Raw genomic sequence first — 56,364 nt, forward strand, 5'->3', positions numbered from 1 at the left:
TGCACATCCCGGCCGAGCGCCCGTTGACGGTCTACGTCGACAAGCGCGAGCTGGTGACCCTGATGACCCTGGGCGGCGCGCCGGAAGCGCTGACCCTGGGCTACCTGCGCAACCAGCGCCTGGTGCGGACACTCCACGACATCGTCGCGGTCCAGGTCGACTGGTCGGTGGATGCGGTGGCGGTGACGACCCGCAAGGGCATCGCCGGGATAGAGGAGCGCACCGCGAAGAAGGTCGTCACCACCGGCTGCGGCCAGGGCTCGGTGTTCGGCGGCCTGATGGACGAGGTCGACCGCATCCACCTGCCCGCGGATGCGCGCCTGACCCAGTCCGTCGTCTACCGCATCGTCGAGACCATCCGCACCCAGCAGTCGATCTATAAACAGGCCGGCTCGGTGCACGGCTGCGCGCTGTTCTCGAACAGCGGCGAGCTGCTGTATTTCGTGGAGGACGTGGGCCGCCACAACGCGGTCGACGCGATCGCCGGGCTGATGTGGCTGGACGGCGTGACGGGCGAGGACAAGGTGTTCTACACCACCGGGCGCCTGACCTCCGAGATGGTGATCAAGGGCGCCCAGATGGGCATTCCCTTCCTGCTGTCGCGCTCCGGCACCACCCAGATGGGGCATATGGTGGCGGAGAAGGTCGGCATGTCGCTGCTGGCGCGCTGCACCGGGCGGCATTTCCTGCTGCTGTCGGGCGCCGAGCGCCTCGTGTTCGAACCGGAAGCGCTGGAAATGTACGACACCCTCCGTCGTCCCCGCGAAGGCGGGGATCCAAGTTCTGCTGGCACGACGGCAACGCCGGCAAACCTGGACCCCCGCCTGCGCGGGGGCGACGAGGTTCTCATGTCATGTCCCTGATCGACGCCACCCTGCGGGCCTTCGCGCTGCTGTTCTCGGGTGATCCGGACCTGTGGCGCATCATCTGGGTGTCGCTGAAAACCAGCCTGGTCGGCCTGCTGCTGGCCACGCCCCCCAGCGTGCTGCTGGGCTACCTGGTCGCGATGCACCGCTTTCGCGGGCGGCGCATCGCGATCTGGCTGGCGCAGGCGGCGCTGTCGCTGCCGACCGTCTTGATCGGCCTGCTGCTCTACCTGCTGCTGTCGCGCCATGGACCGATGGGCGGGCTGCAGTGGCTGTTCTCGCAGCCCGGCATCGTCGCCGGCCAGTTCGTGGTCGCGCTGCCGGTGCTGCTTGCCTTCACGCTGGCGGCGGTGCAGGGCATCGATCCGCGCTATGCCGAAACCGCGGTCGCGCTGGGTGCCTCGCGCTGGCAGACCATGCTGCGCGTGCTGCACGAGGCGCGTTTCGGCGTGATGGCGGCGGTGCTGTCGGGCTTCGGCCGCGTGATCTCGGAAGTCGGCTGCGCGCTGATGGTGGGCGGGAACATCGAAGGCGAGACCCGCACCATCACCACCGCGATCGCCCTGGAAACCAGCAAGGGCGAATTCTCCCAAGGCATCGCGCTGGGCATCGTGCTGGTCTCGCTGGCGTTGCTGATGAACGGCGCGCTGATGCTGCTGCAGGGCGACGCCCATGCTGCACGGGAAAGAGGCTGAGGGAGCGCGGATGAGCTTTACCATCCACACCAGCATCAGCGCGGCGGTCTACGAGAACGAGAACCTGCCGCTGCGGGACGAGCGCCGCAAGGCCCTGCTGGGCGTGCGCGGCCTGCGCAAGCGCTATGGCGAGCACCTGCTGTTTGACATCGACGTGCTCGACATCGCCACCCACAGCGCCTATGTGCTGACCGGGATGAACGGTGCCGGCAAGAGCACGCTGCTGCGCATCCTCGGCGGCCTCGAACGCGCCGAGATCGACAGCCTCCGCTTCGAAGGCGAGGACGTGCTGCGCGCGCACCCTTACCCGCGCGCGCTGCGCGAAGCGATCGTCTACGTGCACCAGCATCCGATCCTGTTCTCGACCAGCGTCGCGCACAACATCGGCTATGGCCTGCAAGTGCGCGGCATGCCGAAGGAGCAGGTGGCGCGCATGGTCGGGGAAGCGATGGCCTGGGCCGGCGTGGGCCACCTGGCCGGCACCGATCCGACCAAGCTGTCGGGCGGCGAAAAGCAGCGCGTGGCGCTGGCGCGCGCCAAGGTCCTGAATCCGAAACTACTGCTGCTCGACGAACCGACCGCCAACCTGGACGGCCAGGCGCGCGAGCAGGTGATCGAATTGATCCCCACCGTGGTCGAAGCGGGAGGCACCATCATGATTGCCTGCCACGACCGCGATTTGATCGGACTGCCCGGCGTGCAGCGGCTCAAGCTGCGCGACGGACAGCTCGAAATCCGTTGATAACAAGGAGAACTCCATGCAACGCCGTTTGTTCAGCATTGCCCTCGTCCTGGGTAGCACCCTCGGGATGTCCTATGCGCCGGCCCAGGCGCAGGATGCCAAGGTACTGCGCCTGTCCACCACCACCAGCACCGAGAATTCGGGCCTGCTGGCCTACCTGCTGCCGAGCTTCGAGCAGAAATACGGCATCAAGGTCAAGGTGATCTCGGTCGGCACCGGCAAGGCCCTCGAACTGGGCAAGAACGGCGACGTCGACGTCACCCTGGTGCACGCGCGCCAGCTCGAAGACAAGTTCGTCGCCGAGGGCTGGGGCATCGACCGCCATGACGTGATGTACAACGACTTCATCGTGGTCGGCCCGACCTCGGACCCGGCCGGCGTGAAGGGCATGCACGACGTGCTCGGCGCATTCAAAAAGATCGCGTCGACCAACGTGAAGTTCATCTCGCGCGGCGACAATTCCGGCACCGACGTGATGGAAAAGGCCTACTGGAAGGAAGTCGGCACCAGGCCGCAAGGCGCCAATTACGTGTCGGCCGGCCTGGGCATGGGCGAGGTGCTGAACATGGCGGCCGAAATGAATGCCTATACCCTGACCGACCGCGCCACCTACGGCGCCTACAAGGCCAAGACCGGCCTGGCGATCGTGGTGGAAGGCGACAAGCGCATGTTCAACCCCTACGGCATCATTGCCGTGAACCCGGAGAAGCACAAGGGTATTAACTACAAGGGCGCGACGCAGCTGATCGAGTGGATCACCTCGCCGGAAGGGCAGGCGAAGATCGCGGCATTCAAGCCGGCCGGCGAACAGCTGTTCTTCCCGTCGGCGGGCAAGTAATCCGTCACGCCAGCGCGTGCATCACATCCTGCACCGGGATCGCCTTGACCCAGTCGCGGCGCTGATGGGCCGTGATGACGGTGCTGTTGGCCTTGTCGACCGGCGCCCATTCCGGCGTCTTCTGGCGCATCAGCGCCACCACCGGCACGCCGACCGCGTTCGCCAAGTGCATCACGGCGGTTTCCACCGAGACGATCAGGTCGCACTGCGCCAGCATGGCCGGCAGCTGGAAGAAATTCTCGTTGGCGCTGAACAGCTCGGTGCGGTCCAGCTGGCGCTCGGCCAGCATCGTCTTCACGCGCCCGACTTCCTGCGGCACCGCGTTGACGATGAAGCAGGCGTCGCGCCATCCCGGCTGGCCGCGCATGGTGGTGATCAGTTCGGCCACGCGCTCGACCGGCCAGCAGCGCTTGCGGGTCTTGGCGAACGGGTTGATGAAGACCAGCTTGCCCTGGCGCTTGTCGAAGCCCCATTCGTGCAGGCGGGCCCTGGCGCCCTCGATGAAGCGTTCCGGGATGTGGACGAAGGGAATCCGCTCGCGCGGCGGAATGTCGACGTTCGCCAGCAGGCGGAACCATTCCGCGTGCACGTCGCTGATGTGCGGCGCGCTCGAACGGTCGGCCACGTCCGGATCGAGGGCGACGTCCAGCTTGCGGTAGGTGAAGTAGTGGGGCAGGCCGGATAGGCGCATCGGCTTCTTCAGGCCGACCACGAAGCCGTCCGGGCTGATCCGGCGCGCCAGGTTGGCGTAGAAGTGCGGGCGCAGGGTGCCGAGCGAGACCACGATCGGGTAGTGCTCTTCGCGGGCATCCTTGATCGAGGCTTCGAACAGCTCGGGCGAGTAGTTCTGGTTGTAGACCTTGTCGATGAAATCGCAGGCTGCCAGCCAGTCGTACAGCACATTCTTCTTCAGGTGCGGCCATTGCGACGCGTCATTGGTGCGGCGGACCTCGTCGACCCACAGGTGCAGCTTCAGGTGCGGGTAGGCCCGCGCGAACGCCTGGAAGCAGTTCTGCAGATAGGTATAGTCGCCCAGCGCCAGGTGGGCGATGAACAGGATCTTGTCCGATTTCTTCAGCAAATCGGAAGGAATGAGTGGGTCGTTCATTGTCTCTTACGGGTCGCTAGTCAGCTCAAGCCGTGGCCGACGCCGCCAGTGTTCAATCATGAAGCCTGCGGGTCCTTTTGGAATCCGCAGCGCCTGTCGGTCGGCTGGTCGCTCCTGCAAGCACAGTGCTTGGACCGCGGTACCACCGACTCTCGAAATATCAAGCAATTGTCACGAATTGTAGTCCAAACTGGCCAACCGCGTTGCCCTCGGCCATATATTTAACGCTGTTGTCCGGAAGTAGCAACAGGATCTGAGCAGTACGGCAAATGCACGCGGCGTACCCGGCAAACATGACGTGTAAAGATCACATCAGGATCACGTCGTACTGTTCCTGGTGATAGCCTTTTTCGACTTGCAGCGAAATTTTCTTGCCGATGAAGTCGCCCAGCATCGCGAGGTGCTGCGATTCCTCTTCCAGGAACAGGTCGACCACTTCCTGCGAGGCCAGGATGCGGAACTCGCGCGGGTTGAACTGCTTGGCTTCGCGCAGCAGCTCGCGCAGGATCTCGTAGCAGATGGTGCGGGAGGTTTTCACCTGTCCCTTGCCGCCGCAGGCGGGGCAGGGCTCGCACAGGATGTGGGCCAGCGACTCGCGTGTGCGCTTGCGGGTCATCTCGACCAGGCCGAGCGCCGAGAAGCCGCTCACCGAGACCTTGGTACGGTCGCGCGACAGGGTTTTCTTGAGCTCCGCCAGCACGGCGTTGCGGTGCTCGTTGTTCTCCATGTCGATGAAGTCGAGGATGATGATGCCGCCCAGGTTGCGCAGGCGTAGCTGGCGCGCGATCGCATGCGCCGCTTCGAGGTTGGTCTTGAAGATGGTGTCGGCAAAATTGCGTCCGCCGACGAAGCCGCCGGTGTTCACATCGATCGTCGTCATCGCCTCGGTCTGGTCGACGATCAGGTAGCCGCCCGATTTCAGGTCGACGCGGCGGCCCAGTGCGCGCAGGATCTCTTCCTCGACGCCGTACAGGTCGAACAGCGGCCGCTCGCCGGTGTAGTGCTGCAGGCGCGACAGCACGCTGGGCGTGTAGACCTGGGCGAACTCCACCAGATTCAGGTAGTTCTCGCGCGAGTCGACCAGGATCGCCGCCGTCTCGTCGTGCACGAAGTCGCGCAGCACGCGCTGGGCCAGGTTCAGGTCCTGGTACAGCAGGCTGGTGGCGGGGCGGGTGCGTGCGCCGCTGGTGATCGCGCCCCAGGTCTTGCGCAGGTAGTCGATGTCGGCGGCCAGGTCGGCATCCGAGGCGTCCTCGGCCTGGGTGCGCACGATGTAGCCGCCTTTTTCCTCCGGCGGCAGCAGGCCCTGCATGCGCGCGCGCAGCGCCTCGCGCTCGGATTCCTTCTCGATCTTCTGCGAGATGCCGATGTGCTTGTCCTGCGGGAGATAGACCAGCATGCGGCCGGCGATCGAGATCTGGGTCGACAGGCGCGCGCCCTTGGTGCCGATCGGGTCCTTGATGACCTGCACGGTCAGCACCTGGCCGTCGAACAGGATCTTTTCGATCGGCGTCGGTGCCGCGTTGCCATTGCCGTTGCCGTCGTGCGGACGGGCTTCCCAGATGTCGGCCACGTGCAGGAAGGCGGCGCGCTCCAGGCCGATGTCGATGAAGGCGGACTGCATCCCCGGCAGCACCCGCACCACCTTGCCGAGATAGACATTGCCGGCCAGCCCGCGGGTGAGCGTGCGTTCGATGTGCAGCTCCTGCACGGCCCCCTGTACCACCAGCGCGACGCGCGTTTCCTGCGGGGTGATATTGATCAGGATGTCTTCAGTCATGGGGCTCGGCCGTGCAGTTATTGTTCAGGGTGCCATCATACACGCTGGAACGCGAGGAGATGACGCTTGGCAGGGACTGGCCGGCATGTGCGGCATCACGAGTTCCGGTGCAGGGCTTGCGACACCTCATCAAGCCCCGATCCAAGCTTACCCACAATGCGTGAATACCAATTCAGGAGATATCAGCATGCACTTGGACCTCGAACTTGATCAAGGCCGTCGCGCCGGATTTACCAGCTGGCTGTCGGCAACGCTGACGAACTGGCGCGCGTGATCCGTCGCGCGCAGGAGAAGGCCAATACCATGTTCTCGAGCCAGGCGCGCGACAGGCTAGAGCAGCTGCAGCCCGGCCTTGCGCAGCAGCTGCGCCGTCTCGAACACGGGCAGGCCCATGATGCCCGAATGGCTGCCTTCGATATGCTCGATGAACAGCGCCGCCAGGCCCTGGATGCCGTAGGCGCCGGCCTTGTCGTAGGGTTCGGGGGTGGCGCAATACGCCTTGATGGTGGCCGGGCTCAGCGTGGCGAAGCGCACGTTGGACACCTGGGTCACCTGTTCGGCGATGTCCTTATGGTGCAGGGCCACCGAGGTCAGCACCTGGTGGGTGCGGCCTGACAGGCGCTCCAGCATGGCGGCCGCTTCGTCCCTGTCGGCCGGCTTGCCGAGGATCTCGCCGTCGATGGTGACGGTGGTGTCGGCCGACAGCACCGGGCGCAGCGGCTGGCGGCGCAGGTGCAGCACGTTCAAGGCGAACGCGCCTTTTTCGCGCGCCACCCGGGCCACATAGTCGAGCGGCGACTCGCCGGGACGCTCGTCCTCGCTGACGTCGGCGCCGCGCGCGGGATCCGAACGCAGGCTGAGCAGTTCGAATTCCACACCCACCTGGCGTAGCAGTTCGCGCCGGCGCGGGCTCTTCGAAGCGAGGTAGATTTTTTTATCGAGCAGTTTCATCGGGAGAGGAAGCGCAGTTCCTAGACTCTGTGATAAGGGTGGTTTTGGGTGATCGACCAGGCACGATATAACTGTTCCGCCAGCATCACGCGCACGATTCCGTGTGGCAGTGTCATGCTCGAAATGCGGATCAGGCCAGCGGCGCGTGCCTTCAGCTCGGGGTCGAGGCCGTCCGCGCCGCCGATCAGGAAGGCACAATCGCGTCCGTCCTGCTGCCAGGCTTCCAGCTGTTGGGACAGGCCGACGCTGGTAAGGTCCTTGCCGCGCTCGTCGAGGGCAATGAGGCGTGCCCCCTTCGGCAGCACGGCTTCGATGCGCTCGCGTTCGAGCGCCATGGCGGTGGCCGCGGTCTTGCTGCCGGAACGCTCGACCGGCTTGATTTCCTTGAGTACGATGCGCAGCTCGGGCGGCATGCGCTTGGCGTACTCGGCAAAGCCGGTCTCGATCCAGGCCGGCATCTTGTGGCCGACCGCGACAATCATCAACTGCATCGAAGCTTATCCGAACAAATTATTCATCAGCCTTTTTGATGCGGCGGATGACCTTCTTGGCCGGTGCTGCGCCCTCTGCGGCCGGCGCGGCAGCCTTGGTCGCGCGCTTCGGTGCGGCGGCCTTCGCGGCTTTCGCGGCAGCAGCGGATGCGGCGGCGGTCTTCGACACGGCCACTTTCACGCGGGCGCCGGTCGGGATTTTTGGCGTGGCCGGGCTCGTCTTCGACGCTGTCGAAGCGCGCTTGGCGGCGACCTTGCCTTCGCCAGCGGCCGTCTTCGACGCTGCGGTGGCGCGCTTGGCGGCCGGCTTGCGCTCGTTGACCGGCTTGGCTTCCGGCTGCTCCTGGTTGGCCGCCAGGTGCTTGCCCTTGGCCGTCTTCGGCGCCGCGGCGGCTTCGACCGCTTCCACGCTCGACTTGCGCTTGGCCGCGCCCAGCTTGACCGGCTTCTCGCCCCAGATTTCTTCGAGGCGGTAGTACTGGCGGATCGCCGGCTGCATGATGTGCACGATCATGTCGCCCAGGTCGACCAGCACCCACTCGCCGGTGTCTTCGCCTTCGAGGCCGACGACATCGCCGCCTGCTTCCTTGACCTTGTCGCGCACCGAGGCGGCCAGCGCCTTGGTCTGGCGGTTCGACGTGCCCGACACGACCGCGATGCGGTCGAACAGGCTGGTCAGGTTCGTCGTGTCGAACAGGGCGATGTCCTGGCCCTTGACGTCTTCGAGGGCGTCGACGACAAGCGTTTGCAGTTTCTTGATATCCATTAGTTCTTGTATAAGTGGTGTTGTTGAATATAGTCTAGCACTTGCGGCGCAAGGAGCGCGCTTAGCTTTGCCCGCCCTGTCGCATCCGCATCCGCGCCTTCATGCAAGGCCGCACGCACTTCGGTGGCCGAGATATCGACCGCCAGCGTGTGCGCCAGGCATACCCGTCCTGCTTTGCTTGCGCGCACCTCCTCAGGGGTGGCAAAGCGCGGCGTCAGTTCTTGCGCCACCGCGGGCGGCAGGGCAGCGGCATCGAGCCGGTAGCCGGGGCGGGCGGCGACGCCGAAGTTCGCCAGCGCGAACAAGTCCTTCCAGTCGCGCCAGCTGTCCAGCTTCTGCAACTGGTCGGCCCCCATCAGGAACACGATCGATGCGTCCGGTCCGAGTTCGGCGCGCAGCTCGCGCAAGGTCTCGACCGTGTAGGTCGGGGTGTGGCGCGCGATTTCGCGGGTATCGATGACCGGCTGGAATGCGGCTTCCTGAAAAGCCAGTTCCAGCATGGCGACGCGGTCGGCATCGCTGGCCTGCAGGCCGGCCTTCTTCTGCCACGGCTGTCCGGCCGGCATGATGCGCAATTCATCGGGCGCCAACTGCCGCGCAAACAGTTCGGCCAGGGCGACATGGCCATGATGCACGGGGTCGAAACTGCCTCCCAGCAGCGCGATGCAGGAGGTCGCGCAGAGCGTCACGGAGCCAGCCAATCCCGGTGGACGAGGAAGTCGCTATACAGCTTCGCCTCGGGACTGCCCGCTTCGGGATGCCAGTCGTAGCGCCATTTCACGATCGGCGGCATCGACATCAGGATCGCCTCGGTGCGTCCGCCCGACTGCAGGCCGAACAGGGTGCCGCGGTCCCAGACCAGGTTGAACTCGACATAGCGTCCGCGGCGATAGGCCTGGAAGTCGCGTTCGCGCTCGCCATAAGGCTGGTCCTTGCGCGCCCGCACGATCGGCAGGTAGGCGTCGAGGAAGCCGGCGCCGACGCTTTGCACCATCGCGAACGATTGGTCGAAGCCGAGTTCATTGAAGTCGTCGAAGAAGACGCCGCCGACGCCGCGCGCTTCCTTGCGGTGCTTCAGGTAGAAATAGTCGTCGCACCAGCGCTTGAAGCGCGGATGCAGGTCCGCGCCGAAGGGCGCCAGCGCATCGCGGCAGCTGCGGTGGAAGTGGCGCACATCGAGCTCGTCGGCATAGTAGGGCGTCAGGTCCATGCCGCCGCCGAACCACCAGACCGGCTCCTTGCCCTCGGCGGTCGCCTCGAAAAAGCGCACGTTCATGTGCACGGTCGGGGCATGTGGATTGCGCGGATGCAGCACCAGCGACACGCCCATCGCTTCCCAGGCGCGTCCGGCCAGTTCCGGCCGCGCGGCCATCGCCGACGGCGGCAGGCTGGCGCCGCGCACGTGCGAGAAATTCACCCCGCCGCGCTCGAATACATCGCCTTCCTCGATCAGCCGCGAGATTCCGCCGCCACCTTCGGCACGCTCCCAGGTGTCGCGCAAGAACGGCTTGCCGTCGACTTCCTCCAGCGCCTGCACGATGCGCGCCTGCAGGTCGAGCAGCCAGGCCTTGACGGCGGCAGGATTCGGGGTGGACATGTGGGAATGAGGTGGTGGCTGAAAAAATGAACGGGGATTGTACACTACTGCCTCCTGAACCGTCATTCCCGCGAAGGCGGGAATCCCAGTTCGCCGCGTACCCATGGCGCATCATTGATAGCCATCATCGCCACATCGACTCAGAGTGGGACGATATCGCGATGGACAAATCTAGCTACGTCTACATTATGGCAAGCGAGCCCTACGGCACCTTGTATATCGGAGTTACCTCGGATCTCGTAAAGCGGGTGTGGCAACATCGCGAAGGCGTCGTCGAAGGCTTCACGCAGCTATACGGAGTCAAGCTGCTCGTCTGGTTTGAAATTCACACCGAAATCGTGCAGGCGATTTCTCGGGAAAAGCGAATCAAAAAGTGGAATCGGGATTGGAAGGTGAATCTCATTCAGGGAATGAATCCTGATTGGCGTGATCTCTACGCTGATATTGCCGCTTGGTTTGGCTTTTCCTTGGGTCCCCGCCTGCGCGGGGGCGACGGGAAAACAAAAACAGGACGCAGCCATCGGCCAACGTCCCGTTCTTGTCGAGCAAGCAGAAGAATTACTGCTTCAGGCCGCGCCAGCCGATGTCGCGGCGGTACTGCGCGCCGTTGAAGTGGATCTTCTCGACGGTGTCGTAGGCCTGCTTCTGCGCCATCCTGACGCTGTCGCCCAGGCCCACCACGCACAGCACGCGGCCGCCCGAGGTTTGCAGGGTGCCGCCGACGAGGCGGGTGCCGGCGTGGAAGGTGACGCATTCCGGCGTCTCGGCCGGGATGCCGTCGATGGTGTCGCCCTTGACCGGGTCGTCCGGATAGCCGGCCGCCGCCATCACCACGCCCACCGCGGTACGGCGGTCCCATTCCAGTTCCACCGTGTCCAGCGTGCCGTTGCAGGCGTGCTCCAGCACGGTCACGAAGTCGCTCTTCAGGCGCGCCATGATGGGCTGGGTTTCCGGGTCGCCCATGCGGCAGTTGAATTCCAGCGTCTTCGGGACGCCGTTGGCGTCGATCATCAGGCCGGCGTACAGGAAACCGGTGTAGGGGATGCCGTCCTTGGCCATGCCCTGGATCGTCGGGTTGATAATCTCGCGCATCACGCGCGCATGCATCGACGGCGTCACGATCGGCGCCGGCGAGTAGGCGCCCATGCCGCCCGTGTTCGGGCCCTGGTCGCCGTCCTTCAGGCGCTTGTGATCCTGCGAGGTGGCCAGCGCCAGCACGTTCTTGCCGTCGCACATGACGATGAAGCTGGCTTCCTCGCCGGCCAGGAACTCCTCGATCACGATGCGCGCGCCGGCGTCGCCGAAGCGGTTATCCGACAGCATGTGGTCGACCGCCTGGTGCGCTTCTTCCAGCGACATCGCGACGACGACGCCCTTGCCGGCCGCCAGGCCGTCGGCCTTGATGACGATCGGGGCGCCGTTGGCGTCGATGTAGGCATGGGCTTGGCCAGCGTCGGAGAAGGTCTGGTACTTCGCCGTCGGGATGCCGTGGCGCTCCATGAAGGCCTTGGCGAAGTCCTTCGAGCTTTCCAGCTGGGCCGCTTCGCGGGTCGGGCCGAAGACCTTCAGGCCGCGCGCGCGGAACAGGTTGACGATGCCGGCCGCCAGCGGCGCTTCCGGGCCGACCAGGGTCAGCGCGACGTGTTCGGCCACCACGAAGTCGGCCAGTGCGCTTGGCTCGGTGATGTCGATGTTGACCAGGCGCGCATCGCGCGCCGTGCCGCCGTTGCCCGGTGCGACATAGACCATCTGGACGCGATCGGATTGGGCCAGTTTCCAGGCCAGGGCGTGTTCACGGCCGCCAGAGCCGACTACCAGGATTTTCATGTGAGGCCTTCGTTTGACTGCTTACTCTTCAATGACGGCGTTCGTATACACTTCCTGCACGTCGTCCAGGTTTTCCAGGGCGTCGAGCAGTTTCTGCATCTTCTGCGCGTCTTCGCCGGTGAACACGGTTTCCGTGTCCGGCTTCATGATGACTTCGGCCGAGTCGGCCTTGAAGCCGGCCTTCTCCAGCGCGTCCTTGACGCCGGCAAAGGCGTTCGGGTCGCACAGCACTTCGAAGCCGCCTTCGTCGTCCGCGAGGACATCGTCGGCGCCGGCTTCCAGGGCCGCTTCCATCAGCTTGTTTTCGTCGACACCCGGCGCGAACAGGAACTGGCCGACATGCTTGAACATGAAGGACACCGAGCCTTCGGTACCCATGTTGCCGCCGAATTTGCTGAAGGCATGGCGCACCTCGGCCACGGTACGCACGCGGTTGTCGGTCATGCAGTCGACGATGATCGCGGCGCCGCCGATGCCGTAGCCTTCGTAGCGGATTTCTTCGTAGTTGACGCCTTCCAGGCCGCCCGCGCCGCGCTGCACGGCGCGGGTGACGTTATCCTTCGGCATATTGGCGTCGGCCGCCTTGTCGATGGCCAGGCGCAGGCGCGGGTTGGAATTCACGTCGCCGCCGCCCATGCGGGCCGCTACCGTGATTTCCTTGATCAGTCGGGTCCAGATCTTGCCGCGCTTGGCGTCGGTGGCGGCCTTCTTATGCTTGATGTTGGCCCATTTGCTGTGTCCAGCCATGTCGAGTCTTCCTTAGAACGGGGCCTCATCAAACCTGCTGCGCTACGGTTTTGCGAGGTCCCTGATAAAAATAATCCTCGACATTTTAGCATAGGCCCCTTGCTCAAAAACTGTCATGGGAACAACAGGGTAGTGCCCCAGGCCACCAGTCCAAGGCCGGTCGCGCAGGCCAGCAGGTGGCCCCCGGGCAGGAGTTTTTCGGCCAGGATCAGGGCGATCAGGCCGCAGATTACGGGCAGGTTCAGCACGCCGGCCGGCAGCACCAGCGACGTCAAGAGCCAGCAGCAGCCGATGCAGTAGCGGGCATCGGTGACGCCCATCCGGAAGGCGCCCCAGGCGCCGCGCCGCCAGTGGGTCAGGACGAAGGCCAGCGGCGTGCGGCAGTTGTCCAGGCAGACGTGCTTGGCCGGCGTCCACTGGTAGACCCCGGCGGCCACCAGCGCCAGTGCGCCGGCGGTGGGATGGGAGATCGCCATGCTTTCGTCCAGCGCGCCGGCGTCGTGCAGCTGCCAGCCGGCCAGGGTGGCCACCAGCGCGCAGCAGCACCAGACGAACAGGTAGCCGAGCACGAAGGCCAGCGTGCCGGGATAGACCCAGCGTTCGCGCCGCAGGCGCTTGACGCGCGCGTACAGCAGCACCGAGGGCGTCGCCGCCGGCAGCATCATGGCCGCGAACACGACCACCCAGAGCGCGTACAGCAGCCCCAGGTCCTTGCTGTGGTAGGGCGCAGCCGCCGTCCTGCCGGCCGCGCCCAGGCCGATCGGCGCCAGGCGGCCGACGCGGTACAGCAGATATGCCCAGCACAGGGCCGCGAGCACTCCGAGCAGGGCCAGTACGACGGCCCGTTCGGAGCTGCTGCGGCCAAGACCGCCCGCGTTGCTCATCTGGACGGACTCCTTCGGCGAATCATGGATAGCCTCGTTTGTCGTGGTCAGCGGTGGTTGGACCGGCGCGTTCCGCCGGCGTTCGCAGCCGCCCTCAGCCGGGAATGCGGAATCGATCTACAATTGTCCGATGAGCAAAACTGCAATTGACACTTCCGTTGCGCCGATCCCACGTCCGGCCCTGGTTGCCGGCCTGGCCATTGCCATTGGCGGCGCCGTTCTGTTTTCCACGAAGGCGGTAGTCGCCAAACTACTGTATCGCTACCACATCGACGCAGTAACCTTGATCGCCTTCAGGATGCTGTTCTCGCTTCCGGTGTTTGCCGGCGTGGCGATCTGGAAGATGCGGACTCAGCCGCCCCTGTTGGTGTCCGACCGCTGGCGCCTGGTGGGCCTGGGCCTGGTCGGCTACTACCTGTCCAGCTACCTCGACTTCCTGGGGCTGCAGTACATCTCGGTCGGGCTGGAGCGCCTGATCCTGTTCCTGACCCCGACCTTCGTGCTTCTGATTACCGCGATGTTCCTGAAACGCCGCATCGGCAGGATGGAGTGGCTGGCGCTGGGCTTGTCCTACTGCGGCATCGTGCTGGTATTCGTGCATGACATCCAGGGCGGCGCCGGCAGCATCGTGACCGGCTCGCTGCTGGTGCTGGGCTCGGCGGTCGCGTATGCGGTCTACCTGCTGGGCACCGGTGAGATCGTCCGGCGCATCGGTTCGCTGCGCCTGGTGGCCTATGCGATGTGCGTCTCGAGCGTGGCCTGCATCGCGCAGTTCTTCATCCTGCGCCCGGCTGCGCTGCTGGTCCAGCCCTGGCAGGTCTACGGACTCTCGCTCGTGAACGGGATATTCTGTACCATCTTCCCGGTCTTCATGACCATGGTCGCGGTGCAGCGCATCGGCGCCGCGACCGCCTCGCAGGCCGGCATGATCGGCCCGGTGTCCACGCTGTTCCTGGGCTGGGCGCTGCTGGGCGAGCCGATCACGACCGTGCAGCTGGCCGGGACCGGCCTGGTGCTGGCGGGGATCTATATGCTGTCGCTGAAAAAATAAACCACGGAAGGGAACATGAGAGCATGAAACCACGTATCGCCCTGATCGCCCACGACAAGAAAAAAGACGACATGATCGCGCTCGCCGCCGAGTACCAGGACTTCCTGCGCCGTTGCACGCTGACCGCCACCGGCACCACCGGCGGCCGCCTGATCAACGAGCTCGGCCTGGACGTCGCGCGCATGCACTCGGGCCCGCTGGGCGGCGACCTGCAGATCGGCGCCCACCTCGTCAACGGCGAGATCGACTGCGTGATCTTCCTGCGCGACCCCATGACCCCGCAGCCGCACGAGCCCGACATCAACGCCCTGGTGCGTGCCTGCGACGTGCACAACATCCCGTGCGCGACGAATGTCTCGAGCGCGCGCCTGGTCCTGTCCCGATTGATGGAACTGTCCTGACACAAGGAGAAACGAAGATGGCAAAAGCGATCCGTTATGCGCGCACCGGCGGTCCCGAGGTGCTGGAATATGTCGACGTCGAAGTGGGCGAGCCCGGTCCCGGTGAAGCGCGCGTGCGCAACCATGCGATCGGCCTGAACTTCATCGACGTCTACTTCCGCAACGGCCTGTATCCGGCGCCGCTGCCGGGCGGCCTGGGACATGAGGGCGCGGGCGTGGTCGAGGCGGTCGGCCCCGGCGTGACCCACGTCAGGCCGGGCGACCGCGTGGCCTATGCGTCGCGCCCGAACGGCGCCTACAGCGAGCTGCGGGTGATGCCGGCCGATATCCTCGTCAAGCTGCCCGACGGGATCGACTTCGAGACCGGCGCCGCGATGATGCTGCAGGGCCTGACCGTGCAATACCTGTTCCGGCGCACTTATCCTTTGAAGGCCGGCGACACCATCCTGTTCCACGCCGCGGCCGGCGGCGTCGGCCTGATCGCCTGCCAGTGGGCGCGCGCGCTCGGCGTGAACCTGATCGGCACGGTGGGGTCCAACGAGAAAGCGGAGCTGGCCAGGCAGCACGGCGCGGCGCACGTCATCAACTACAACACCGAGGATGTGGTGCAGCGCGTGCTGGAGATCACGAATGGCGCCAAGGTGCCGGTGGTGTACGATTCGGTCGGCAAGGACACGTTCATCCGCTCGCTCGACTGCCTGCAGCCGCTGGGGCTGATGGTCAGCTTCGGCAACTCGTCCGGGCCGGTGCCGCCGTTCTCGCTGTCCGAGCTGGTGTCGCGCGGTTCGCTCTACATCACGCGCCCGACGCTGCAGACCTACGCGGCCAGGCGCGAAGACCTGGAGGCGATGGCGGCCGACCTGTTCCAGATGGTGAGCAGCGGCCAGATCAAGATCGAGATCCACCAGCGTTTCCCGCTGGCGGACGCAGCCCAGGCCCACATCGCGCTGGAATCGCGGCGCACGACCGGCAAGACCATTCTTCTGCCATGAAGCCATGAGAGAGTTCAGCGACGACAACAACGAACCGCCGATCGAGCCGCAGCAGGACGACAGCCCGCGCTTCGGGCGCCTGCTGGCGGTGCTGGCGCTGGCGATCCTGCTGATTGTTGCGATTACGGTGGCGTCGGAGCGCTACCTGGCCTGAACGCGCCGAAACGTCATTCCCGCGCATGCGGGAATCCAGGGTCGTATGCATCACTGCGCACGCAAATTGGATTCCCGCCCGCGCGGGAAGTCATTTCCGGCAATGCCGGGAATGACGAATGGGATCAGCTGTTCTGCGGCTGCTTCAACTCGATCACCCGCGCCCCGGCGTTCGGTCCGGGAAAACCTTCGAATGCGCTCTGCACCAGGGCCGGCATCACGGCCGGGGTCGACATGGTCTTGCTGACGTTGCGCACCGTGACGTCGAACAGGCGCTTGTGGTCCGCCGCCGAGGCGATCGAGATCTGCACCTGGCGGTGGTAGCGGTGCTCTTCTTCCACGTCGTAGCGCGGCACCGGCCCCCAGAACGGGTCGTAGAACGGGTTGTACCAGCCGCCGCCCCAGTAGCGGCGGTGCAGGCCGGCGTAGCCGAAGCGCGCCGAATACGGATAGAAGGGCGCATACGACGGATGCACGACCTGGGTCGGCACATCGACCGTGGTGAAGCGCAGCGCCACCTTCAGGGCAGGCGCTTGCGCGGCCTCGTGGAAGCCCAGGCGCGCCAGCTGGCCGCGCACCAGGTTCTCGTAGTTCTGCAGCTCGAGGGTGTTGTCCTGCGGGGCCGGGGCCTCGAAGGCATAGCTCTTGTCCGGGATCTGGGCCGGCCATTGGTGGAAGGTGGTGACGTCGCTGCGGATGGTGGTCGCGCAGCCGCCCAGCAGCAGGCTCACCGACGCCACCGCCGCGATCATTGTGCGTTTCATGATGTGCTCCATCTGTCTGTCTTTTATGTTATCGGTATTTCTCAGGAGTACAGCTTACCCTTGATGTTCAATTTTCGCTGCAACATTTACCAGGGCTTACGAGGTGTACAGTGCGATACATCGGAAGCCCAGCGGAACATTGGAATCGAAGTGTGCCGCCGCTATTGGTAAAATAAGCATTCATTCCACCATCGTTCGCGGACCCCAACCATGCGCACCGATACGCCCCAGACCATCTACCGCAAGGACTACACTGCCCCCGGCTACCTGATCGACACCGTCGAACTCGGTTTCGACCTCGATCCGGCCCGTACCATCGTCGCCAACCGCCTGACCCTGCGCCGCAATCCGGACAGCGGCCGGCGCGACATCGAACTGGTCGGCGAGGATATTGAACTGGTGGCGATCCGCCTGAACGGCAAGACCCTGGACGAGGGCGCCTACGTGATCGAAGGCAGCGTGCTGCGCATTCCGGACGCGCCGGAAACCGCCACGCTGGAAATCGAGACGATTTGCGTTCCAGAGAGCAATACGACCCTCAGCGGCCTGTACGTCTCGAACGGCAATTTCTACACCCAGTGCGAGGCCGAGGGCTTCCGCCGCATCACCTATTTCCCGGACCGTCCGGACGTGATGGCGAAGTACACCGTGATGCTGCGCGCCGACAAGGACAAATATCCGGTGCTGCTCTCGAACGGCAACCTGGTCGAGGAGGGCGAACTGCCCGGCGGCCGCCACTACGCCAAGTGGGAAGACCCGTTCAAGAAGCCGTCCTACCTGTTCGCGCTGGTGGCGGCGCGCCTGGTCTGCCAGGAAGAGAGCTTCCCGCTGAAGGATGGCCGCAAGGCCCTGCTGCAGGTGTGGGTCGAGGAGGGCAACCTCGACAAGACCGACTACGCGATGCAGTCGCTCAAGCACAGCATCCGCTGGGACGAGGAGCGCTGGGACCTCGAGCTCGACCTCGACCGCTTCATGATCGTCGCCGTCGGCGACTTCAACATGGGCGCGATGGAGAACAAGGGCCTGAACATCTTCAACACCAAGTTCGTGCTGGCGAACCCGCGCGTCGCCACCGACGTCGACTTCCAGGGCATCGAAGCGGTGGTCGGCCACGAATACTTCCACAACTGGACCGGCAACCGCGTCACCTGCCGCGACTGGTTCCAGCTGTCGCTGAAGGAAGGCCTGACCGTGTTCCGCGACCAGGAATTCTCGGCCGACATGATCGGAACGAGCACCGGCCGCGCCGTCACCCGCATCGACCAGGTGCGCACCCTGCGCCAGGCCCAGTTCCCGGAAGATGCCGGCCCGATGGCCCACCCGGTGCGCCCCGACTCCTTCGTCGAAATTAATAATTTCTATACCGTCACCGTGTACGAGAAGGGCGCCGAAGTGGTCCGCATGGTCCAGACCCTGCTGGGCCGCGACGGCTTCCGCAAGGGCATGGACCTGTACTTTGCCCGCCACGACGGCCAGGCCGTCACCTGCGACGACTTCCGCATGGCGATGGCCGACGCCAGCGGCCGCGACCTGACCCAGTTCGAGCGCTGGTACAGCCAGGCCGGCACGCCCGTCGTGCAGGCCGAGACCCGCTACGACGAGGCCGCCCGCACCTACACGCTGCGCCTGACGCAATCCTGCCCGGCGACCCCCGGCCAGCCGGACAAGCTGCCCTTCCACATCCCGGTGGCCGTCGGCCTGCTGGGCAAGGCCGGCAACGACCTGCTACTGATTATCGACGGCCAGCAGAAGGGCACGACGGCGGTGCTGGAGCTCACCGAAGCCGACCAGACCTTCGTCTTCGCCGACGTGCTGGAACAGCCGACGCCGTCGATCCTGCGCGACTTCTCGGCCCCGGTGATCCTGCGGCACGGCTACAGCGACGCCGAACTGGTGCACCTGTTCAGCCACGACAGCGATCCGGTCAACCGCTGGGAAGCCGGCCAGCGCCTGGCGATGGGCCGCCTGCTCAAGCTGACCGGCATGGCCGGCGCCAACGGTGGCGCCGATGGCCTGGACCTGGACGACGTGTTCGTCGAGGCCCTGCGCAAGATGCTGCTTGATGAGAGCCTCGATCCGGCCTTCCGTGAGCAGGCCCTGCTGCTGCCCTCGGAAACCATGATCGCCGACCAGCTCGACGTGGTGGATCCGCTGGCAATCCATACCGCGCGCCAGTTCGTGCGCGCCGACATCGGCGCCCGCCTGCGCACCGAGCTGCTGGCCCAGTACCAGGCCAACCAGACGCCGGGCGAATACAGCCCGGACGCCGCCTCGATCGGCAAGCGTGCGCTGAAGAACCTGGCCCTGTCTTACCTGTGCGCGGCCCCGGACGAGGAATCGATCGCCCTGGCCCAGCGCCAGTTCATCGATGCCTCCAACATGACCGACCGCATCGCCGCCCTGGGCGCCCTCGTGCATGCGCGCGCGCCCGGCGCCCCGGATGCGCTGCAGCGCTTCTACGACGAATTCCAGGGCGAGGCGCTAGTGGTCGACAAGTGGTTCATGATGCAGGCGACGGCCTCGACCACGGACGTGGCCACCGTCCGCCAGTTGATGCAGCATCCGGCCTTCACGCTGCGCAACCCGAACCGCGCGCGCAGCCTGGTCGCCGCCTTCTGTTTCAACAACCCGGTGCAGTTCCACGCCCCGGACGGCAGCGGCTACGCCTTCTGGGCCGAGCAGGTGATCGCGCTCGACGCGCTCAACCCGCAGGTGGCGAGCCGCCTGTCGCGCGCGATGGACCGCTGGCGCCGCTATGCGCCGGCCCTGCAGGTCCACATGAAGAAGGCGCTACAGCAGGTCGCCGGCCAGGCCAAGCTGTCGAACGACGTGCGCGAAGTAGTCACCAAAGCACTCGCCAATTGATGCCAATGGTGGGCACCCCGTGCCCACCTTCCGCATAACGAACTCAAACGAACGAAGGAAGTCCATGAAACGTGTCAGCCTGACTCAATACCTGGTTGAGGAGCAACGCCTCCACAACAACATCCCGGCTTCGCTGCGCCTCCTGATCGAGGTGGTGGCGCGCGCCTGCAAGACCATCAGCCACTCGGTCGGCAAGGGGGCCCTCGGCGACATCCTGGGCAGCGCCAATACCGAGAACATCCAGGGTGAGGTACAGAAGAAGCTCGACGTGATCTCGAACGAAATCCTGCTCGAAGCCAACGAGTGGGGTGGCCACCTGGCGGCCATGGCCTCGGAAGAGATGGAATCGATCCACCCGATCCCGAACCGCTATCCGATGGGCGAATACATGCTGCTGTTCGATCCGCTGGACGGCTCCTCGAACATCGACGTCAACGTTTCGATCGGCACCATCTTCTCGGTGCTGAAGGCGCCGGAAGGCATGACCGCGCCGACCGAAGCCGACTTCATGCAGGCCGGCAGCAAGCAGGTGGCGGCCGGCTACGCCGTCTACGGTCCGCAGACCATGCTGGTGCTGACCACCGGCGACGGCGTGCACTGCTTCACCCTGGACCGCGAGATGGGCTCCTGGGTCCTGACCCAGAAGAACCTGCAGATTCCGGAAGAAACCAAGGAATTCGCGATCAACATGTCGAACCAGCGCCACTGGTATCCGCCGGTCCAGCGCTACGTTTCCGAAATGCTCGCCGGTACAACCGGCCCGCGCGGCAAGGACTTCAACATGCGCTGGATCGCCTCGATGGTGGCCGACGTGCACCGCATCCTGAACCGCGGCGGCATCTTCATGTACCCGGCCGACCTGCGCGATCCGTCCCAGCCGGGCAAGCTGCGCCTGATGTACGAAGCCAACCCGATGGCCTTCATCGTGGAGCAGGCGGGCGGCGCCGCCACCGACGGCCGCCAGCGCATCCTCGACATTCCGCCGACCAAGCTGCACCAGCGCGTGCCGGTCTTCCTTGGCTCGAAGAGCGAGGTGGAGCGCGTCACCAGCTACCATCAGGAGTAATTTTCCGAACAACGCGCAAAATTGCCGAGCCGGACTAGCAAGTTTGCGTAGTTGTTTGTTAGAATACGACTCCCCGCCGCTGTAGCTCAGTCGGTAGAGCAGCGCATTCGTAATGCGAAGGTCACCAGTTCGATTCCGGTCAGCGGCACCAAAATTCAGCAGTAAGATCAAAGGGTTACAGGCGAAAGCGTGTAACCCTTTTTTCTTTTTGGCCGTACTTCGGCCTCGGTGTAACCGCTGTGTAACCCGCCCACAGCAATACTGTTGGCCAAGTCGCCCACCCTGCCTGCGATTAGCAGATTGACCCGTTCGTGCTCTTTCCTGTTGGCACGTCTAGTCCGAAATAGCAGGCGTACCCGTCGCGCTTGTCCCAGACGCAGGACAGGTCGCCCCTGACCCGTGCCCGATGATCAGGGGCGGCCCCGCAGGCATCCTTCCAGTCTGGGCCGATCTGGTCAAATAGCTGTTTCGCGAGCGGTCCCGTGAACATGAATGCCACTTTGCTGTCTTTTTTTGTCGGTGGCACTGTGTCGCCCAGCTCTCCTCCGTACACTTGGTAATCGCCTTTCAGCGGCTTGGGCCGGCCGTCCCAAGCCTCCGGCTTCTTGTCGGCCGCTTGAGCCAGCGAGTACATGGTGACGGCGACGGCGACGAACACCAAGCGCGTGCTCATGATGCGTACCTCGGCCAAAGTTCGACGTGGAAGTGGTCGTTGTGGCCAGCGACAGTTGTCACGCGTGCAGGGCCTAGCGTCTTTTGCACCTTGTCGTCGTTGAAATACACGATCCTTAGCCATGGGTGGTCAAGAAACAGGCGAATCAGGTTAATCGTGGCCTCGCGGTCGTACACGTTGTCGTGGTACGTGCAGCGCGCGCCTTGGCCTGTCACGTGATCTTTGCGCACGGGGCGACAGTCCATCTCGATGCCCTTCTTGTGCGTCTGATGCTTGTCGTAGGCGAAACCGCCGTCGACGCTGATATTCCCGATCCCGAACTTCCTGTCACAGATGGCCTGCCACTCACGCTCGACGTGGAAGATCATGGTGAGCAGGTTTGGGTGGGCGTACTGCGCCAGATGGCCGGTGCCGGGAACGTTGTGGACGTTCCGTACACGTAGTAGCCGGCATCCTCGGGCGCTTGGGGCAGCATGAAGTAGCCGCGCCGGTCTTTCGGTTGAATCGGGATGGCCATGGCGGGCTCCTCACGCGCACTTCTTGGCAGCGAGGTCCCAGCCGCCGGAGGTGCTGCCGCTGGCGCCACCGCTGATCTTCTGCTGGGTATAGGTCCACTTGACCTTGGAAAAGCACAGCCCTATCTCGTCCTGGACCAGGCCGCCGTCACGCATCACCTGATCCATATGGGAGATCATGACATTTTCCAGCTCGATCTGATAGTACTTCACCGGCTTGCCATCACCGTCGGCCCGCATGAATTCCAGCTTGGCCTTCGGGATCGTTTTGCCTGTCGAGCAGTGCTGCATTAGGACCGGAGAGGCCAGGTCGGCCAACTTGGTGAGGGACAGGGTGCGGTGCTCGCTATGCCCGGCCGTATGGCCTCCAGCGGTCGAAACGCTGGTACTTCTCGGCTGCGTGACGCCCCAGCGGGCTGACGCGATTTCGATCCAGCCTTGATGTGCGGAGTCAGCCGATTCTCCTTTGATCCCGTCGATTTGCAGATATGCGTCGATTGCCATGTTTCATCTCCGATGTTTTGAATGCATCGGCAATTCTCCGCAGTCAGTCATTTGAAAGATTGGGACGGCGCAGAAGATGGGCATGATTGATTTCCTGCTTTGCTTCAATGAGATCGGCGCGCCCGTCCACCACGGCGTCAGTTTGTCCGAGCCAGGGGCCACGCTCGCGATGATGAAGGTCTGCGGCGGTTCACAGTCATTCAACGTCGTGAATACGCTTCGCCTGCTAGGGCGCTGGACGCGCATGTTCACGATTCCCAACTAGTCGTCTGTCCAGATGGCGTACAAGGAATTCGACGATGCCAGCCGGTTGCGACCGTCGGCCTTCTATGATCGCGTGGTCGGCGTGGAAGGGCTATCCAAGATGACGCTGTTGCTGTGGCCGGACCGGCTACCTGACCGACCGCTACAGCGAGCGCAATGAGCGCGCCCGCAGGGCAATCGATTGACAAATTGAGAAGCTGTAGAGGCGAAGCAAGATGCCGTGCTGGGCGGGGCAGGCGAGGTCGTGTCGCGAAAGGGCGCCTTAGTGGCCGGCCAGCTCCGCCGCCTCGATTGCAAGTTCACGCCGTTGGGCTTCGGACATGTCGGCATAGTGCAGGATGATCTCCGCGAGGCGGTCGTCGCTGCAAGACAGGTAGGCGGCAGGTACGCCTAAAACCTTCGCCAGAGACTCGGCGAAGCTCAGCGGTGGCTCGTGCACACCGCTTTCGGACCGGCTGATGCGTGCACTGCTGGACGATTCCTCCAGCCCGGCAAGCACGCCAAGGCGATCCTGTGGTAACCCCGCCCGCTCCCCGCTTGGCGGGTAATCCCCCCGCAAAAATTCCACTTTAATCTTTTGTCCTTGATAAACGGCGCTGGGGATAACGGGACCGAAGTCTTCCTCAGGCCTGATCTGTTGTGGGAACTTGATGATAAGGGGACATGGCAATTGGGACTGCGTGCTGAGATGCATCGCTACGAGCTCAACGGCAAGGATTACTCTCGGCATTCACCGAGCTTGATGCTGAAGTGGACTATGTGACGCAGAAGCGGGCCTGCCGAGTGCCTTCCCTTCAGCCTTAGCCCGCGCCACCCCTGCTTGGGCGGGCTCTACGATTAGATCGGTCAGCGGCACCGGTCAGGTGTCAGCATACGAGGCATCCCATCGGGCTGCCTTTTTGCTTTCTGCCACTCTCTTTCCCGACGATCCACTGCTCTGTTATGCACCGCACAGTCCCCGCCGATCAAAAGTTATAACTTTTCTATCGCGACGCCGCGCAACCGGTGTCGAACCGGCATCGCGGCAACCCCAGCGAAGCGCAAGATGGATCATCCCTATGCGCGGAACTCCCGAAAGTGTTCAGTGTCAATGTGTTGATGGTCGAATATCGGTCTACTCCGCGTTGGTCAAATTTTTACGAGGAATTCATCATGGATAATCAGAAGTCGAGCGAAGGAAAAGGCAGCAATGCGGGCAGCAATGCGGGCAACGCAGGTAACCAGGGCAGCTCGGGCAGCTCGGGCAGCCTGAACAAGAGCAGCCAGCTGAACCAGGGTAAGGACCAAACCGGCTCGACCGGCTCGAGCACCGGCGGCGCGACCGCGTCGAGCACCGGCGCCGTGGGCGGCACCAGCAACGCCGGCTCGTCGCCGTCGTCGAGCTCTTCGCCATCGTCGACTACCTCGCCATCGTCGACCACCTCGTCGTCATCGCAAGGCGTTGGTTCGATGGGTGCGATGAGCGCCAGCGGTTCGACCGCCGGCGGGACCAACAGCGCAAGCAGCGGCTCGACCGGCTCGTCCAGCTCGTCCAACCTCAACCGCGGCGGCTCCAGCATGGGCTCCGCCGGTTCGTCGGGCAGCAGCCAGAGCGGCATGGGCGCGAGTGCAGGCACTGGCTCGGGCACCGGCGGCGACATGAAGGACATGGCTGACCAGAAAGCCCAGGCTCTGCACTCGAAGATCGACCAGGCCGCCGACGCTGCCAAGCCGATGGTCGACAAGGCCGTCAACAGCGTGCAGCCGGTGGTCGACCGCCTCGCCACCACCGCCCACGCCGGTGTGGACAAGCTGCAAGGCATGCTGTCCGGCACCGGCGCCAGCCTGGGCCAGCGCAAGGAACAGCTGACCGATGCCTACGGCCAGTACATGGACCAGGGCCGTGAGTATGTGCGCCAGAATCCGGAAAAGGCGATCGCGATTGCCGCCGGTGTCGGTTTCCTGCTGGCCAAGCTCCTGGGTGGCAGCAACCGCCGCGACTATTAAGTAGCAGTACAGTAGCGTATTCCGGCTCGGCCGGCCTCAGGTCTCGAGGTCGGCCAAGCTGTGGCCACCCGTTCCGCCAAGCCGGCTGATGCCGGCTTTTGTTTGTCCGCGATCCCTCCATTCGGACCATTCGGTCTGCCCGTATTGCCTGTTCCTAATAACGTTGCAAACACCGTCAAAACAAGCAAATTAATCTTTGATATTCAATCGTGCGTGTTCAGTTTTATGTGACGATGGTTGAACAATCATAAATTAATCAAATTTGTCAATTTTTGGAGGGGAGATATGCCAATCAAACATAAACTCAACTGGGCCGCATTGCTTGTTGGCGCTGCAGCGGCAACGGCACTGGTTCCTGCAAGCGCATCGAGTCACCGCGAAGCGCCGTTCCTGACCAAGATGCCGAAAGTTGACGGCACCGACTTCTTCATGTTTCGCAGCTATGCGCCCGGGCGCCAGGACTACGTGACGCTGATCGCCGACTATATTCCTTTTCAGGATCCTTTCGGCGGCCCGAACTTCTACCAGTTCGACGAGAATGCGCTGTACGAGATTCACATCGACAATAATGGCGACGGCAAGGAGGAAATTACCTTCCAGCTGCGCTTCAAGAACACCTCCAAGCGCACTGCGCTCAACATTGGCGGCAAGCAGGTGCCGATCCCGCTGATCAATTCCTCGACCATCAGCGGGGTCAATCCGGCCTCGCTCAACGTGCGCGAAACCTACACCATCGACATGGTCAAGGGCGACCGCCGAAGTGGCACCCGCACCCGCCTGGCCGGCACCAACGGCGCGACCGAGTTCGACAAGCCGGTCGACAACATCGGCGAAAAGGCCTTCGGCGGCCCCAATGGTTACGAGGCCTATGCCAACCAGCACATCTACGATATCAACATTCCGGGCTGTGGCACCGGCCGGGTCTTCGTCGGCCAGCGCAAGGAGCCTTTCTATATTGCGGTCGGCCAGATCTTCGACCTGTTCAACCTGAATCCGCTCGGGCCCGAGGCAGGCGCCAACCGCAACGACCTCGAAGGCAAGAACGTCAGCGCGATCGCTCTCGAGATCCCGATCGCCTGCCTGACGACGCCCGGGGAGCCCGTCATCGGCGGCTACACCACCGCCAGCGTGCGGCAGGGCCGGCTGGTCAATCCGGCGCCCGGGTCCGGCATCAATAACGCGAGTAAGGAAGGCGGCCCATGGACCCAGGTATCGCGCGTTGGCATGCCCTTGGTCAATGAAGTCGTTATCGGCCTCGACGACAAGGACCGCTTCAACAGCTCGAAACCGAAGGACGATGCCCAGTTCATCAACTACGTGACCAACCCGGTGCTGCCGGCCGTGGTGGAAACCCTTTTCCCATCCGCCAAGGCGCCGACCAACTTCCCGCGTACCGATCTGGTGACCGTCTTCCTGAAGGGCTTGCCGGGCGTGAACCAGCCGAAGAATGTCGTGGCGTCCGAAATGATGCGCTTGAATACGAGCATTGCACCGACTGCGCAGTCGGCGCAAAACCCGCTCGGCGTGGCGGGCGGCGACAATGCCGGTTTTCCGAACGGGCGCCGTCCGGCCGACGATACCGTCGATCTCTCGCTGCGCGTCGCCATGGGTGCCTTGTGCGTCCTCACCGGCGCCAACGATATCCTCGGCGTCGGCTGCAAACCGGGCGATGCCCCGGCCGGCGGACTCAAGCTGACCGATGGCGTGCGCAAAACCGCAACCGACTACAAGGCGGTCTTCCCTTACCTGAACACGCCGATACCGGGCAACCTGGGCAGCGCAGGCACCCAGGCGGCATCGCAAGCCCGGGTGAGGTGAGATCATGATGCGTCTTCGACAATCCGCACGCCGCGCGCTGGCGGCCATGATGGTGCTGGGCCTGGCAAGCATCGTCGCGGCCTGCCATCATCACGATGACGACCGCGATAACGGCCAAGGACAGTCGCCGCCGGCGGGCGGCACGACGAACCCGCCGGTGGCCACCGATGCTTTCGTGACCTACGTCGCGCAAGTGGTGGCGACCCAGGACGAGACCAGCGAACCGGCATCGACCGAGGGCGTCACTGTGACGGCGCCGGACTCGGCCGAGCCAGTGCCCCTGCCGGGTTCCTGACGCCGCTTCGCAACGGTTACGGCTGGCGTCGCGACATGGCGCCAGCCGTTCTTGAAGATAGTGTCCCTGTTTCCTGACGTATTGGAGATACCCATGGCGCGTGACGCAGTCGCGGCCCTGCTGCTGTTTTTCCTGTTTTCCTGCGGCGCGTCCGCCACTCCCCATATTCCGGTCGACGGCAACCAGGTCGTCGAGCACTTGCCCAGCCGTGCCGACCCGGTCCAGCGCGAATTGCTCCGCCTGCGCAGCGAACTGAGCGCCAGGCCTGGCGACCTGCGTACGGCCACCGCGCTGGCCCAGCGCTACATCGAACAGGCCCGCGTCGAGGGCGACCCGCGTTATCTCGGCTATGCCCAGTCGGCACTCGGACCGTGGTGGAACCAGCCGGCGCCGCCCGACCAGATTTTGGTGCTGCGCGCCACCCTGCGCCAAAGCACCCACCAGTTTGCTGCCGCGCTTGCCGATCTAGACCAGGCTGTACGGCGCGACAGCGGCAACGCGCAGGCCTGGCTCACCCGCGCCACGGTCCAGATGGTGACCGGCAACCTGGCGGCCGCGCGCGCCAGCTGCATGCGCCTGTATTCGCGCGCGCCGATCCTCGTGGTGCAGACCTGTCTGTCGAGCGTCGGCAGCGTCAACGGCCAGGCTGACGCCAGCTACCGTCAGTTGCAGGATGCGCTGACCCGGCATCCATCCGACGCGCCCGGCATCGGCGTCTGGGTCAACACCTTGCTGGCCGAGATGGCCGAGCGCAGCGGCGACGCTGCCGCTGCCGAAGTTCACTTTCGCCAGGCGATGTCGACGGGAGAGCCCGACAGCTACCTGCTGGGCGCCTACACCGATTTCCTGCTCGACCACGGCCGCGCGCCGGAGGCCGTGCGCCTGCTGAAAGACAAGACGCGCATCGACGCGCTGTTGCTGCGTTACGCCCTGGCCCTGCAGGCCATCGGCTCGCCGGAGGCAAGGCTTCAAACCGAGGCTTTGCGCGCGCGCTTCGATGCCGCCATGCTGCGTGGCGATACCGTGCACCAGCGCGAACAGGCGCGTTTCGAACTCGCGCTGCGCCACGACCCGGCTGCGGCCGTGCGCCTGGCCAAGGCCAACTGGCAGGTACAGAAGGAGCCGGCCGACCTGCGGATCCTGGCCGATGCCGCCCTCGCCAGCGGCGACGCGGAAGCGGCGCGCATGGTGCGCAGCTGGCTGCAAAGCGCGCGCATCGAAGACCGCCGCGTCGCCGCCACCGCCGCCCGCCTGAAGGTGGCGGCATGATCGCCCTGATCCGCTACCGTCTGCTGGCCGCGCTGTTGCTGACGGCTCTGCTGGCGGCGCCGGCCTGGGCCCACAAGCCGAGCGACAGCTACCTCACGCTGGAAGTGAAACAAGGCCAGGTCGACGGGCAATGGGACATTGCCTTGCGCGACCTCGAGATGGCGATCGGCCTCGACCAGGATGGCAACGGCGAACTGACCTGGAACGAAGTGCGCGCTCGCCGCGACGCGATCGCCGCGTATGCGCTGGCGCGCCTGAAGCTGGCCAGCGCCGGCAAGGCCTGTCCGCTGCGCGTCACCGAACTGCTGCTCGACGATCACAGCGACGGCGCGTATGCCGTGCTACGCCTGCATGCCGAGTGCGGCGCCGCCATCGCCGCCCTCGACCTCGACTACCGCCTGCTGTTCGACATCGACCCCCAGCACAAGGGCCTGCTCCAGCTGCGGCATGGGGGGCAGGTCTCGACCGCGATCTTCGCGCCCGACAGCGCACACCAGGCGCTGCGCGTGGCCGATGCCTCCGGCTGGCGCCAGTTCGGCGACTATGTACGGCACGGCATCTGGCATATTTGGATCGGCTTCGACCACATCCTGTTCCTGCTGTCGCTGCTGCTGCCCGCGGTGCTGGTGTACCGCGACCGCCGGTGGCAGGGCAGGAGCACCTTCCGCGCCGCCGCGTTCGACGTGCTGAAGATCGTCAGCGCCTTCACGCTGGCGCACTCGATCACGCTGACCCTGGCGACGCTGGGGATGGTGGCGCTGCCGTCGCGGCTGGTCGAGTCGGCGATCGCCGCATCGGTGGTGCTGGCCGCGCTGAATAACCTGTGGCCGCTGTTCCACGGGCGGCGCGCGCTGGTCGCCTTTGCCTTCGGCCTGATCCACGGCTTCGGCTTTGCCAGCGTGCTGCTCGACCTGGGGCTGCCGAAGACGGCGCTGCTGCTGTCGCTGGTCGGCTTCAACGCCGGCGTGGAAGTAGGCCAGATCGCGATCGTGGCGCTGTTCCTGCCGCTTGCTTTCCTGGTCCGCAACACGGCGCTCTACCGGCGCGGCATCCTCGGCGCCGGCTCTTGCATGATCGCCTTGCTGGCGCTGGCCTGGCTGGCCGAACGCGGGCTCGATGTGAAGCTGCTGGCGTGAACGTCGTCCCCGCGTCTTCACCGTCGTCCCCGCGTCTTCACCGTCGCCCCCGCGCAGGCGGGGGCCCAAGTTCTGCTTGCGTTTCGATAACGCCAGCAAACTTGGGTTCCCGCCTGCGCGGGAACGACGGCAGGATGCGGAACGACGGCTATTTGATGGTGGTTTCTTCGCGAGGGACCGGATGACGCGGGTGCTTGCGCAACTTCCGCCCCATCCTCCCGAACCAGTGCTCGATATCGTCCACATAGGTGAACACCGCCGGCACCACCAGCAGGCTCAATAGCGTCGACGTGATCAGGCCGCCGATCACCGCCACCGCCATCGGCGAACGGAAGCTGGGGTCGCCGGACAGGCCCAGGGCCAGCGGCAGCATGCCGGCGCCCATCGCGATCGTGGTCATGACGATCGGGCGCGAGCGCTTGTGGCAGGCGTCGACCAGGGCGTCGAAGCGGCTCATGCCGGCTTTCCTCGCCAGGATCGCGTAGTCGACCAGCAGGATCGAGTTCTTGGTCACGATCCCCATCAGCATGATCAGGCCGATCATGGTCGGCATCGACAGCGCGTCATGCGTCAGCAGCAAAGCCACGAAGGCGCCGCCGATCGACAGCGGCAGCGCCGCCAGGATCGTCACCGGCTGCAGGAAGTCGGTGAACAGCAGCACCAGCACCCCGTAGATGCACAGTACGCCGATCAGCATCGCCGTACCGAAGCTGGCGAACAGCTTGCGCATCTCTGCGGCGTCGCCCAGCTCAACGATCGTCACCGAGGCCGGCAGGTTCTTCAGTGCCGGCAGGGCGCGCGCCTCGGCGTTCACCTCGCCCAGCGAGCGCCCGTTCAGTTCCACTTCCAGCGTCACGTTGCGGCTGCGGTTCAGGCGGTCGATCTGGGCCGGGCCGCTTTCCATCGTGATCGTCGCCACGTTCGCGAGCAGCACGGGGCCGTTCTTGCCCGGCACCGTCAGGCGGCCGATGGCGTCGAGGTCGGCGCGCACGGCATCCGGCAGCTTCACGCGGATCGGCACCTGGCGCTCGGACACGTTCATTTTCGCCAGCACCTGCTCGTAGTCGCCGGCGGTGGCCACCCGTACGGTCTCGCCGATGCTGGCCGCGGTCACGCCGAGGTCGGCCGCGCGCGCGAAGTCGGGGCGCACGATGATCTCGGGACGCACCAGCGAGGCGCTGGAGCCGACGTTGCCGATGCCGTGCAGGGTGCGCAGTTCTCGCTCGGCCTGGCGGGCCGCGGCGGTGAGCGCCACCGGGTCTTCGCCGCGCAGCACCAGCTGCATCTTGATACCGCTTTCCGGCGGGCCGACGGTGAAGCGGGCGCCCGGGATGTCGGCCAGCTTCGCACGCAGGGAGGATTCGATCCGGGCCAGCGATTCCTTGCGGTCGTCGCGGTGTACGGTGGTGAGGGTCAGCACGGCGCGCCTCGCCTCGGCCGCGGCGCCCGGCGCGAACACGTCGCCGCTGGAGCCGCCGCCGATCGAGCTGAACACGGTCCTGATGTGCGGGAGGCTCATCGCTGCCTGTCGCACCTGCTCGGTCACCGCGCGCGTCTGCCCCAGCGACGCGCCGGGCGGCAGCTCGACCTTGATCTGGGTCTGGGCGCGGTCGCCGGCCGGGATGAAGCCGGTCGGCAGCAGTGGCACCAGCGAGATCGAGGCGATGAAGAACACGGCGGCCGCCAGCATGGTCAGGCCGCGGTGGCGCAGGCACCACTGCATGGTGCGCATGTAGCGCCGCATGACCGGACCGTCTTTTTCCTCGGTGTGTTTGACCGGTTTCAGGAGGTAGGCCGCCATCATCGGGGTCAGCAGGCGCGCCACCAGCAGCGAGGCCAGGATGGCCAGCACCGCGGTCCAGCCGAACTGCTTGAAGAATTTGCCCGGGATGCCGCTCATGAAGGCGGTCGGCAGGAAGACTGCTACCAGCGAGAACGTCGTCGCGATCACCGCCATGCCGATCTCGTCGGCCGCCTCCAGCGCGGCCTGCATCGGCGTCTTGCCCATCCGGAGGTGGCGCGAGATGTTCTCGATCTCGACGATCGCGTCGTCGACCAGCACGCCCACCACCAGGGCCAGCGACAGCAGGGTCACCATATTCAGGGTGTAGCCGAACAGGTACTGGCCGAGGAAGGCCGGGATCACCGACAGCGGCAGGGCGGCGGCGGCGACGACCGTGGCGCGCCAGTCGCGCAGGAACCAGAACACCACCAGCACCGCCAGGATCGCGCCTTCATACAGCATCTCCATCGAGGCGACGTAGTTCTCCTCGACCGGCCGGGCGTTGTCGATCACTTCGCGCAGCACCACGTTGGCATGTCTGGCCTGCAGCTCGCGCACGGCCGCGCGCGCGCCGGCCGCCACCTCGGTCTCGCCGGCGCCGCGGGTGCGGAAGATCTCGAAGCCGACCACGGTGCGCCCGTCCTGCTCGGCGACGGCGCGCGGCTCGGCCACGGTGTCCAGGACTGTCGCGATCTCGCCAAGGCGCACGTGGCGGCCGTCCGGCAGCGGGATCTCCATGCGCGACAGTTCCTGGGCCGTCTGCACGGTGGCCAGGGTGCGCACCGACTGCTCGGCGCCGCCGACATCGCCGCGGCCGCCGGGCTCCTCGCGCTGCACGTTGCGCAGCATGCGCGAGACGTCCAGCGCCGAGACCCGCAGCGCTGCCATGCGGGCATCGATGAGTTCGACCCGCACTTCGCGGTTCGCGCCGCCGACCCGCTTGACCGCGCCCACGCCCGGCACGCCGAGCAGGCGCTTGGCGACCGTGTTGTCGACGAACCAGCTGAGGTCGGGCGCATCCAGCGCCGGCTTGCCGTTGGCCTGGGCCGCCTCGGCGGTGAAGGTCAGCACCACGCGGCCGGCGGTGATGGTCTTGGTCACGCTGGGGTCGCGCATCTCGGCCGGCAGGTCGGCGCGCACGCGCGAGACGGCGTCGCGCACGTCGTTGACCGCGTCCGCCAGGTCCTTCTCGAGGATGAATTCGACGGTGATGGTGGCGACGCCGTCCAGCACCCGCGTGTAGATATTCTTCACGCCCTGCAGGGTCGCGACCGAATCCTCGATCTTGCGCGCGACCTCGGTTTCGAGCTGGGCCGGGGCGGCGCCGTCGAGCGTGGCGCTGATGGTCACGATCGGCAGCTCGATGTCCGGGAAGTCCTGCACCTTGTTGGCGCGGAAGGCGAGGATGCCGGCCAGGGTGAGCAGGGCGAACAGCATGATCGCCGGGATCGGATTGCGGATCGACAGTGCGGAGAAGTTCATCGTTGCCCTTCAGCGCGCAGGGCGGCCTGCCGGGGGCCGGCCGCCGGCGCCGGCGCGACATTGCGTACCAGATCCCCGTCGTTCAGGAAGCCGGCGCCGCTGACCACCACCAGCGCCTCCGCCGGCAGTCCCGCCACCACTTCGATGCGCTCGCCGAGCCGGCGTCCGGTCGTGACCTTGAGCTGACTGACGCGGCTGTCCGGGTTCAGGCGGAACACGTAGGCGAAGCCGTCGCGCACCGCGACCGCCTGCTGCGGCACGGTCAGCGCGGCGGACTCGCCCAGATTGAATTCGCCGCCGGCGAACATCCCCGCCTTGAGCGGAGCGTCCGGCGACAGGCTGGGCGGCAGGTCGACGTAGACCAGCGCGATGCGGGTCGAGGGATCGACGGTCGGGCCTACCGCGCGCACCGTGCCGGCGATGGCGGCGCCGCTGGCGGCCTTGACCTGGGCTTTCAGGCCCGGCCTGATGCGCGGCAGTTCGGCGGACGTGACTTCGGCCCGCCACTCCAGGCGGCCCTGGCGGATCATGCGGAACAGTTCGGTGCCGACGCCGGCGACCGCGCCCACGGTGGCGTTGCGGCTTGACACGATGCCGCTGTCCGGCGCCACCACCTGGGTGTATTTCAGGCGCAGCTGCTGCTGCGACAGCGTGGCGCGCGCGGCCGCCACCCGCGCCGCGGCGGTACGCCCGGCCGTGAGGTACTGGGTGACCTGCTGCGCGCTCATCGCGCCCGAGCTTTGCAGGGCGCGGGCGCGCTGGGCGTCCGCCTGGGCCGCCGCCGCATTCGCTTCGGCTTCCTGCAGCGCGGCCCTGGCCTGGGCCAGGTCGGCGTTGACGACGTCGGCATCGAACACGGCCAGCACCTGGCCCTTCCTGACGACGTCGCCCACGTTGACCCGCACTTCGCGCAGGCGCAGACCGTTCGATTCGCTGCCGATCACGGCTTCCTGCCAGGCGGCGACGTTGCCGTTGGCGGCCAGGGTCAGCGGCAGGCGCGCGGTGGCGGGGCGCGCCGTGGTCACGGTCAGGGCCGGCCTATTGGCTGGCACTGCGGCGGCCTTCCTGTCGTCGGCACGGCTGGCGGCGAACACGCCGGCCAGCAGCAGGGCGGGAACCAGCACGGCGAGGGTGGAGCGGACAAGGCGGGAAGGGATGTGCATCGGGCGGCTCAGAGAAGGACAATGCCGAAGCGTTTCATCAGCAGGGCGAACAGACCGAAGCTGCACAGGGTGATCAGCACGCCGGCACCCAGCGCGGGCCAGAAGCCGAAGCGCTCCATCAGGAAGGGGAAGGCGGCGAACATCGGCAGCGTGGGCAGCACGTACCAGAGCGTGTACCAGGCGTGGTTGGCGATCTTGGCAGAGGGCTGCTTTTCCAGGTGCAGCCAGATCAGGGTCAGAATGGTAATCATCGGCAACGCGCCGATCAGGCCGCCGAGACGATCGCTACGCGCGGCGGCTTCCGACACCAGTACGACGACGAGGGCGGTGACCAGGTATTTGGTAAGGATCCAGAGCATGAACGGAACAGGGTTGGGTGGACAGGACGAAACCCGGACAGTGTAGCAAAGGGAGCGGGCCAGGCTCCGCTACGTATGTACGAGTATCACAGTTACAAATCCTTACTTTTGCAAAGAGGCATCCCTTACTAGACTGTGTAACAGCGCTTTATATGTTCGATAAAACCACCGGAGTGTCCAGCCATGACCAGCTCGATGTTCAGCCCGATGTTCAGCCGAGTGCCGCTCGCCATCCTCGCCGCCTCCCTCGTGTTGGCGCCCGCCCTCCATGCGGCGCCGCTGGCGCCCGGCCAGCAGGCGGTGCATGTACTGAACCGCCTGGCCTTCGGTCCGCGGCCGGGCGATGTCGAGCGCGTCCAGCGCATCGGCGTGCTGCAGTACATCGACGAGCAGCTGCATCCCGAGGCGATCCCGATGCCGCCGGCATTGAGCGCGCGCCTGGACGCGCTGGAAACCGTCAAGCGCAGCCCCGGCGAGGCCCTGGGCGCCTACCTCGAACTGCGCAAGGAAGTGCGCAACGAAGAGGAAGGCGCCAAGCAGCGCCGCCGCATCGAGCAGGGGCGCGCGACGCGCGAGGAGGCCGAGGCACGCCTGGTGCGCGCGATCGAGAGCCCGCGCCAGCTCGAGGAAGTGATGGTCGACTTCTGGTACAACCATTTCAACGTCTTCGCCGGCAAGGGCATCGACCGCGCGCTGGTCGCCAGCTACGAGCGCGACGCCATCCGCCCGAATGCGCTGGGCTCCTTCCGCACGCTGCTGGGCGCCACCGCCAAGCATCCGGCGATGCTGTTCTATCTCGATAACGTGGTGTCCTCGACGCCGCGGCCGAACGCCAAGGGCCGCGCGCAGGGGCTGAACGAGAACTACGCGCGCGAGCTGATGGAGCTGCACACGCTGGGCGTGGACGGCGGCTACACCCAGCGCGACGTGACCGAGCTGGCGCGCATGCTGACCGGCTGGACCTTCGAGCCGCGCCGCCTGGTGCGCGACGGCGAAACCTTCCGCTTCGACGCCGGGCGCCATGACCGCGGCGCCAAGACCTGGCTCGGGCACGAGATCGCACCCGGCGGGCAGGCCGAGGGCGAGTATGCGCTCGACGTGCTGGCCATGCACCCGGCGACGGCGCGCCACGTCAGCTTCCAGCTGGCCCAGTACTTCGTCAGCGATGCGCCTCCGCCAGCCCTGGTCGAGCGCATGTCGCGGACCTGGCTGGCCAGCCAGGGCGACATCCGCGCCGTCCTCAAGACCCTGTTCAGCAGCAGTGAGTTCATGGACAGTGCGGCGGCCGGCGCCAAGTTCAAAACGCCCTACCAGTTCGTGGTGTCGGCCGCGCGCGCCAGCAGCACGCCGCTGGTGAACGTGGGACCGCTGGCGAACACCCTGAACCAGCTCGGCATGCCGCTGTACGGCTGCCAGACTCCCGACGGCTACAAGAATACCCAGGATGCCTGGCTGAACCCGGACGCACTGGGGCGCCGCATCGCCTTCGCCACCGCGCTGGCCCAGGGCCGGCTGCCGCTGGCGGCCGCGCCGGCGCCGGCGGCGATGCCCTCGCCTCGGCTCGAACAGAACCTGGCCGGCAGCGACGCCTCGCCCGCCATGTTCATGTCCTCGCCGTCACCGGCACCGCCGCCGAAGCCGCCGGTGCCGCTCGATCCGGCCGGGCTGCAGGCCACGCTGGCGGGTTCGCTGTCGCCGGCGACCCTCGACACGGTCGCGCGCCATCCCGACAGCCTGCGCGCCGCCATGCTGCTCGGCAGCCCCGATTTCATGCAGCATTGAGGAGACGACGATGAAACGCAGGGATTTCCTGAACACGCTGGCGCTGGGCGCCGGCATCATGCTGCCGCTGGGCCGTCACGCCTGGGCAGTCACCGGCGCCGGCACCGGCACTGATGCGACCCGCAGGAAGCTGGTGGTGGTCATGCTGCGCGGCGCGGTGGACGGGCTGAACGTGGTGGCGCCGGTGGGCGACGAAAACTACCTGCGCCTGCGTCCCGGCATCGGCCTGGCAAGTCCGGGCATGGAGAACGGGGCGATCAACCTGGACGGCTACTTCGGCCTGCATCCCGCGCTCGCCAGCCTGCAGCCGCTGTGGCAGCAGAAGAAGCTGGCCTTCGTGCACGCCAGCGGCTCGCCGGACGCGACCCGTTCGCACTTCGACGCCCAGGACTACATGGAATCGGCCACGCCCGGCCGCAAGAACACGCCGGACGGCTGGATGAACCGGCTGGTCGCCGCCCTGCCGGGGACTCCCACGCCGAGCCGCCTGCTGGGCATCGGCCCGGTGATGCCGCGCATCCTGGCCGGCCAGGCGGCCGCGGTCAACCTGCCGAACGTGGCTGCCGGTACCAGGGCCGACATCCTCGACCGCCCGGCGATCGGCGCCGCCTTCGACCAGCTGTACGCCGGCCATCCGCGTTTCGGCCGCGCCTACGAGGACGGCCGCAAGGCGCACCGCGAAGTCATGATGGCCGCCGCCGAGACCCCGCAAATGCAGGCGGCCGACCGCGGCGCGCCGCTGCCGAACGGCTTCCCGGACGACGCCGCGCGCCTGGCGACCCTGATGCGCAACGACCCGAAGATCCAGATGGCCTTCGTTGCGCTGGGCGGCTGGGATACCCACGTGGGGCAGGGCGCCGGCACCGGCCAGCTGGCGAACCGCCTGGCGCCGCTGGGCCAGGGATTGGCTGTGCTGGCCGAGCGCCTCGGCAGCCTGTTCGACGACACGGTGGTGGTGGTGATGTCGGAATTCGGCCGCACCGCGCGCGAGAACGGCACCGGCGGTACCGATCACGGCCACGGCAATGTGATGTGGGTACTGGGCGGGAAGATCGATGGCGGCCGGGTTGTCGGCGATTGGCAGGGCCTGGAAGACGCCGCGCTGAACGAAGGAAGGGATTTACCGGTCACGACCGATTTCCGTTCGGTGCTGGCGCAGATATCTGAACGTCATTTGCTTTTGACCGATAAGCAACTGAACCAGGTCTTTCCCGCAATGCCGCAAAAGGACCCGTCCTTCCGTTTGCTGCGTACCTGAATGTAGGAGCCGTCCCACTCTGGAGCGGGATCAACGCGCTATCGTAGTTCTACCGTATTGCGGTGCACCATAATCGGCGCTATAGTTGATTCGTCTCCTCCAGTTTTCTCCGAAACCTGGATTCCGCCCGCTCCGCAAGGTAGCGGGCATTTTTTTTGCCCGCCTTCCCCGGCACTAAACGCCCGTCACCTCGGCATCATCGCCCTGGAACCCGCCCGCGCGCCAGGTCAGCACCAGCGTATCCCGATGCCCGTGTTCTCCCAGCGGCTGGATCGGCGTCGACTCGTGGATCACGGCCGCGTCGTCGAGCAGCAGCATGGTCCAGGGTTCGAGCATGGTGAAGCGCTGGCCTTTCGGTCCGTCGGCCTCGAACACGCGCGTTTCGCCGCCCTTGATGTTCTCGCGGCCGATCAGGATCACGGCCACGAAGTCGACGCCATCGCGGTGCGCGCCTTCCGGGGTTGGGCGGCCGATGCCGTCGGCGGTATCGATGCGGAACTGGTGCGCTTCGACATACCAGGGCCGTGGACCCTTCACGCTCGAACACACCGTGCCCAAGGCACGCAGCAGCCTGGTCCAGGCCGGCCGTTCGACGGTCGCGGGCTCGACCGGCACGAACAGGCGGTGCATGCCGCCGTGCAGGGCGTTGTACTCGACCGGTTGCCAGTGCGCGCGGTGCGGGCTCTGGACCAGCGCGCTGCCGTCGTCGACGAAGCAGGAATGGCGGCGCCGCCGGTAGCGGCCGCCGTCCTTCAGGTAGTTGTCGAGTTCCAGCCGGTCCCAGCTCGGCGCGAGGGCCTGGAGCTCGTCAAGGGAGCAGCCGGCCAGGGCCGCCACGTCTTGCGGACGCAGCAGGGCATAGCCGTCCGTGCGCAGCGCATCGACGATGCGCGACGGGTCGGTATAGGGTAGTTGCGGTGTAGTCATCCTGCTAGCGTAGCACTTTTTGCTCGTCCAGGCAGGGTGCCGGCCCTACCAGTTCTTGATGAGGGTGAGCCTGAACGAGCGCGATTCGAGCGGATGGAAGTGGATGTCCTCGCGCGGCTCGGGCTCGCCGCGCAGCTGCGAGGCATAGAAGTAATCGATGCTCGACACGCGCTTGTTCGCCAGGTTGAAGCCTTCCAGCTCCAGCCGCAGGTCCTTCGCGACCCGGTAGCCGATGCGGCCGTTCAGGGTGGCGCTGGCGTGCGAGCGCACGCTGTTGTCCTCGATCAGCGGACGCGGGCCGAAGTAGCGCAGGCGCAGCGCGCCTTCCCAGGCGCCGTACCGGCCGAGCTGGCTGGCGGTGACGGCCAGCTGGCCGACGCCCTCGACGGCGCCGGGAATGCGGTCCTGGCCCGGCGCGGCGTCTCGCGTGCGGGCGCGCGCGAACGCGGCGTCGAAGTCGATCGACAGCCACTTCACCGGCTTGTAATAGTTCGAGAACTCGATGCCGATGCGCCGGCTCGGCGCGCCGGCCTCGGTCGTGCCTTCGTCGCCGACGTAGCGCAGCTCCGAATCGAAATCCAGGCGGTACAGCGACAGCGCGGTTTGCATCTTCGGAACCGCTTCCGTACGCAGGCCGATCTCCATGCCGCGCGAGCGCACCAGTCCGGGCGCCGCGGCAAGCGGCGACACCGTGCCGCGCGCATCGTTGCTGTGGAATCCCTGCCCATAGTTCAGGTACAGCTCGCTGCTCTTCCACGGGCCGAACACCAGGTTCAGCGAGGGGCTGAGCAGGGTGTCGCTGGTGCTGCCCGAGTCGGCAGGCAGGCTGCTGCGGACCCTGAAACGGTAGTCGTCGGCGCGCAGGCCGACGATGCTGCGGAAGGAATCGCCCCAGCGGGTCGCGCTCTCGATCCAGGCTGCGCGGCTGGTCTCGACGATGTGGTCCTGGCGCGTCGACTCCAGCGTCTGGCGCGCCTGCGTGTGCAGCAGGCCGTTGAAAATGTTGTCGTTCTGGGCCTGGAGGCCGACGCTCAGGTCCGAGGTGAGCGTGTCGCTGTGCCAGGCGTGCCAGGTGTGCAGGGCGTTGACGCCGCCAGTGACGCGGCGGTCAGGCTGGGCGAACTGATCGCCATGCACCGGGTCGGTCATGAAGTAGCTGAAGTTCGACCACAGGTCCAGCTGGTTGCGGATCAGGTAGGCGTTCACCTTCGATACCGAGTCGGCCGTGGTCCGGCGCCACACGCCGGACAGGCTGGTGCGCCGCGCCTCGCCGCCGTCGGTAGCGTCGATGGCGTCGAAGCGCCCGATGCGTCCGTCGTCGACAGCGCGCTCGGGAATCTGGTCGGTGGAATTCCAGCGCCCGTGGTAGGCCATCGCGGTGACGCTCCAGCCGTTGTTGGCATAGCCGCGGCTGTAGCGCAGCACGCCATTCAGCTTTTGATAATCGTCCGGATGAACGAAGGGGCCGTCGTTGTGCAGCAGCTCCAGCGCATAGGTGAGGGTGCCGCCGCCGGCGTCCTTCGAGGCCGCCAGTGCCGTGCGCGCATAGCCGTTCTGGCCGACGCTCAGGGTCGCGACATCCCGCACCAGGCGGTTCGCATAGGTGATCGCGGCGCTGCCGGCCGAGGCGAAGTCGCCGTCGCGCGCCGAGTACGGACCCTTGCGGTAGTCGAGGCGGGCGGTCAGCTCCGGGATCAGGAAGTTCAGGTCGGTCCAGCCCTGGCCATGGGCATGCGAGCGCTGGTTGACCGGCATGTCGTCGACATACGTGGCGAGATCGGTGCCGTGGTCGAGGTTGAAGCCGCGCAGGTAGAACTGGTTGGCCTTGCCTTCGCCGCTGTGCTGGCTGGCGATCAGGCCGGGCGCCGCCTCCAGCAGCTCGCCGGGGCGGTAGATGGTGCGCATCTCCAGTTCCTTCTGGCTGACGCTGCCGGCGTTCGCGGAATCCACGATGCCGAGCTGGCTGGCGCGCGCGCCCTCGACCAGCACGCGCTGGATCACGAAGTCGTCGGCCTGGGCGCCGGCGTGGGCAAACAGCGCGGCCAGCGCGCAGGGCAGTACTCGCAGATGCATGCGAAGCCTAGTGGACGGGGAACTCGGCATGGCTGCTGCTGAAGCCGAAAGTGCGCACACTTCCGGCCACCGTCAGGTTCACGGTATTCAGCTGGTCGGGCATGAAGTCGGTCATGACCTCGTCGTGGATGAACTCGACTTTGGCGGCCGGCGTCTGCAGCACTTCCTGGAAGATGACGACGCTCTGGGCGTCGGCCGTCATGCCGACCCAGTTCAGCGCCAGGCGGCGCTTGTCCTTGTCCGCCAGCCAGAAATGCTTCTCGACGTATTTGCGGAACACGGCCTGATCGTCGGGATCGGACAGGTCGAACTGGCGCTGGTACAGGTTGGTCAGCAGAGCCTCGACGTCGTGCGCCATGTAGGTGTGCACGACTTCAAGGCTGCCGGTCCGCTCGTTATGGCTGATGTCGGTGATCCCGGCGTGGAAGTTGTGCGCCGGCGCCAGCGCGCAGACGCCCGCCAGGAAGGCGGCGCCCACACACCGGGTAAGGAGGCGTTTCAGGCCCATGCGACGCGGTTTCATTGTACTTTTCTGCCCGCTTCGATCGACTTCTCGGCATCCTTCACGGCTTCCTTGCTGTCCTGCTTCGCTTCCCTGGCTTTCAGTTTTTCTTGGTAGTCTTTCATCATGTCGTCCTGTGGGCGCTGGCTCTTGAACAGTTCCAGACGCGACTGTACCGGCTTGCGCGGCCAGGCGTTGTCGCTCTGGTCGACGTCGGCGGTTTCCCAGTACGGGTCCTGTACCAGGCTGGTCATCGGCTCGTCCGTGATGATCAGCTTCGTGATCTTCTTCGGCGAGTAGCGCCACACTTCGGCCGGCACGCGCTCGATGGTCTTCTTGCCGCTGGCCAGCGTGATCTCCAGGATCAGCGGCGTCACCAGCCCGCCCTTGTTGCTGAAGTCGACCAGGTACAGGTGCTTGCCTTCCTTCAGCAGCGCCTTTTCCCAGTCTTCCAGGCCGTCGACCGTCTCATTGTACTGGTTGCGATCCTTGTTGGTGACCGTGAAGTCGTCGTGCTCGTTGTAGAAATCCTTCAGTTCCGGATGCTTGTCCAGGCGGCGCGGCAGCGTGCCCTGGTTGCGCTGGTCGGTGATCGAGATCGGCTCCTGGTCCTTGATGGCCTTCTTCCAGGCCTTCTCGATTTCCGGATCCTTCGTACCGACCGTGTACTCGCTGATGCCGTCCACGCTCACGTCGACCGCGTCGGTGGTGTAGAACCAGCCGCGCCAGAACCAGTCGAGGTCCGTGCCCGAGGCGTCTTCCATGGTGCGGAAGAAGTCGGCCGGGGTGGGACGCTTGAACTTCCAGCGTTCGGCATAGGTGCGGAAGGCGAAGTCGAATAGCTCGCGGCCCAGCACCGTCTCGCGCAGCACGTTCAGCGCGGTGGCCGGCTTGGCATAGGCGTTGCTGCCGCGATTCGTGATCGACTCGGAGTTGGTCATGATCGGCTGCTGGTTGCGGCTCTTCATGTAGTCGACGATATTGCGCGCCTCGCCGCGGCGGGCCGGATAGTCGTCTTCCCATGCGGTCTCGGCGAGGAACTGCATGAAGGAGTTGATGCCTTCGTCCATCCAGGTCCACTGGCGCTCGTCCGAGTTGACGATCATCGGGAAGTAGTTGTGGCCGACCTCGTGGATGATCACGCTGATCAGGCCATACTTGGTGCTGCGCGAATACGTCAGCTCGCCGGTCTTCTTGTCCTTGGTCGGGCGGCCGCCGTTGAACGAGATCATCGGGTATTCCATGCCGCCCACCGGGCCGTTCACCGAAATCGCCACCGGGTACGGATAGTCGAACGAGTACTTGTTGTACTGGTCGATGGTGTGGATGATGGCCTGGGTCGAATACTTCTCCCACAGCGGGTTGCCTTCCTTCGGGTAGAAGGACATGGCCAGCACGTCGGTGTCGCCTTTCTTGAAGCCTTGCGCGTCCCAGATGAACTTGCGGCTGGTGGCCCAGGCAAAATCGCGCACGTTTTTCGCGCGGAAGCGCCAGGTTTTCGTGGTGGTGGCGCGGCCTTTTTCGCGCGCCTCGGCGTCAAGCTGGCTGGCGATGACGACCGGCTGCCTGGCCGTGCGCGCCTGCTTCAGGCGCTCGCGCTGGGCGCTCGTCAGCACCTCGCCTTCGTTCTGCAGCTCGCCGGTGGCGGCCACGATGTGGTCGGACGGCACCGTGAGCTCGACGTCGTAGTCGCCGAACTCCAGCGTGAATTCGCCGTCGCCCAGGTACTGCTTGTTCTGCCAGCCGTGGACATCGTAGTAGGCGGCCATGCGCGGATACCACTGGGCGATCTCGAACAGGTCGTTCTTGTCTTCCTTGTCAAACCGCTCGAAGCCCATCCTGCGCCCCAGCACGTTCGTCTCCGGCACCTTGAAGGACCAGGCCATGTTGAACGAGACGCGCGAGCCCGGCTTGAGCGGCTGGTCGAGGTCGATGCGCATCATGGTCTTGTTGATCACGTAGCGCAGCGGCTTGCTATCCGTGCCCGTTACGCTGGCGACCTTGAAGCCGCCGTCGAACCTGCGGCTCTCGACCAGGAAGCGGGCCGCCTCGTACTGCAGACCGGTCTGACCGCCGGCGCCGGCGGTGCGCCATGCCTCGCGCGACGGGTAGCTCGAGATGTTGCGATTGTCCGAGTCGGCGCGGAACATGTTCTGGTCGAGCTGCACCCACAGGTAGTTCAGCGTGTCCGGCGAGTTGTTGTGGTAGGTGACGGTCTCGCTGCCGGTGATGGCGCGCGCGGCTTCGTCCAGCGTCGCGCGGATCTTGTAGTCGGCGCGCTGCTGCCAGTAGGCGTGACCCGGCGCGCCCGAGGCGGTGCGGGTGTCGGTGGGCGTGGGCAGCAGTTCGTCGAGCTGGCGGAACTTGTCGTCGAACGGTTCCGCGGCGAAGGCGGAGCCGGTGATGGCGGCGATCAGGGCGAGGGTGGCGAGGCCGGCGGGCAGGCGTTTCATGTCTCGGTTATATGTATGTTTGTGTGGTCCAAAATGCACGATGGGCACCACGTTTCCACACGTGACGTTTGCAATTCGCTGACGTCACGCGTGGGCACGGTGTGCCCACCCTACGGTATTACTTGCCTTCGGCGGCTTGTACTTCCGGCTTGGCGTCCTTGGTCTTCAGCTTCTCGTTATAGTCGCGCATCAGGTCGTCGCCACCGCGCTGCGACTTGAACAGCTCCAGGCGCGACGGGCTTGCCTTGCGCGGCCAGGCGTTGTCGCTCTGGTCGGTGTCGGCGGTTTCCCAGTACGGGTCCTGCACCAGGCTGGTCATCGGTTCATCGGTGATGATCAGCTTCGTGATCTTCTTCGGCGAGTAACGCCACACTTCGGCCGGCACGCGCTCGACGTACTTCTTGCCGGAAGCCAGCGTGATTTCCAGGATCAGCGGCGTCACCAGGCCGCCCTTATTGGTAAAGTCGACCAGGTACAGGTGCTTGCCTTCCTTGAGCAGCGCCTTTTCCCAGTCTTCCAGGCCTTCGATCGCCTCGTTGTACTTGTTGCGGTCCTTGTTGGTGACCGTGAAATCGTCATGCTCGTTGTAGAAGTCCTTCAGCTCGGGATGCGCATCGACGCGGCGCGGCAGCGTGCCCTTGTTGCGCTGGTCGGTGATCGAGATCGGCTCGGCATCGTGGCGGGCTTTCTTCCACGCCTTTTCGATTTCCGGATCCTTGGTGCCGATGGTGTACTCGCTGATGCCGTCCACGCTCACGTCCACGTGGTCGGTGGTGTAGAACCAGCCGCGCCAGAACCAGTCGAGGTCCGTGCCGGAAGCGTCTTCCATGGTGCGGAAGAAGTCGGACGGGGTCGGACGCTTGAACTTCCAGCGGCGCGCGTATTCGCGGAAGGCGAAGTCGAACAGCTCGCGGCCCATCACGGTCTCGCGCAGCACGTTCAGGGCGGCGGTCGGCTTGGCGTAGGCGTTCGGGCCGAGCGCCGAGATCGACTCGGAATTGGTCATGATCGGCTGCTGGTTGGCGCTCTTCATGTAATCCACGATCGCGCGCGGCTCGCCGCGCGACTGCGGGTAGTTCTCTTCCCAGGCCTGCTCGGCCAGGTACTGCAGGAAGCTGTTGAGGCCCTCGTCCATCCAGGTCCACTGGCGCTCGTCCGAGTTGACGATCATCGGGAAGTAGTTGTGGCCGACCTCGTGGATCACGACGCCGATCAGGCCGTACTTGGTGCGCTTCGAATACGTGATCTCGCCGGTCTTCTTGTCCTTGGTCGGACGCGGGCCGTTAAACGAGATCATCGGGTATTCCATGCCGCCCACCGGGCCGTTCACCGAGATCGCCACCGGGTACGGATAGTCGAACGAATACTTGTTGTACTGGTCGATGGTGTGGATGATGGCCTGGGTCGAATACTTCTCCCACAGCGGGTTGCCTTCCTTCGGGTAGTAGGACATCGCCAACACATTGGTCGAATCCTTCTTGAAGCCCTGGGCATCCCAGATGAACTTGCGGGACGAGGCCCAGGCGAAGTCGCGCACGTTCTTCGCCTTGAAGCGCCAGGTTTTCATCGTGGTGGCGCGGGTCTTTTCCTTCGCTTCCGCCTCGAGCTGGGTCACGATCACGACCGGCTGCTTGGCCGTGCGCGCCTGCTCCAGGCGCTGGCGCTGGGTCGCGCTCAGGACCTCGCCCGGGTTCTGCAGCTCGCCGGTGGATGCCACGATGTGGTCGGCCGGGACCGTGACGGACACGTCGTAGTCGCCGAATTCCAGCGTGAATTCGCCGGTGCCGAGGAACTGCTTGTGCTGCCAGCCGGTCACGTCGTAGTAGGCGGCCATGCGCGGGAACCACTGGGCGATCTCGAACAGGTCGTTCTTGTCCTCGTCGAACTTCTCGTAGCCGGAGCGGCCGCCGAGCACCTTCTGCTCGTTGATGTTATAGCTCCACTCGACCGAGAACGCGAGCTTCGCGCCCGGCTTGAGCGGCTGCGGCAAGTCGATGCGCATCATCGTGCGGTTGATGACGTAATGCAGCGGGGCGCCGCCGGCATCCTTCACCGACTTGATGTTGAAGCCGCCGTCGAAGCTGCGGGCGGTCATCAGCGACTGCATCGCGTCGAACTTCATGCCGTCGTCCGGGCCGCGCGGCTTGTCCCAGGCCTCGCGCGAACGGATCGTGGCGCCGGTGCGCGCATCCGAGTTCGGCTTGTAGATGTTCTGGTCGAGCTGGACCCACAGGTAGCTCAGCGTGTCGGGGGAATTGTTGTGATACGTGACCGTTTCAGCACCGGTGATCGCACGCTTGGCCTCGTCCAGCGTCGCGCGGATCGAATAGTCGGCGCGTTGCTGCCAGTAGGCGTGGCCCGGGGCACCGGATGCGGTGCGGATCGTGGTCGGGGTGGGAAGCAGTTCGTCGAGCTGGCGGAACTTGTCGTCGAAAGGTTCAGCGGCGATTGCGGACATGGTGAGGCATAGAGCCGCCAAGCTGATCGGCAAACGTATCATATTTACCCTGCAATAGAGGTTGAAAAGAAGAAAATATTCTAGTCTTACCTCTAAAACAATGGTTCGCTTGATTTGTAACAAGCTTGTTACAAGGCATCAAAACGCCCGGGTGTGGCGTTTTGGATACTACTCAGCTGCCCGCGGAGCGTTCCAGCCGTCGATAAAGCCGTGGACGAACTCAGTGGAACCGGCGCCGAACCACAGCAGCAGGGCGGCGCCCAGCAGCATGTTGCGGTTGGTGCTGCGGAAACCCATGACCAGCAGGATCACGCCCAGCAGTTGGATAACCAGCGACATGGCAACCATATTGCCTCTGTATTTCGTTGACGGAAATTTATTATAGGCAAATCTAATATATCCGTGTCAACTATTGGCAAGCCTTATGCACGCCTTACCGTATTCGCCACGGTCCGCAGATACAGCGTGGCGATGGCGATCAGGATGCCCAGCAGCAGCAGCATCGTGTTCATCTCCAGCTTGACCTGCAAGGCCATCGCATAGCTGGCCGTCATCGCCAGGATGGCCAGGTTCTCGTTGAAATTCTGCACCGCGATCGACTGGCCGGCGCTCATCAGGCTGTGGCCGCGGTGCTGCAGGATGGCGTTCATCGGTACCACGAACAAGCCGGCCAGCACGCCGATCCCGAGCAGCAGCGGCAGCGCGACCTGCACCGTATGCACGAACACCATCGCACAGAGGCCGATGCCCAGCACGATTCCGACCGGCATCACCGCCATGGAGCGCACCAACGGCACCGTCTTGCCGGCGATCGCAGCGCCGATCACCACGCCGAGCGCGAACACGCCCTGCAGCGCGGCCGCCTTGTCCAGGCCCAGGCCAAGGGCCGACTTGGCCCAGGCCAGCAACAGGATCTGCAACACCATGCCGGCGCCCCAGAACAGCGAAGTCACGCCGAGCGACACCCGGCCTTCACGGTCGCGCCACAGGGTCGAGTTGCAGCGGTAGAACTCGAGCAGCAGGGAAGGTATGGAGCGGTGCGCCTTCGCATAGCGCTTGCCGGCGTTTACGACGCACAGGTTCAGCACGCCGGCCACGAGGTAGGTCAGCACGATCACGGACACCGCCGCGCTGACCGGCGTATCGGCGATGCCGCCGTGCGCGGGCGCGACCCGCAGCAGCCACGCGATCGTATGCTCGTTGGCGGAAATGAGGCCGCCGAGGATGGTGCCGAGGATCATCGAGACCACCGTGGTCCCCTCGATCCAGCCGTTCGCCGCCACCAGGCGCCGGGCCGGCAGGACTTCGGCCAGGATGCCGTACTTGGCCGGCGAATAGGCCGAGGCGCCGAAGCCGACGATGCCGTAGGCGAGCAGGGGATTGGCCTTGGCCAGGATCAGCGAGCAGCCGAGCATCTTGATCGTGTTCGTCACCAGCATTACCCGGCCCTTCGGAAACATGTCGGCGAAGGCGCCGGCAAACGGCGCCAGCAAAATGTACGAGAGGACGAAGCCCATTTTCAGCATCGGCGTCATCCACCCAGGAAACGACAGCGTCGTGATCAGCGAGACGCAAAGGATGAACAGCGCGCTGTCAGCCAGCGAGGAAAAGAACTGGGCCCCGACGATGGCGAAGAAGGCGGGTTTCATGGAATCGGACGCGGTGGTTGGAGAGCCCTTATATCACAGCCTTTGTGGCGGTCGATTTCGCTTGAATCATGAACTACACATGAAGAAACTATTTAGCATTTTTGAAATAATAAGTAACATTTACATTATTACAATTTTAATGTATGTATGGCATCTTTTTCCGGGTCGCGGGTATTCCGCAGTCAAGGTGCAAATGGATCCGTTCACACTCGTCGTGGCCTCGGCTTGGTAGCCGGTCATGGCCGCCAGCATGCTCCTCCTCTACCGGGCCGGCTCGCGCCAGCCCTGCCTCCTTGACTGGTCGCTGAGCGGCCTGTGTTTTTGGTGAGTAGCGTCATCGGCGCCTTTGCCGCGGCGCCAAGAGGGTGCGGCCTCAATGTCCCGCGGCGACAAGCAAGGCGCTTCCCTGAAGTCGGCGCTGCAGCAAGTCCTTGGCCACCGCAAGCGCCTTGTCCGGCGGCGCTGCGATATCCGGGCTGACGCCTACTCCTTCCCAGTTGGTATGGGTAATTGGACTGATGCTGCGCCGGCTAGGTATCACGGCAAAGAAGTGCTCGCCAAGGCGATAGGGACGCGCGGGGTGGGCTCCGCCCCAGGTCCGCTCGCCGATCACCGTGGCGCGTTTCAGTGCCTGCATCGTGTAAGTGAAGTCTTCGCCGGCGGACATCGTGCCGGGGCCGGCCAGGATAAGGACCGGCTTCTTGCCGCCATAGCGTTTGCCGCCGAGCTTATCTTCCGTCCAGTGCTGCGTGCTGATGCCGGTATCGCGATCCCAAATGTCGTTGAGGCGGGTACGCTGGTCGACGAAATAGCTGACCAGTAAGGCCACCGTTTCCGGCCCACCGCCACGGTTGTCGCGCAGGTCCAGGATGAGGCCGTCGGTGTCGGCGAGTTTATCCATCGCCGCGGCGTACTTTTCGGCTACCAAGAATGAAGGAGGGAAATCGGGAACCTTCATATAGCCGATGTTGGGGCCCAGGCGCTCGACCTTTTCCACGCCAAAGTTTGCAAAGAGGCGGTAAGCGCCCACGACCAGGCGCCTGGTAAAGGGGGTGCGCTGCTCCCACTCCGCTTGCGTCGCCGGGGGAGGCCCGACGGCATCGTCGGGCGGAACCGGCTCGGGGCTGAACCTCACCGCCATATGCCGGTCGTGGGCTAGGCCGTAAAGGTCGTCCGTGAGCTGTTTTGCCAGCTGTTTGCCGTCCGTCATCCCATCGTACTTGCCCTCCTGCCGGTGCTGGCGCAGGACCGCTTCGATCTGCTTGGCCTTGACGGGAAAGACATAGTGATCGTTCAGCTTCGCCACCAGCGTATCGATCGCCTCCAGGCGCATCGTGCGATCGACCGCCACCTTTGGCCGAGGCATGTGTTCTTCCCAAAAAGGCCTCCACAGGGGCATGGTGACAAAGGCTCCGATCACGGTCAGCACCAACAAGGACGGTACGACGATCCATTTCTTTTTCATTGTTTTTCCTCTGAATGTGGCACGCGGATGTTGACGTTTGGTGGACGTATCAGAAACAATTACTTCATCAATGAGGCAGCGAAGTGGATTAAGAGTAGCACAACAATTGCTAGGGTATAGCAATATTTTCTACTGATTGAGCGTGCGCGCCCGATGAGCGGCTTCGGCAGGAGCTCATCGAGCGGCTTTATCTGAAGGGCAGCTGCTGCAGGCGACGTGCGAAGCTTGCCGGCGAGCCGGCAAGGATAGAAGACGAGGAGTGGGAGATTGCTAGTCGAAGCCGCGTGCAGCAAAGCTCGCGTCGCGCTGAATCCAGTTGCGGGGCGAGTAGGCGCTGCGCGCGTCGGTCGCGTGCAAGGTGAAAGCATGCCGTGACACCGCTGAACGGTTCGGCGCGCTGTAGTGCGGCAGCAGTCCGTGGAAACACACCAGGCTGCCGGCCTTGCATTCCACCGGCGCGGCGACGCCCTCATCCGGCCACGGCGTCGTGTCCAGCTTTTCCATCGTGATGCGCTGGCCGTCACGCAGGAAGCGCTCGCGCAGCGGGCCGCGGTGGCCGCCCGGCTCAACCCACAGGCAGCCGTTGTCGACGGTCGCGTCTTCGAGCGCGAACCAGAAGGTGGTCACGCTGATCGGGGTCGAATCGAAGAAGGTCGCGTCCTGGTGCCAGCGCACTTCGCCGCCGATGCCGGGCTGCTTGAAGATGTACATCGATTGCCAGACCTGCGGCCGCTCCAGCCCGAGATCGCGCGCCACCGCCGCCAGTTTCGCATCGCGCGTAAAAGCCTCGAATACCGGATCAAGGTCGTGCATGGCGTGGCCGATCTTGTTGATCGACAGGGCCTTGGCCTGCTTGAGCTGGCCGTGCGAATCGAAGGCTTCCTCCTCGAAGAAGCAGCGGACCGTGTTGTCCGAACCGAGGAACCAGGCGTCGCTGACGTTTTCCTGGTCGCGCGTGGTAAAGACGGCGCGCGATTCGGCCGGGTCGAAGGCGTCGACGATGGCTTCGGCGCGTGCGCGCAGGCGCGCAATCTCGTCTGGCGCCTTGAAATCCGGGAGGACGATATAGCCGTCGCGCCGGTACTGGTCGCGCTGTTCCTGGGTCAGCATGCTAAAACTCCGGTGAGTGAGCGAGGTATTTTACGCCGCCACCGTCCAGGCCCCGTCGGCATACACCCGCTCGCCGTCCAGCACCACCGCGTCCGTCACCACGAACACGTCGATGTGGTAGCGCGCGTCCTTGCGCTTGAAGCCGGGCTTGGCGTACACGCCGTGCTTGGCGCCCAGTGACAGGTGGATGCCGCACATGCGCTCGTAGGTGCCGATGTCGTCGACCCGGCGCTCGCGCGAGAAGGCGCGGTTCATGCCGAAGCCCAGTTCGCGCACCCAGACCTCGCCCTCGTCGCGGCGGATGATGTCCAGCACCTGCTGGAACTCGGGCGTCGCGTTCTCGGTGCCGGTCACGCGGCCGCGCTCGATCAGCAGCGTGATGGGCGCGTCCGGACGGTTCACGAGATAGGAGGTGTCGCCGAAGACGTGGACCTGGGCACGGCCGCCCACCGCTTCCAGGTCGCGCGCCTCGGTGAACACTTCGCCGATCGGGAACTGGCCGCCGACGTTGTTCATCGCGCTGTAGTCGCCGACGTTCAGCTTGGCCGATTCGAAGGGCGAATCGAACACGAGGATATCGCCACCGCCGTGCACCTCGGCGCGCTTCGCCGTGTCGATGCGACGCTTCAGCGCATGGCCGACGCCGCGGAAGTACTGCGGATCGTAGGCCAGCGATTCGATGTAATGCCCGCCCTGTGCGCCCGGCATGCGCGACAGGTGCACGTGCTCGACCACTTTCAGCCCCAGCTTGAACAGTTCCACGCGCAGGCGGAAGCCGTCGAGGCGGAAGTTGGTCGACTGCACCAGCACCACCAAGTCGCCCGGCGCATAGGTCTTGAAGGACGCCAGCACGCCATCCGGCGTGACGGCGTCGAAGTCGATGAAGTCGGCCTGCGGCAGGTTGCGGCGGTAGGCATCGAGCAGCGCGCGCGACAGGGCCGTCCGGCGGTCGAACACCACCAGCGCGCGCCGGCCCGGCCCGTGTTCGAGCGCGATCGCGAGCACGTCGCGCAGGTGCGCGGTGGCGGCGTCGATGGCGGAAGCAGGCAGCGATTCGGATAACTGCGTATGCGGGAGCTCGGTGGCGGTCATGGCGTCAAAACGATGGGAAGCAACCCGTCATTATAGCCTCGCGCCGGCCGCCTCGACGCCCGGGCCGGCGCTTGCGGCAGCTCACGGCCGCCTGGCCGGCTTTGCTGCACAGTTTGGCTGTGGAGGGCTTATCATGTTGATTCTAAAAAGAAAATTTCCAATCTCTAACTTGCTCACGCTACTGCTCGCGCTGCTGCTCGCCGCCGCGGCGCCTGTCCGGGCCGTCGAGACCAGGGCGGGCACGCGGGCGCCGGACCTGGTGGCGGCCGAGTTCTACGGCTGGTACCTGGAGACCCTGAGCGCCGACCAGGACCCGCTCAGCGACCGCTACGACACCTTCACACGCTACGTGGCCAGGGAGCTGGCGGCGCGCCTGGTCGAGCGCCTGCAGGGCGGCCGGCTGCCGCACAGCGATTACTTCACCCAGTCTTCCAGCTACCGGCCGGCTTGGCGGCGCAGCGTGCGCGCGGCCACCATGCGCCAGCGCGCGGGCGCGGCCGACGTCGTCGTCACCCTCGGCGCAGCGGCGGGCGAGGGAGCAGGCGAAACGCGCGACGAGGGGGGCCCGCGCCAGGTATTGGCGCTGTCGATGGTGCTGGAGAACGGCGCCTGGAAGATTCGCCAGGTCGTCGCCGTCGATGCGTCCAGAAGTTCCGCTGAACAGCCCGGCATTTGATCCCTGAAGCACCACCCCGCGCTCCTTTCGTGAACGGCGCGCCGTGCCCCCCATGGTGGCGCTATGATTCCAAAAGCATAACGGCCCCATGATGATGCGGGCCGTGGCGTTTTTTGGCGATCCAAGGGCGGGGGGATATGGAAGGTCGGTCATACCGATGGGAAACTCCGGCCAGCGTCTGGCTGGAAGACGAGCGCGGACAATTCGAACTGGCCGCCAGCGAAGGGCTGGGCCGGATCGACTGGAGCGCCCATGCGCGCGGCCGCATGGCCGATGTCGCCCATCTGCTCGGCGCCTCGCTGCCGAGCTGCGGGCACTCGCCCATCTATCCCGAAGGCTTCGCTTTCTGTCCCGAATGCGGACGCCCTTTGGCCCGCCTGGCGGGACGCCAGCAGCGAAGTCCCGACTGGTGGGGGCCGCATGCCGACCAGCTGCTGCCGCGCCATGTGCCGCACGGCCTGGCCGTCACCTCGCTGCCGCTTGGCGACAGCCTGGAAGAGCGTCCCGCCGTACCCAGCGTCGGCCGCTTCGACGATGCGATGCCGCCGCCGCCGAACGCCGAGTGCGTGTTCGCCGCCGCCGGCTACGGCTTTCCGGAACAGCGCCTGCTGGCCCTGGCGCCGGGACGCGGCGTGCTGCAGTACTGGGATCCGCTGGGCGCGCTGTGGCATGTGCTGGTGCCGGAAGAGGGCACGGCCGACCTGCGCTTCGGCGCCTCCGACTACGGCTGGCTGCCGGCACTGGAGCCGCGCCGCGGCGAAGTCGGCCTGGTGCCGACCGCCCAGGGCCTGTACCGCCTGTGGATCAACCCGATCAACGAAAGCTACCGCCTCGAACCGGTGCTGGCCGCGCCGCTCGCCGCCGCGCCGGGCCTGATGCGGCGCCAGCTGGCCTGCCTGGTGCGCGGGAATGCCGGGATGCTGGCGCTGGCCGTGCTGGATGCGGATCTCGCCCCGGGTCCGCACTATGACTGCGGCGCGCTGCCGCTATCCGGCTGGGGCCGGCCGATCGGCTACGACGGCCAGCTGTTCTGGCTGCACGACGAAGGCCAGCTGCTGTGGCGTCCGGGCGAGGCGCCGCGCTTCCTGCCCTGGCCCGACACCTGGCTGCCGCGCCTGCAGTTCGGCGGCCCGACCCTGAGCCGCGACGGCCGCATGTGGCTGATCGGGCACGACGGCCAGTCCTACTGCTTCCTCGAACTCGGGGTCGCGAATCCGCAGCGCGAACCGATCGACGGCGCGCGCCTGGGCTTTGCCAACCTGCTGTTCCGGCGCGGCCATCCTGTTATCGACGAACCCTGGCTGGGGGAGCACGTCGAAGACCAGCAGGAAGACGATTCGCTGGTGCTGCCGCTGCTGCGCAGCTTCAACAACAATCGCAGCCAGCCCAGCGGTCTGGTGCTGCGCTTCCACAAATACACCGGCCGTGCGGAAGACGCGCTGGCCGACCGCGTGATCGCCCGCACCACGGTGGAATGGATAGGCCGGCGCAACGTCATCCTCGACGAGATCGCACGCCTGTCGCGTCCGCTCGAGTGCCTGCCCTTCGTGTACGCCAACCGCCTGTGGCTGCACCACCCAGACTGGAACCGGATCCGCGGCTGGAATCTGGAAGAGCTGTCGTGAGGCGCGCGCTCGCTTCACTTGCCACACGATTGGCGTTGCTGGCGGCGGGCCTGCTCGGCGTTGCCGCGCCGGCGTTCGCGATTCCGCAGGTGGTCCTGGTGCAGAACTCCGGCTGGATGGAGCCCTTCTACAGCGACCCCGGCTCGGCCTTCAAGCCGCTGGTGACGGAACTCGTCTCCAGCGTCGTGCAGCCGGGCGATGCGCTGGTGCTGGCCGCCTTCAACCAGTCGCTGCCCGGCGCGCCGTCGCCGCGCGCGCTGCTGTCCGAGCAGGCCGACGCGAAGACGCTGCATGCGCACGTGCAGGCGGCATTGGGCGGCCTGCAGATGGCGCGCAAGCCCGGCGCCGGCAAGTCGGGTGGAGCGGCGTTGGCCGACACCGACCTCGGCGAGGCCGTGAATGCCGCGCTGAGCCAGGTCCTGGGCGGGAAGCCGGGCCTGGTCTGGCTGGTGACGAACAACCGCAACAGCCCGAACAACGACCAGGCGACCGCCGCGCGCAACCGCGAGTTCTACGCCCTGATCCACCGCGGCGCGGCGATCGACAAGGCCCTCGCTTTCCCGCTGCGCATGCCGGTCAAGGGCGCGCACTACAGCGCGAACGGCCTGATGGTGTACGTGTTCGCGGCCGGGCGCGAGGGCACGCGCGCGCTCGACGCCCTGCTGGCGGCCGGCCGGGTGCAGCGCGTGATCACCGAGCCGCCGGCGCGCCTGAAACCGCTCGACCGCGACACCGTGCGCCTGGTGCCGCGCCGCGTCGAGGGCGCGCCCGGGGTGTCGCTGGCGATGGACGCCGGTGGCCGCCTGCGCGCCGACGTCGAACCCGGTGCGACGGCGCCCAGCACCCGCATCCAGTGGCAGCTGGAGAACACGATCTACCCGTACACCATCGCCGATGCGTCCATCAGCGCGCGCTCGATGCTGGCCGGCGAAAACCGTCCGATCGAACTGGCGCACCACGAGGTGAAGCAACTGTCGCCGGGCAGGGCGGAACCGCTGGCGTCAACCCTGCAGCTGCCGGTGGCGAAGCTGCCCGGCAAATGGTCGATGGCGGCGCTGAAATCCGCCGGCTCGGCCTATGTGCTGCCGGGGCAGATCGAGCTGCACCTGGCCGGCCAGCGGCTGGTGCTGTCGCAGGCTTTCCGCGAGCGGATGGCGGCGCTGTTCCCGGGCGATCCGCTGCCCGAGATCTTCACGCCGCCCGCCGAGATCCAGGCCTCGACCGCGGTGCTGCCGCTCGAAGTGAGGGTCCACTTCGGATCGGGGCCGCTGCTGGCGCTGATCGGCGGCGTCCTGGCCGCGCTGGCCGCGGTCGGCGGCGCGGCCTGGGCCTACGGGCGCCCGCGCCGGGTGCAGCTGACGGTGGAGGACGAGCTGCGCACCGTGCACACGCGTCCCGGCGCCACCCAACCGATCTACGACAAGGCGGGCAACCAGGTGGCCCGCCTGAAGACGACGCTGTTCGGCCACCAGCTGATCGACCTGCGCGAAGGCGCCCAGGTCAGGCTGGGGCCTTGAAATACCTATAAAAAAGACCCAAGAGGACCCCATGCAAGATCAAAAAAAACCCCCGACATCGACCGACCCCGGCTTCAAGCTGCCGGGCCAGCCCACCACGACCACGCCGACCACGCCCCAGGACTCGCTGCCGAAGACGGCGCCGGACACCGCCAACCAGCCGGTCGAGATCGCGCCGGGTGGCGCCACCAACACCAGCGCCGCACCGCTGCGCGACACCTCGGCGCGCGACCTGGCGATCGGCGGCGCGGTGTTCGTGGTGCTGCTGGTGATTTACTTCTTCGTGCGTAACGCCTACGTGCACCACCTGGTGGTCAAGCGGGTGGCGCCGTCCTCGGCCGGCAGCGCGGGCTGGCTGATGTTCGTGGGGCTGGCCTTCCTGTCCTTCGCGGCGGTGCTGGCGATCATCAACGCCAGCAAATACCTGACCCTGGCAATCACCGGGCCGCTGGTCGTAATCGGCGTGGTCGGCCTGATCGCGGGACTTTTCATTGGCCGCCGCTGAAAGGAATAGAGACATGGCAGATTTTCCCGATCCCTCGGCCCTGAATAAAAAAACCGAGCTCAAGGTCGACCTCCGTCCGACGCTGTTCATCGGCGCCGGCGGCACCGGCATGGAAGTCATGATGCGGATCCGCCGGCGCATCCTGGCGGCGGTCTGGAACCGCCAGCACCCGACCCGGGTCGAGTCGATCGCCGACTTCCCGGTGGCGCGCTTCCTGCACTTCGACCTCGACAACCAAGCCATCATCGACGAAGGCAAGTCGCAGCGCACCGACCCGTGGTTCGAGCTGGTCAAGCTGAGCGACGAAGAACGCCTGGTCGAGCCGCTCGACCTGCCGCAGTACCACGAGTCCGACGACAGCCTGGCGCGGTTTCCGTTGATAGAACAGTGGATGCCGCTGCGGCCGAAGAAACTGCGCTCGCTCGGCATCGATCCGTCCAAGGGGGCCGGCCAGATCCGCGCGCTGGCGCGGCTGTATTTGTTCGACAAATATCCGAAGCTGCGCGGACGCATCAAGGGCGCGCTGAACTTCCTGAGCAGTAATGCCGGCATCGAGCGCAAGGAGAATTACCAGCGCCTCGGCCTGCAGGTCGACACCAGTAAATTCCGCATCGTCGTCATCGCCTCGAACGCCGGCGGCACCGGGGCCGGCAGCGCCATCGACCTGGGCTGGATCGCCAAGGCGATCGCGCGCCAGGAAGTGTCGGACAGCCAGGTCGACCTGGTGATGTTCCTGCCTTCGGGCTATGCGAAGGCCAACAAGGAGCGCACCGAGGCCAACGCCTACGCGACCCTGATGGAGCTCGAGACCACCATGCGCGACATGAACGCGCGCGTGCAGTGGATGGATCCGGACAGCGTGGTCGGGCGCGGCGCGCCCTTCGACGACGTCTACTTCGTCGACACCGCCAACCTGGCCAACAAGGCGACCCAGGACGTGAAGGACGTCTACCAGATGGTGGCCGACACCCTGTTCGAGGATTTCGCCTCGGCCGATTTCGCCAACCGCAAGCGTTCGGTGGCGGTCAACCAGCAGCAGCACAAGCTCGGGCCCTACAACCCGCGCGTGCCGGAGCAGCGCTTCGGCGACATGCGCCTGTCGTATTCGAAGGTGTATTCGGCCTTCGGCAACGCGGTGCTCGATACCCAGCAGAGCCTGCGCGACGACATCCGCGCCTACGAGCTGGCGGCGCTGATGGTCAAGGCCTTCTTCGGCATGGCCGGCACCGACGGCGGCGCCGCCCGCCGCGCCGGCGATGCCGAGCGCGACAGCTTCATGCGCGAGCAGATGGGCATGGGCGAGCATCCGTTTTCCGAGTTTCCGGACTTCCGCAAGGGCACCGTCGATGTGACCCCTTTCCAGGAATACGCGCTGACCGACATGTTCCTGATGGACAAGGACCAGCGCTCGCTGCTCGAACGGGTCGAGAGCAAGGTGCAG

The 56,364-nt window shown here is 65.5% G+C and carries 52 protein-coding genes, 1 tRNA gene and 1 pseudogene (2 of these 54 running past the window's edge); 25 read left to right on the plus strand and 29 right to left on the minus strand.

Annotated features, from left to right (window positions below; all coding sequences use genetic code 11):
* The 4 genes in view from ACI48D_RS02760 to ACI48D_RS02775 are tightly spaced (at most 16 nt apart) and all read left to right on the plus strand, a layout consistent with a single transcriptional unit that may run on beyond the window.
* A protein-coding gene (locus ACI48D_RS02760; protein ID WP_435569680.1) for a formate dehydrogenase accessory sulfurtransferase FdhD crosses the window boundary here: on the plus strand, positions 1-863 show its 3' portion. The gene continues 97 nt to the left of window position 1, outside the view; only the last 863 of its 960 coding nucleotides appear in the window; its start codon lies beyond the left edge, outside the window; its stop codon occupies positions 861-863.
* The gene (locus ACI48D_RS02765; RefSeq protein WP_435569681.1) at positions 854-1,561 is read left to right on the plus strand and encodes an ABC transporter permease; all 708 of its coding nucleotides are present in this window, start codon (positions 854-856) and stop codon (positions 1,559-1,561) included. The genes ACI48D_RS02760 and ACI48D_RS02765 overlap by 10 nt, the downstream gene beginning before the upstream one ends.
* 10 nt (positions 1,562-1,571) lie before the next feature.
* Positions 1,572-2,303, plus strand: coding sequence for an energy-coupling factor ABC transporter ATP-binding protein (locus ACI48D_RS02770; protein WP_435569682.1), 732 nt, complete (start codon positions 1,572-1,574; stop codon positions 2,301-2,303).
* A 16-nt stretch (positions 2,304-2,319) separates the two neighbouring features.
* Positions 2,320-3,141: a substrate-binding domain-containing protein gene (locus ACI48D_RS02775; protein WP_435569683.1), complete on the plus strand. Its 822-nt coding sequence runs from the start codon at positions 2,320-2,322 to the stop codon at positions 3,139-3,141.
* A gap of 4 nt (positions 3,142-3,145) precedes the next feature.
* On the opposite strand, the gene ACI48D_RS02780 is transcribed toward ACI48D_RS02775, so the two are convergent.
* The 7 genes from ACI48D_RS02780 to hemF form a co-directional block, all read right to left on the minus strand.
* Positions 3,146-4,249, minus strand: coding sequence for a glycosyltransferase family 9 protein (locus ACI48D_RS02780; protein ID WP_435569684.1), 1,104 nt, complete (start codon positions 4,247-4,249; stop codon positions 3,146-3,148).
* A gap of 307 nt (positions 4,250-4,556) precedes the next feature.
* A complete protein-coding gene (rng, locus tag ACI48D_RS02785; RefSeq protein WP_435569685.1) occupies positions 4,557-6,029 on the minus strand; it encodes a ribonuclease G in 1,473 nt (490 codons plus the stop codon).
* Positions 6,030-6,359: 330 nt separating this feature from the next.
* Positions 6,360-6,980 carry a Maf family protein gene (locus tag ACI48D_RS02790; RefSeq protein ID WP_435569686.1) on the minus strand — a complete coding sequence of 207 codons (621 nt, stop codon included), beginning with the start codon at positions 6,978-6,980 and terminating at the stop codon, positions 6,360-6,362.
* A 20-nt stretch (positions 6,981-7,000) separates the two neighbouring features.
* Positions 7,001-7,471 carry a 23S rRNA (pseudouridine(1915)-N(3))-methyltransferase RlmH gene (rlmH, locus tag ACI48D_RS02795; protein ID WP_435569687.1) on the minus strand — a complete coding sequence of 157 codons (471 nt, stop codon included), beginning with the start codon at positions 7,469-7,471 and terminating at the stop codon, positions 7,001-7,003.
* A 19-nt stretch (positions 7,472-7,490) separates the two neighbouring features.
* Entirely contained in the window at positions 7,491-8,237 is a 747-nt protein-coding gene (rsfS, locus tag ACI48D_RS02800) for a ribosome silencing factor (protein ID WP_435569688.1), read from the minus strand.
* A complete protein-coding gene (locus tag ACI48D_RS02805; protein WP_435569689.1) occupies positions 8,237-8,926 on the minus strand; it encodes a nicotinate-nucleotide adenylyltransferase in 690 nt (229 codons plus the stop codon). Before ACI48D_RS02805 ends, rsfS begins: the two co-directional genes overlap by 1 nt.
* Positions 8,923-9,834 carry an oxygen-dependent coproporphyrinogen oxidase gene (gene hemF / locus ACI48D_RS02810; RefSeq protein WP_435569690.1) on the minus strand — a complete coding sequence of 304 codons (912 nt, stop codon included), beginning with the start codon at positions 9,832-9,834 and terminating at the stop codon, positions 8,923-8,925. Before hemF ends, ACI48D_RS02805 begins: the two co-directional genes overlap by 4 nt.
* 161 nt (positions 9,835-9,995) lie before the next feature.
* On the opposite strand from hemF, the gene ACI48D_RS02815 reads away from it, so the two are divergent.
* On the plus strand, positions 9,996-10,445 hold the full coding sequence (locus tag ACI48D_RS02815) for a GIY-YIG nuclease family protein (protein WP_435569691.1): 450 nt from the start codon (positions 9,996-9,998) through the stop codon (positions 10,443-10,445).
* On the opposite strand, the gene purD is transcribed toward ACI48D_RS02815, so the two are convergent.
* The 3 genes from purD to ACI48D_RS02830 form a co-directional block, all read right to left on the minus strand.
* On the minus strand, positions 10,393-11,661 hold the full coding sequence (gene purD, locus ACI48D_RS02820; RefSeq protein WP_435569692.1) for a phosphoribosylamine--glycine ligase: 1,269 nt from the start codon (positions 11,659-11,661) through the stop codon (positions 10,393-10,395). The two genes, ACI48D_RS02815 and purD, sit on opposite strands and share 53 nt — an antisense overlap.
* A 21-nt stretch (positions 11,662-11,682) precedes the next feature.
* On the minus strand, positions 11,683-12,408 hold the full coding sequence (locus ACI48D_RS02825) for a YebC/PmpR family DNA-binding transcriptional regulator (RefSeq protein ID WP_435569693.1): 726 nt from the start codon (positions 12,406-12,408) through the stop codon (positions 11,683-11,685).
* A 113-nt stretch (positions 12,409-12,521) separates the two neighbouring features.
* Positions 12,522-13,292: a DUF2182 domain-containing protein gene (locus ACI48D_RS02830; RefSeq protein ID WP_435569694.1), complete on the minus strand. Its 771-nt coding sequence runs from the start codon at positions 13,290-13,292 to the stop codon at positions 12,522-12,524.
* Between the two features lie 130 nt (positions 13,293-13,422).
* Between ACI48D_RS02830 and ACI48D_RS02835 the strand changes: the two genes are divergently transcribed.
* The 4 genes from ACI48D_RS02835 to ACI48D_RS02850 are packed head-to-tail and all read left to right on the plus strand — an operon-like array spanning position 13,423 to position 15,890.
* Positions 13,423-14,343 (plus strand): DMT family transporter, encoded by a 921-nt coding sequence (locus ACI48D_RS02835; RefSeq protein ID WP_435569695.1) that lies wholly within the window; start codon positions 13,423-13,425, stop codon positions 14,341-14,343.
* 23 nt (positions 14,344-14,366) lie between these two features.
* On the plus strand, positions 14,367-14,744 hold the full coding sequence (locus ACI48D_RS02840) for a methylglyoxal synthase (RefSeq protein WP_435569696.1): 378 nt from the start codon (positions 14,367-14,369) through the stop codon (positions 14,742-14,744).
* A 17-nt stretch (positions 14,745-14,761) separates the two neighbouring features.
* Entirely contained in the window at positions 14,762-15,736 is a 975-nt protein-coding gene (locus tag ACI48D_RS02845; RefSeq protein WP_435569697.1) for a quinone oxidoreductase family protein, read from the plus strand.
* Positions 15,737-15,740: 4 nt separating this feature from the next.
* Complete coding sequence (locus ACI48D_RS02850) at positions 15,741-15,890, plus strand: hypothetical protein (protein ID WP_435569698.1); 150 nt, start codon at positions 15,741-15,743, stop codon at positions 15,888-15,890.
* Positions 15,891-16,014: 124 nt separating this feature from the next.
* Here ACI48D_RS02850 and ACI48D_RS02855 read toward each other — a convergent pair whose 3' ends face one another.
* A complete protein-coding gene (locus tag ACI48D_RS02855; RefSeq protein WP_435569699.1) occupies positions 16,015-16,653 on the minus strand; it encodes a DUF4136 domain-containing protein in 639 nt (212 codons plus the stop codon).
* A gap of 210 nt (positions 16,654-16,863) precedes the next feature.
* Here ACI48D_RS02855 and pepN point away from each other — a divergent pair, with 210 nt between their 5' ends.
* The 3 genes from pepN to ACI48D_RS02870 all read left to right on the plus strand — a co-directional run bounded on the left by pepN (position 16,864) and on the right by ACI48D_RS02870 (position 20,735).
* Positions 16,864-19,518, plus strand: a complete 2,655-nt coding sequence (gene pepN, locus ACI48D_RS02860) for an aminopeptidase N (protein WP_435569700.1) — start codon at positions 16,864-16,866, stop codon at positions 19,516-19,518.
* 64 nt (positions 19,519-19,582) lie between these two features.
* Positions 19,583-20,584, plus strand: a complete 1,002-nt coding sequence (locus tag ACI48D_RS02865) for a class 1 fructose-bisphosphatase (RefSeq protein ID WP_435569701.1) — start codon at positions 19,583-19,585, stop codon at positions 20,582-20,584.
* Positions 20,585-20,659: 75 nt separating this feature from the next.
* Positions 20,660-20,735: transfer RNA gene (locus ACI48D_RS02870), tRNA-Thr, on the plus strand.
* A 141-nt stretch (positions 20,736-20,876) separates the two neighbouring features.
* Here the strand turns inward: ACI48D_RS02870 and ACI48D_RS02875 are convergent.
* Genes ACI48D_RS02875 through ACI48D_RS02890 form a run of 4 tightly spaced genes read right to left on the minus strand, consistent with a single transcriptional unit; the run spans position 20,877 to position 22,276 of the window.
* A complete protein-coding gene (locus tag ACI48D_RS02875; RefSeq protein ID WP_435569702.1) occupies positions 20,877-21,257 on the minus strand; it encodes a hypothetical protein in 381 nt (126 codons plus the stop codon).
* Entirely contained in the window at positions 21,254-21,625 is a 372-nt protein-coding gene (locus tag ACI48D_RS02880; protein WP_435569703.1) for a hypothetical protein, read from the minus strand. Before ACI48D_RS02880 ends, ACI48D_RS02875 begins: the two co-directional genes overlap by 4 nt.
* Entirely contained in the window at positions 21,622-21,774 is a 153-nt protein-coding gene (locus tag ACI48D_RS02885) for a hypothetical protein (RefSeq protein WP_435569704.1), read from the minus strand. Before ACI48D_RS02885 ends, ACI48D_RS02880 begins: the two co-directional genes overlap by 4 nt.
* Before the next feature lie 10 nt (positions 21,775-21,784).
* On the minus strand, positions 21,785-22,276 hold the full coding sequence (locus tag ACI48D_RS02890) for an Hcp family type VI secretion system effector (RefSeq protein WP_435569705.1): 492 nt from the start codon (positions 22,274-22,276) through the stop codon (positions 21,785-21,787).
* 154 nt (positions 22,277-22,430) lie between these two features.
* Here ACI48D_RS02890 and ACI48D_RS02895 point away from each other — a divergent pair.
* Positions 22,431-22,725, plus strand: a pseudogene (locus ACI48D_RS02895) (NADPH-dependent FMN reductase); the annotation flags it as partial.
* Positions 22,726-22,802: 77 nt separating this feature from the next.
* Here ACI48D_RS02895 and ACI48D_RS02900 read toward each other — a convergent pair.
* Positions 22,803-23,234, minus strand: coding sequence for a hypothetical protein (locus ACI48D_RS02900; protein ID WP_435569706.1), 432 nt, complete (start codon positions 23,232-23,234; stop codon positions 22,803-22,805).
* Positions 23,235-23,692: 458 nt separating this feature from the next.
* Here ACI48D_RS02900 and ACI48D_RS02905 point away from each other — a divergent pair, with 458 nt between their 5' ends.
* The 5 genes from ACI48D_RS02905 to ACI48D_RS02925 all read left to right on the plus strand — a co-directional run bounded on the left by ACI48D_RS02905 (position 23,693) and on the right by ACI48D_RS02925 (position 29,044).
* Entirely contained in the window at positions 23,693-24,526 is an 834-nt protein-coding gene (locus ACI48D_RS02905) for a DUF883 family protein (protein ID WP_435569707.1), read from the plus strand.
* A gap of 285 nt (positions 24,527-24,811) precedes the next feature.
* Positions 24,812-26,344 carry a DUF4331 domain-containing protein gene (locus ACI48D_RS02910; protein ID WP_435569708.1) on the plus strand — a complete coding sequence of 511 codons (1,533 nt, stop codon included), beginning with the start codon at positions 24,812-24,814 and terminating at the stop codon, positions 26,342-26,344.
* Between the two features lie 4 nt (positions 26,345-26,348).
* Positions 26,349-26,639: a hypothetical protein gene (locus ACI48D_RS02915; RefSeq protein WP_435569709.1), complete on the plus strand. Its 291-nt coding sequence runs from the start codon at positions 26,349-26,351 to the stop codon at positions 26,637-26,639.
* Positions 26,640-26,732: 93 nt separating this feature from the next.
* A complete protein-coding gene (locus ACI48D_RS02920; RefSeq protein ID WP_435569710.1) occupies positions 26,733-27,908 on the plus strand; it encodes a hypothetical protein in 1,176 nt (391 codons plus the stop codon).
* A complete protein-coding gene (locus ACI48D_RS02925) occupies positions 27,905-29,044 on the plus strand; it encodes a HupE/UreJ family protein (protein WP_435569711.1) in 1,140 nt (379 codons plus the stop codon). The genes ACI48D_RS02920 and ACI48D_RS02925 overlap by 4 nt, the downstream gene beginning before the upstream one ends.
* Positions 29,045-29,192: 148 nt before the next feature.
* On the opposite strand, the gene ACI48D_RS02930 is transcribed toward ACI48D_RS02925, so the two are convergent.
* The 3 genes from ACI48D_RS02930 to ACI48D_RS02940 are packed head-to-tail and all read right to left on the minus strand — an operon-like array spanning position 29,193 to position 33,831.
* Positions 29,193-32,309: an efflux RND transporter permease subunit gene (locus ACI48D_RS02930; RefSeq protein ID WP_435569712.1), complete on the minus strand. Its 3,117-nt coding sequence runs from the start codon at positions 32,307-32,309 to the stop codon at positions 29,193-29,195.
* Entirely contained in the window at positions 32,306-33,472 is a 1,167-nt protein-coding gene (locus ACI48D_RS02935; RefSeq protein ID WP_435569713.1) for an efflux RND transporter periplasmic adaptor subunit, read from the minus strand. Before ACI48D_RS02935 ends, ACI48D_RS02930 begins: the two co-directional genes overlap by 4 nt.
* An 8-nt stretch (positions 33,473-33,480) precedes the next feature.
* Positions 33,481-33,831: a DUF3147 family protein gene (locus ACI48D_RS02940; protein WP_435569714.1), complete on the minus strand. Its 351-nt coding sequence runs from the start codon at positions 33,829-33,831 to the stop codon at positions 33,481-33,483.
* 183 nt (positions 33,832-34,014) lie between these two features.
* On the opposite strand from ACI48D_RS02940, the gene ACI48D_RS02945 reads away from it, so the two are divergent.
* Together ACI48D_RS02945 and ACI48D_RS02950 are read left to right on the plus strand one after the other, a co-directional pair.
* Complete coding sequence (locus ACI48D_RS02945; protein WP_435569715.1) at positions 34,015-35,613, plus strand: DUF1800 domain-containing protein; 1,599 nt, start codon at positions 34,015-34,017, stop codon at positions 35,611-35,613.
* A gap of 10 nt (positions 35,614-35,623) precedes the next feature.
* Positions 35,624-36,871, plus strand: coding sequence for a DUF1501 domain-containing protein (locus ACI48D_RS02950; protein ID WP_435569716.1), 1,248 nt, complete (start codon positions 35,624-35,626; stop codon positions 36,869-36,871).
* A gap of 174 nt (positions 36,872-37,045) precedes the next feature.
* On the opposite strand, the gene ACI48D_RS02955 is transcribed toward ACI48D_RS02950, so the two are convergent.
* The 10 genes from ACI48D_RS02955 to ACI48D_RS03000 form a co-directional block, all read right to left on the minus strand.
* A complete protein-coding gene (locus ACI48D_RS02955) occupies positions 37,046-37,798 on the minus strand; it encodes a 2OG-Fe dioxygenase family protein (RefSeq protein WP_435569717.1) in 753 nt (250 codons plus the stop codon).
* Between the two features lie 45 nt (positions 37,799-37,843).
* Entirely contained in the window at positions 37,844-39,871 is a 2,028-nt protein-coding gene (locus tag ACI48D_RS02960) for a TonB-dependent receptor (RefSeq protein ID WP_435569718.1), read from the minus strand.
* A gap of 7 nt (positions 39,872-39,878) precedes the next feature.
* The gene (locus ACI48D_RS02965; RefSeq protein ID WP_435569719.1) at positions 39,879-40,394 is read right to left on the minus strand and encodes a DUF6702 family protein; all 516 of its coding nucleotides are present in this window, start codon (positions 40,392-40,394) and stop codon (positions 39,879-39,881) included.
* Positions 40,391-42,826 (minus strand): M1 family metallopeptidase, encoded by a 2,436-nt coding sequence (locus ACI48D_RS02970; protein WP_435569720.1) that lies wholly within the window; start codon positions 42,824-42,826, stop codon positions 40,391-40,393. Before ACI48D_RS02970 ends, ACI48D_RS02965 begins: the two co-directional genes overlap by 4 nt.
* A 118-nt stretch (positions 42,827-42,944) precedes the next feature.
* Positions 42,945-45,284, minus strand: coding sequence for a M1 family metallopeptidase (locus ACI48D_RS02975; protein ID WP_435569721.1), 2,340 nt, complete (start codon positions 45,282-45,284; stop codon positions 42,945-42,947).
* A 168-nt stretch (positions 45,285-45,452) separates the two neighbouring features.
* Positions 45,453-45,623, minus strand: coding sequence for a hypothetical protein (locus ACI48D_RS02980; RefSeq protein WP_435569722.1), 171 nt, complete (start codon positions 45,621-45,623; stop codon positions 45,453-45,455).
* An 83-nt stretch (positions 45,624-45,706) separates the two neighbouring features.
* Positions 45,707-46,933 carry a lysophospholipid transporter LplT gene (gene lplT, locus ACI48D_RS02985; RefSeq protein ID WP_435569723.1) on the minus strand — a complete coding sequence of 409 codons (1,227 nt, stop codon included), beginning with the start codon at positions 46,931-46,933 and terminating at the stop codon, positions 45,707-45,709.
* Between the two features lie 373 nt (positions 46,934-47,306).
* Positions 47,307-48,398: a S41 family peptidase gene (locus tag ACI48D_RS02990; protein ID WP_435569724.1), complete on the minus strand. Its 1,092-nt coding sequence runs from the start codon at positions 48,396-48,398 to the stop codon at positions 47,307-47,309.
* Between the two features lie 270 nt (positions 48,399-48,668).
* Positions 48,669-49,508, minus strand: a complete 840-nt coding sequence (locus tag ACI48D_RS02995; RefSeq protein ID WP_435569725.1) for a phytanoyl-CoA dioxygenase family protein — start codon at positions 49,506-49,508, stop codon at positions 48,669-48,671.
* Between the two features lie 30 nt (positions 49,509-49,538).
* A complete protein-coding gene (locus tag ACI48D_RS03000; protein WP_435569726.1) occupies positions 49,539-50,600 on the minus strand; it encodes a hypothetical protein in 1,062 nt (353 codons plus the stop codon).
* Positions 50,601-50,769: 169 nt separating this feature from the next.
* Between ACI48D_RS03000 and ACI48D_RS03005 the strand changes: the two genes are divergently transcribed.
* From ACI48D_RS03005 to ACI48D_RS03025, 5 genes are all read left to right on the plus strand, one after another.
* Positions 50,770-51,276: a DUF3828 domain-containing protein gene (locus ACI48D_RS03005; protein WP_435569727.1), complete on the plus strand. Its 507-nt coding sequence runs from the start codon at positions 50,770-50,772 to the stop codon at positions 51,274-51,276.
* A gap of 137 nt (positions 51,277-51,413) precedes the next feature.
* Positions 51,414-52,901, plus strand: a complete 1,488-nt coding sequence (locus ACI48D_RS03010) for a hypothetical protein (protein WP_435569728.1) — start codon at positions 51,414-51,416, stop codon at positions 52,899-52,901.
* Positions 52,898-54,418: a hypothetical protein gene (locus ACI48D_RS03015; protein WP_435569729.1), complete on the plus strand. Its 1,521-nt coding sequence runs from the start codon at positions 52,898-52,900 to the stop codon at positions 54,416-54,418. Before ACI48D_RS03010 ends, ACI48D_RS03015 begins: the two co-directional genes overlap by 4 nt.
* Before the next feature lie 31 nt (positions 54,419-54,449).
* The gene (locus ACI48D_RS03020) at positions 54,450-54,923 is read left to right on the plus strand and encodes a hypothetical protein (RefSeq protein ID WP_435569730.1); all 474 of its coding nucleotides are present in this window, start codon (positions 54,450-54,452) and stop codon (positions 54,921-54,923) included.
* 13 nt (positions 54,924-54,936) lie between these two features.
* On the plus strand, positions 54,937-56,364 hold the 5' end (the start) of the coding sequence (locus ACI48D_RS03025; protein ID WP_435569731.1) for a tubulin-like doman-containing protein. The gene runs 2,346 nt beyond the window's last position; 1,428 of the gene's 3,774 nt are visible here — the first part of the coding sequence; the start codon lies at positions 54,937-54,939; the stop codon falls past the right edge of the window.

The organism is Massilia sp. LXY-6, assembly GCF_051233485.1.
Taxonomy (GTDB): domain Bacteria; phylum Pseudomonadota; class Gammaproteobacteria; order Burkholderiales; family Burkholderiaceae_D; genus Telluria.

Bases quoted from the DNA above. Each gene is read 5' to 3' on its own strand.
- rsfS (WP_435569688.1), bottom strand. From the start codon at position 8,237: ATGGATATCAAGAAACTGCAAACGCTTGTCGTCGACGCCCTCGAAGAC.
- ACI48D_RS02850 (WP_435569698.1), top strand. From the start codon at position 15,741: ATGAGAGAGTTCAGCGACGACAACAACGAACCGCCGATCGAGCCGCAG.
- ACI48D_RS02955 (WP_435569717.1), bottom strand. From the start codon at position 37,798: ATGACTACACCGCAACTACCCTATACCGACCCGTCGCGCATCGTCGAT.
- ACI48D_RS02930 (WP_435569712.1), bottom strand. From the start codon at position 32,309: ATGAACTTCTCCGCACTGTCGATCCGCAATCCGATCCCGGCGATCATG.
- ACI48D_RS02945 (WP_435569715.1), top strand. From the start codon at position 34,015: ATGACCAGCTCGATGTTCAGCCCGATGTTCAGCCGAGTGCCGCTCGCC.
- ACI48D_RS02980 (WP_435569722.1), bottom strand. From the start codon at position 45,623: ATGTCGCTGGTTATCCAACTGCTGGGCGTGATCCTGCTGGTCATGGGT.
- ACI48D_RS03020 (WP_435569730.1), top strand. From the start codon at position 54,450: ATGCAAGATCAAAAAAAACCCCCGACATCGACCGACCCCGGCTTCAAG.
- ACI48D_RS02855 (WP_435569699.1), bottom strand. From the start codon at position 16,653: ATGAAACGCACAATGATCGCGGCGGTGGCGTCGGTGAGCCTGCTGCTG.
- purD (WP_435569692.1), bottom strand. From the start codon at position 11,661: ATGAAAATCCTGGTAGTCGGCTCTGGCGGCCGTGAACACGCCCTGGCC.
- ACI48D_RS02875 (WP_435569702.1), bottom strand. From the start codon at position 21,257: ATGAGCACGCGCTTGGTGTTCGTCGCCGTCGCCGTCACCATGTACTCG.
- pepN (WP_435569700.1), top strand. From the start codon at position 16,864: ATGCGCACCGATACGCCCCAGACCATCTACCGCAAGGACTACACTGCC.
- ACI48D_RS03010 (WP_435569728.1), top strand. From the start codon at position 51,414: ATGGAAGGTCGGTCATACCGATGGGAAACTCCGGCCAGCGTCTGGCTG.
- ACI48D_RS02885 (WP_435569704.1), bottom strand. From the start codon at position 21,774: ATGGCCATCCCGATTCAACCGAAAGACCGGCGCGGCTACTTCATGCTG.
- ACI48D_RS02915 (WP_435569709.1), top strand. From the start codon at position 26,349: ATGATGCGTCTTCGACAATCCGCACGCCGCGCGCTGGCGGCCATGATG.
- lplT (WP_435569723.1), bottom strand. From the start codon at position 46,933: ATGAAACCCGCCTTCTTCGCCATCGTCGGGGCCCAGTTCTTTTCCTCG.
- ACI48D_RS02880 (WP_435569703.1), bottom strand. From the start codon at position 21,625: ATGATCTTCCACGTCGAGCGTGAGTGGCAGGCCATCTGTGACAGGAAG.
- ACI48D_RS02920 (WP_435569710.1), top strand. From the start codon at position 26,733: ATGGCGCGTGACGCAGTCGCGGCCCTGCTGCTGTTTTTCCTGTTTTCC.
- rlmH (WP_435569687.1), bottom strand. From the start codon at position 7,471: ATGCAGTTGATGATTGTCGCGGTCGGCCACAAGATGCCGGCCTGGATC.
- ACI48D_RS03000 (WP_435569726.1), bottom strand. From the start codon at position 50,600: ATGACCGCCACCGAGCTCCCGCATACGCAGTTATCCGAATCGCTGCCT.
- rng (WP_435569685.1), bottom strand. From the start codon at position 6,029: ATGACTGAAGACATCCTGATCAATATCACCCCGCAGGAAACGCGCGTC.
- ACI48D_RS02890 (WP_435569705.1), bottom strand. From the start codon at position 22,276: ATGGCAATCGACGCATATCTGCAAATCGACGGGATCAAAGGAGAATCG.
- ACI48D_RS02770 (WP_435569682.1), top strand. From the start codon at position 1,572: ATGAGCTTTACCATCCACACCAGCATCAGCGCGGCGGTCTACGAGAAC.
- ACI48D_RS02965 (WP_435569719.1), bottom strand. From the start codon at position 40,394: ATGAAACCGCGTCGCATGGGCCTGAAACGCCTCCTTACCCGGTGTGTG.
- ACI48D_RS02935 (WP_435569713.1), bottom strand. From the start codon at position 33,472: ATGCACATCCCTTCCCGCCTTGTCCGCTCCACCCTCGCCGTGCTGGTT.
- ACI48D_RS02925 (WP_435569711.1), top strand. From the start codon at position 27,905: ATGATCGCCCTGATCCGCTACCGTCTGCTGGCCGCGCTGTTGCTGACG.
- ACI48D_RS02950 (WP_435569716.1), top strand. From the start codon at position 35,624: ATGAAACGCAGGGATTTCCTGAACACGCTGGCGCTGGGCGCCGGCATC.
- ACI48D_RS02865 (WP_435569701.1), top strand. From the start codon at position 19,583: ATGAAACGTGTCAGCCTGACTCAATACCTGGTTGAGGAGCAACGCCTC.
- ACI48D_RS02835 (WP_435569695.1), top strand. From the start codon at position 13,423: ATGAGCAAAACTGCAATTGACACTTCCGTTGCGCCGATCCCACGTCCG.
- ACI48D_RS02990 (WP_435569724.1), bottom strand. From the start codon at position 48,398: ATGAAAAAGAAATGGATCGTCGTACCGTCCTTGTTGGTGCTGACCGTG.
- ACI48D_RS02790 (WP_435569686.1), bottom strand. From the start codon at position 6,980: ATGAAACTGCTCGATAAAAAAATCTACCTCGCTTCGAAGAGCCCGCGC.
- ACI48D_RS02975 (WP_435569721.1), bottom strand. From the start codon at position 45,284: ATGTCCGCAATCGCCGCTGAACCTTTCGACGACAAGTTCCGCCAGCTC.
- ACI48D_RS02910 (WP_435569708.1), top strand. From the start codon at position 24,812: ATGCCAATCAAACATAAACTCAACTGGGCCGCATTGCTTGTTGGCGCT.
- ACI48D_RS02775 (WP_435569683.1), top strand. From the start codon at position 2,320: ATGCAACGCCGTTTGTTCAGCATTGCCCTCGTCCTGGGTAGCACCCTC.
- ACI48D_RS02840 (WP_435569696.1), top strand. From the start codon at position 14,367: ATGAAACCACGTATCGCCCTGATCGCCCACGACAAGAAAAAAGACGAC.
- ACI48D_RS02960 (WP_435569718.1), bottom strand. From the start codon at position 39,871: ATGCATCTGCGAGTACTGCCCTGCGCGCTGGCCGCGCTGTTTGCCCAC.
- hemF (WP_435569690.1), bottom strand. From the start codon at position 9,834: ATGTCCACCCCGAATCCTGCCGCCGTCAAGGCCTGGCTGCTCGACCTG.
- ACI48D_RS02815 (WP_435569691.1), top strand. From the start codon at position 9,996: ATGGACAAATCTAGCTACGTCTACATTATGGCAAGCGAGCCCTACGGC.
- ACI48D_RS02780 (WP_435569684.1), bottom strand. From the start codon at position 4,249: ATGAACGACCCACTCATTCCTTCCGATTTGCTGAAGAAATCGGACAAG.
- ACI48D_RS02995 (WP_435569725.1), bottom strand. From the start codon at position 49,508: ATGCTGACCCAGGAACAGCGCGACCAGTACCGGCGCGACGGCTATATC.
- ACI48D_RS02765 (WP_435569681.1), top strand. From the start codon at position 854: ATGTCCCTGATCGACGCCACCCTGCGGGCCTTCGCGCTGCTGTTCTCG.
- ACI48D_RS02845 (WP_435569697.1), top strand. From the start codon at position 14,762: ATGGCAAAAGCGATCCGTTATGCGCGCACCGGCGGTCCCGAGGTGCTG.
- ACI48D_RS02905 (WP_435569707.1), top strand. From the start codon at position 23,693: ATGGATAATCAGAAGTCGAGCGAAGGAAAAGGCAGCAATGCGGGCAGC.
- ACI48D_RS02900 (WP_435569706.1), bottom strand. From the start codon at position 23,234: ATGCATCTCAGCACGCAGTCCCAATTGCCATGTCCCCTTATCATCAAG.
- ACI48D_RS02940 (WP_435569714.1), bottom strand. From the start codon at position 33,831: ATGCTCTGGATCCTTACCAAATACCTGGTCACCGCCCTCGTCGTCGTA.
- ACI48D_RS02825 (WP_435569693.1), bottom strand. From the start codon at position 12,408: ATGGCTGGACACAGCAAATGGGCCAACATCAAGCATAAGAAGGCCGCC.
- ACI48D_RS02970 (WP_435569720.1), bottom strand. From the start codon at position 42,826: ATGAAACGCCTGCCCGCCGGCCTCGCCACCCTCGCCCTGATCGCCGCC.
- ACI48D_RS02830 (WP_435569694.1), bottom strand. From the start codon at position 13,292: ATGAGCAACGCGGGCGGTCTTGGCCGCAGCAGCTCCGAACGGGCCGTC.